Genomic DNA, 46,842 nt, shown 5'->3' with positions numbered 1-46,842 from the left:
GGTGTGTTGTCTGGTTGTTGCTGGGGGGGCGGCGGTGGTGGTCGGTTCCGTCTCGCGTTTTTGGGGGGGGCGGGCGGCGGCTGCCGACGGAACGTTCCGTCGGCAGCCGCCGATGCACGTAATCCAGCCGGTTCCGCGTGTACCGCGCACCGGTCGGGTGAGGGGGTCAGTGGATGATGCCCGTGCGCAGGGCCACGGCGACCATTCCGGCGCGGTCTCCGGTGCCGAGCTTGCGGGCGATGCGGGCGAGGTGGCTCTTGACGGTCAGGGCGGACAGGCCCATGGAGACGCCGATGGCCTTGTTGGACTGGCCCTCGGCGACGAGCCGCAGAACCTCCACCTCGCGGCCGGACAGTTCGCGGTAGCCGCCCGGGTGGCTCGGGGTGCCGGGGGGCCGGCGGTGCATACGGGCGGCGGTGGCGCCGATGGGGGCGACGCCGGGACGGGCCGGGTGGCCGATGTTGGTACGGGTGCCGGTGACGACGTAGCCCTTGACGCCGCCCGCGAGGGCGTTGCGCACGGCGCCGATGTCGTCGGCGGCGGACAGGGCGAGACCGTTGGGCCAGCCGGCGGCTCGGGTTTCGGACAGCAGGGTCAGCCCGGAACCGTCGGGCAGGTGGACGTCGGCTACGCAGATGTCGCGCGGGTTGCCGACGCGGGGACGGGCCTCCGCGATGGACGACGCCTCGATGACGTCACGTACTCCGAGGGCCCACAGATGGCGGGTGACGGTGGAACGGACGCGCGGGTCGGCCACGACGACCATGGCCGTCGGCTTGTTCGGGCGGTAGGCGACCAGGCTTGCGGGCTGCTCTAGGAGAACGGACACCAGGCCTCCTGGGGAGTGGCGGGACGGGCCGGCTCGGGGATGAAGCCGGGGCGAACCGTGCTTGAAGGGTCATTGACTCCTTCGGCAGCGGACCCCTGCTCCTTTAGGGGAAGATCGCGATTTGCTGAGTAACAATTCGGGCAAATAGGACGCGCGATCGATTGTACGAATACCTTCCGGTGGCTGGAAGTGGCCGTATGACGCGGGGTCACGGCGCCCGTGACGCGGCCCGGGACGAGGCCGGGGCGGCGCGCGCGCCGCGCGCACGCCCCGGCGTGCGGACCGGCCCACGACGCGGCGAGCCCCGCGCGGACCGGGCCGAGGACCCCTGCGAACCGGGTGGCTACGGCGTCTGCGGGCCCCGTCGCTGGGGCAGCGTCACCACCGTCGCGTCCAGGGGGCCCGAAGGCGGCAGGCCCGCGATCTGGCAGAGCAGGTCGCCCCATGCCGTCAGGTGCGCCGCCGCGTCGGGTGCGCCGCCGCGGCCCTCGCGGGGGGTCCAGGACGCCCGGATCTCGATCTGCGTCGCGGGGCGCCGTGTCTCCAGTGCGCCGAAGTAGTGCGAGCCCGCCATGGTGACCGTGCCGCCGGCCTCCCCGTAGAAGAGGCCGCGGGCCTCCAGCGCGCCGGTCAGCCAGGACCAGCACACCTCGGGCAGCAGCGGGTCGGCGGCCATCTCCGGCTCCAGGTCGGCGCGGACCAGCGTCACGAGCCGGAAGGCGCCCTGCCAGGCCTCGTGCCCGGCCGGGTCGTGGAGCAGCACGAGCCGGCCGTCGGCGAGATCCTCCTCGCCGTCGACGACCGCGGCCTCCAGCGCGTACGCGTGCGGCGCGAGCCGCTTCGGCGGCCGGGTCGGTTCCACCTCCAGCTCGGGACGCAGCCGCGCCGCGCGCAGCGCCTCCACAGCCGAACGGAACGCGGACGGTACGCCATCACCCTCCGCACCGTCCGTGCCGTCAGCGCCATCGGATTGACCGGAGATGTGTCCCTGAGCCGCAGCCATGCGGGGAAGAGTAGGCGGAACGGGAGCTTCGCGTGCGGAAGGACACCCGTGCGGGGCCGGGCTCGTTCCCCACGCGTGCGAAGATTCTGTGCGTGAGTGCCAACGACCGCCCCTCCGGGCAGCAGACGAAGACTTCCGCCACCTACGACTCGGCGTTCCTCAAGGCGTGCCGGCGCGAGCCGGTGCCGCACACGCCGGTCTGGTTCATGCGTCAGGCGGGGCGCTCGCTGCCCGAGTACCTGAAGGTGCGCGAAGGCATCCCGATGCTCGACTCCTGCACGATGCCGGAGCTCGTCGCCGAGATCACGATGCAGCCCGTCCGCCGCCACAAGGTCGACGCCGCCGTCTACTACAGCGACATCGTCGTCCCGCTCAAGGCCATCGGCATCGACCTCGACATCAAGCCCGGCGTCGGCCCGGTGATCGCCGAGCCGGTCCGCACCCGCGCCGACCTGGCCCGGCTGCGCGACCTCACGCCCGAGGACGTCCCCTACGTCACCGAGGCCGTCGGCCTGCTCACCGCCGAGCTGGGGGCCACCCCGCTGATCGGCTTCGCGGGTGCGCCGTTCACGCTCGCCAGCTACCTCGTGGAGGGCGGGCCGTCCCGCAACCACGAGCACACCAAGGCCATGATGTACGGCGACCCGGAGCTCTGGGCCGACCTGCTCGACCGGCTCGCCGAGATCACCGGCGCCTTCCTCAAGGTCCAGATCGAGGCCGGCGCCTCGGCGGTGCAGCTCTTCGACTCCTGGGTGGGCGCCCTCGCCCCCGCCGACTACCGGCGCTCCGTGCTGCCCGCCTCCGCGAAGGTCTTCGACGCCGTCGCCGCGTACGAGGTCCCCCGCATCCACTTCGGCGTCGGCACCGGCGAACTGCTCGGCCTCATGGGCGAGGCCGGTGCGGACGTCGTCGGTGTCGACTGGCGGGTCCCGCTCGACGAGGCCGCGCGCCGCGTCGGGCCCGGCAAGGCGCTCCAGGGCAACCTCGACCCGGCGGTGCTGTTCGCGCCGACCTCCGCGGTGGAGGCCAAGACCCGGGAGGTGCTGGACGCGGCCGCCGGCCTGGAGGGCCACATCTTCAACCTGGGCCACGGCGTGATGCCGAACATGGACCCGGACGCGCTGTCCCGGCTCGTCGAGCACGTCCACACCAGCACCGCCCGCTGACCGCGCCCGGACAGGCCCCGAGGCGGGCGCCGCTCAGGCGGTGCCCGCCTTCCGCAGCACCGACACGGCCTTGCGGGCCGCCACCAGGACCGGGTCCCAGACCGGCGAGAACGGCGGGGCGTAGCCCAGGTCCAGGGCGGTCATCTGCTCGACGGTCATCCGGGCGGTGAGCGCCACCGCCGCCACGTCGACCCGCTTGCCCGCCCCCTCGCGGCCGACGATCTGCACCCCCAGCAGCCGGCCCGTGCGGTACTCCGCGAGCATCTTCACCGTCATCGGCCGCGCGTCCGGGTAGTAGCCCGCCCGGCTCGTCGACTCGATCGTCGCCGTGACGTACCGCAGGCCCACCGCCCGGGCGTCCTTCTCGCGCAGCCCGGTCCGGGCGATCTCCAGGTCGCAGACCTTGCTCACCGCCGTACCCACCACACCGGGGAAGGTGCCGTAGCCGCCGCCAACGTTGGAACCGATGATCTGGCCGTGCTTGTTGGCGTGCGTGCCGAGCGCGATGTGCCGGGTGTGGCCCGCCACCAGGTCCAGCACCTCCACGCAGTCGCCGCCCGCCCAGATGTTCTCGTGGCCCGCCACGCGCATCGACAGGTCGGTGAGTAGCCCGCCGTGCGGCCCGAGCGGCAGCCCGGCCGCCCGGGCCAGGGCCGTCTCCGGCTCGACGCCGATGCCGAGCACCACCACGTCCGCCGGGTAGGACGCGCCGGCCGTGACGACCTCCGCGACCCGGCCGTCCGGCCCGGTCCCGATGCCGGTGACCTCCGCCCCGTTCACCGTGGTGATGCCGAGCCCGTCCATGGCGTCGTGGACGAGCCGCCCCATGTCCGGGTCGAGCGTCGCCATCGGCTGCTCGCCGCGGTTGAGGACGGTCACCTCGAAGCCGCGCTTCAGCATCGCCTCGGCCATCTCGACGCCGATGTACCCCGCCCCGACGACGACCGCGCGCCGGCCCTCCGTACGGTCCAGGGTGTCCAGCAGCGCCTGCCCGTCGTCCAGGGTCTGCACGCCGTGCACCCCCGCCGCGTCCATCCCGGGCAGCTCCGGGCGCACCGGGCGGGCCCCGGTGGCGATCACCAGCTTGTCGAACGCGCTCCAGTACGCCTCGCCCGAGTCCCGGTCCAGGGCGCGTACCCGCCGCCCCGCCACGTCGATCTCCGTGACCTCGGTGCGGGTGCGCAGATCGATGTCCCGGGCCCGGTGCTCCTCGGGCGTACGGGCGACGAGATCGTCCCGGTCCGTCACGTCGCCGCTGACCCAGTACGGGATGCCGCACGCCGAGTACGAGGTGAAGTGGCCCCGTTCGAAAGCGGTGATGCTCAGTTCGCCGGGGCCCTTGAGCCGCCGGGCCTGGGACGCGGCGGACATGCCCGCCGCGTCCCCGCCGATGATCACCAGTCGTTCCGCCGTCATGCCGGTCCCTCCGAAGCGCGTCGATAAGGGCCCACGCTACGGCGCGGCCCGGCCGTCGACGCGCTCAGGCGTCCCCGGCGGGCCCCCGCCTCCCCGCCCGGCGGCGCAGCAGCAGCCGCCACAGCACGGCCAGGACGGCCGCCACGGCGAGGAACGGTGCCGCCGCGCCGATCGCCAGCGCCAGCCACCGCAGCATCGTCACGAAGGCGTGCCAGCCCCCGGCGACGGCGTCCGGGAAGCCCGGGTCGTCGTCGGCCGCCGTCTCCGGTTCCACCAGATCGAGCGTGATGGTCGCCAGCGTCGTACGGTCCTTCAGTGACGCCTGCTGCGCGAGCAGCGACTCCAGCGCCGCCTGACGACTGCTCAGTTCGCCTTCCAGCGTGACCACATCGGCCAGCTTGCCGGCCCGCTCCATCAGCTCGCGCACCCGCGCCACGCTCGCCCGCTGGGTGGCGATCCGGCTGTCGATGTCGACGACCTGGTCGGTGACGTCCTTGGCCGCCGACGTACGGGAGAGCGGCTTCCCCGTCCCCGCCAGCTCCCGCAGCACCTCGTCGTACGCCTTCTGCGGCACGCGCAGCACGAGGTGTGAGGAGTCCCGGGTGCCGTCGATCCGTTCCGTGGTCTCCTTCTCGACCAGCCCGCCCGCGACCTGCGCCGCCGTGCGGGCGTTCCCGGCCGCCTTCGACACGTCCTCCACCTCCACGGAGAGCGAGGCGGTGCGGACGACGTGGGCCGCGGCGGGCTTCGGGGGCTCCTCGCGCCGCTCCGTCCGGCCCGAACCGACCGCGGGTGCTCCGGCCTCGGCGGCCGCGGAATCCGCCTGCTGCCGCTGGGGCCCGGCGACGCCCCGGTCGGCGCTCGTGCCCGAATCGTCGCCGGTCGCGCCGCAGCCGCTCAGCGCGAGCGCGGCGGCCAGCAGTACGGCCGCCGGCGCGGTGCGTGAACGGGCGGCCCGGCCGGACGTGCCTCCGCCGGTACGGATGAGAGATGCTCCTCGCACGACTGTCCCCCCAGGACGGGTGATGGATGACGGGGGTGGGACGTGCCCGGGGGCGCCTGCGGACCCGGGAAACCGGTTTCGAACCGGTCACGGTCAGGACTCGGAACCGGTTTGAGAGAGTGGAACCATGCAGCCATCCACACACCGCGCCGACCGGGCCCCCCGCCACGTCGTCGTCATCGGCGGCGGGATCGCCGGACTCGCGGCCGCCCACCGGCTCGTCGGTGCCGGGCTGAGGGTCACCGTCCTGGAGGCGACCGCCCGGCTCGGCGGCAAGCTCATGACCGGCGAGGTCGCGGGCGTCCGGGTCGACCTCGGCGCCGAGTCCATGCTCGCCCGCCGCCCGGAGGCCGTCGCCCTGGCACGCGCCGTGGGCCTCGGGGACCGTCTCCAGCCGCCCGCCACCGCCACCGCGGCCCTGTGGACGCGCGACGCGCTGCGCCCCATGCCCAAGGGCCATGTGATGGGCGTCCCGGGCGACCCGTCCGTCCTGGGCGAGGTGCTCTCGCCCGAGGGCCTGGCCCGTATCGCCCAGGACCGCGCACTGGCCCCGACGGCCGTCGGCGAGGACGTCGCCGTCGGCGCGTACGTCGCGGACCGGCTGGGCCGCGAGGTCGTCGACCGGCTGGTGGAGCCGCTGCTCGGCGGGGTGTACGCGGGCGACGCCTACCGGATCTCGATGCGCGCCGCCGTCCCGCAGCTCTTCGAGGCCGCCCGGCAGGGGGGCTCCCTGCTCGACGAGGTCACCCGCCTCCAGGAGCGGGCCGCCGCCCGGCAGCGGAGCGGCCCCGTCTTCCAGGGCATCGAGGGCGGCATCGGCACCCTGCCGGGCGCCGTCGCCGACGCCGTACGCGCCGGAGGCGGTGAGATCCTCACCGAGACCTCCGTGCTGGGCCTGGCCCGTACCGCCCGCGGCTGGGACGTCCGCACCGACACCCGGGCCGTCTCCGCCGACGGCATCGTCCTCGCCGTACCCGCCTGGTCCGCCGCCACCCTGCTCGCCGCCGAAGCGCCGGGCGCGTCGGCCGAGCTGGCGGGCGTCGAGTACGCGTCGATGGCCCTGGTCACCATGGCGTTCCGGCGCTCCGACGTGGCCGGTACGGCCTTCGAGGGGCGCTCCGGCTTCCTGGTGCCACCGGTCGACGGGCACACCATCAAGGCCGCCACCTTCTCCACCCACAAGTGGCAGTGGGTCGCGGACTCGGCGCCGGACCTGTTCGTGCTGCGGACCTCCGTGGGCCGGTACGGCGAGGAGGAGCACCTGCAGCGCGAGGACGGCGAGCTGGCCGGCCTGTCCCTGCGCGACCTGGCCGCCGCGACCGGGCTCACCGCCCGGCCCGTGGCGACCGAGGTCACCCGGTGGGTCGGCGGGCTGCCCCAGTACCCGGTGGGCCATCTCACCCGGGTCGCCCGCATCCGCGACGAGGTCGCGAAGCTGCCCGCGCTGCGGGTGTGCGGCGCGGTCTACGACGGGGTCGGCATCCCCGCCTGCGTGGCGAGCGCCCACCGCGCCGCGGACGAGATCGCCGGAGATCTCGCCGGGGAGATCATCGCCACGCCGACCCTGGTTCAGGGCACTCGGAGCGAGGCGGGACAATAGCCGTATGAGTGCACCCGAGACTGAGACGTCAAGCAAGGTTCCGAACGCCGGCAAGAAGGCCAAGGACCTCAACGAGGTCATCCGCTACACGCTGTGGTCCGTCTTCAAGCTGCGCGACGTCCTGCCCGCCGACACGGACCGCGCGGCCGTCGCCGGCGAGGTCCAGGAGCTGTTCGACCAGCTCGCGGCCAAGGACATCACCATCCGCGGCACGTACGACGTCTCGGGCCTGCGCGCCGACGCCGACCTCATGATCTGGTGGCACGCGGAGACCGCGGACGAGCTCCAGGGGGCGTACAACCTCTTCCGCCGCACGCGGCTCGGCAGGCACCTGGAGCCGGTCTGGTCGAACATGGCGCTGCACCGCCCCGCCGAGTTCAACAAGTCGCACATCCCGGCGTTCCTCGCCGACGAGACGCCCCGCGACTACGTCAGCGTGTACCCCTTCGTGCGCTCGTACGACTGGTACCTGCTGCCCGACGAGGACCGCCGCCGCATGCTCGCCGACCACGGCAAGATGGCCCGCGGCTACCCCGACGTGCGCGCCAACACCGTCGCCTCGTTCTCGCTCGGCGACTACGAGTGGATGCTGGCCTTCGAGGCCGACGAGCTGTACCGCATCGTCGACCTGATGCGTCACCTCAGGGCCTCCGAGGCGCGGATGCACGTCCGCGAGGAGGTCCCCTTCTTCACCGGCCGGCGCAAGTCGGTCGCGGACCTGGTGGCCGGGCTCGCGTAGCGAACGGGCTCCCGACCACCCCAACCCGGAAGATCAGACGGCGGGCAGACGGCACCTCGTGCCGCCCGCTGGTCCAGCGACACCGGGTTCGGCTCGACGGTGCGGCGCGCTTCCCGCGCGCCGCACCGTTCGTCATTCGCGGCCCGGGCGTCCCCGCCCGGCCGTCAGCGCCGCCCGCGGCGCGGGATCGTCCCCCGCGCCCGCCGGCAGCGCCGCCCGCACCGCGGAGGCGATGTCCGCCCCGCGCGGCATGGCGGGACCGGAGGCGACCGGCCGCACCCCCGAGGAGTCCGCGGCCGGTCCCCCTCACCGCCCCACCAGCGCGGAGCGGGCGGCCCGTACCAGCCGGGTGGCGCGCCCGGGCGGTCGCGGCGCGGCCCGGTCCCGCCACCAGTACGTCAGCCGGCGACGGGCGGCGTCGTCCTCGGGGCGGCCCGCGAGGAGCAGGTGCTCGGCGAAGTCCAGGGCGTCGCGCCGGTACCCCGCCGTCATGGGCCGCGCTCCGGCGTACGCGAGGAACGCCTCCCGGTAGCCGCTCCCCAGGATCTCCGGCAGCTCGGGCGCCACCTTGGCCACGACGTCGGCGCGCTTGGCGGCCAGGGCGCGGCTCTGCACCCCGAGCCGGCTCCGGTCGAACCCCTTCGGCACAGGGGTGCCGGCGACCAGCGCGGACAGCAGGGCGGTCTGCGCGACCGCGACGCCGTCCCGTACGGCCTCGGGGACGGGCGGGCCGGCCGTGGCTCCCGGTACGGCCCGCCCGCCCGCACCCGGGCCGGCGCCCCCGCCCGCCTCCAGCGTCCCCCGGATCGCCTCCAGCTCGCCCGCCAGCTCACCGGCCGGCGGGAACGCGTCGTCGCGCTCCAGCAGCACCCCCGGCGGGTCGATCCGGGAACACAGCTCCGCCAGCACGTCGAGCACCGGGGCGGTCACCGGGTGGGCGTGCGTGTCGTGCCACACGCCGTCCTTCTCGACCCCGCCCGCCACATGCACGTACGCGATGGCCTCCACCGGCAGCTCGTCCAGGGCGGTCACCGGGTCCTCGCCCCGGTTCACGTGGTTGGTGTGCAGATTGGCCACGTCGATCAGCAGCCGCACCCCGGTGCGCTCGACCAGCTCCGCCAGGAACCGCCCCTCGGTCAGCTCCTCGTCCGGCCAGGAGACCAGCGCCGCGATGTTCTCCAGGGCCAGCGGCACCGGCAGCGCGTCCTGCGCGATCCGCACGTTCTCGCACAGCACGTCCAGCGCCGCCCGGGTGCGCGGCACGGGCAGCAGGTGCCCCGCCTCCAGCGCCCGCGACCCGGTGCGCGCCCCGCCCGCCCGTACGAACGCGATGTGCTCGGTCACCAGCGGCGCGTCCAGCAGCGCGACCCGGGCGGCGAGGTCCGCGAGCCGGCCGGGGTCGGGGCGGTCGGCCCCGCCGAGACCCAGCGAGACCCCGTGCGGCACCACGGTGACCCCGCGCTCCCGCAGCCGTACCAGGGAGGCCGGCAGATGGCCGGCGCAGAGGTTCTCCGCGACCGCCTCCACCCAGTCGATCCCCGGCAGCGCCTCCACCTCGTCGGCGATCTCCGGCCGCCAGCCGATTCCGATGCCCAGCCTCATGCCGTCCCCCATGCCGTTCCCCCTCGGTTCGTGCAGGGGTGATGGCCCCGGCGCGCGGCGGTGAACCCGGGAGGGCCGACCTTCAGAGCTTCATTTGAGGTTGGGCGCGCCCCGGCGGGCGGCCCGTGCTTCTCAGTGACGCCGGCGCAGCGCCGGGTGGTCGGCGACCACCGTGCACGAGCCCGGTGCGATCTCGGTGAATCCCGCGTCCCGTACGACCGGCAGCCCGCTCGTCGTCAGCTCCCGCCAGTCGCCCGGCTCCGCCGTGGCGACCGAGAGCGGGAAGCCGGCCTCGCGCCACGCCTTGCGCTCGGTCTCCGACAGCTCCCACCAGGCGAGCTGCGCCCCGTGTCCGACCTGCGCCATCTCCTTGCCGGCCGACATGCCGAGGTCCGGGTTCAGCCACAGCACCGGGTGGCCGGGGCCGGGCGCGGCCGGCGGCTCCGGGTCGTCCAGGTCCGTCCCCGAGACCTGGAGCTTGGCCAGCTCCTTCGGCCACCCGTCCAGGGGGACCGGCGGGAAGACCCGCACCTCCGCCCCGTCGCCCGTCACCGTGATCCCGGGCAGCGCGGACGCCTTGCGCCACTCCGCGCCCCGGGCCCGCCGGACCACCTTGCGGATGCGGGCGTCCTGCCAGTCCCGCATCACCCGCGCCCACTCGCCCTCGCCCACCGACCGCTCGTCGGAGAGCATCACCAGGACCGCGCGGGCGGCCGTGCGCAGGGCGTCGGTGCGGGCCGGCGGCGCGGCCTTCTCGATGTGCACCACCAACGGCAGTACGTATTGCCGGGCTTCGTCCCGGTTCGTCCGCTCGGACCGGAAGGGGCTGTCCACGGGCAGGGCGGCCGGTTCGGCGGACGGGGGCGCGGAGATGTCGTTGCTGCTCACCCGACCAGTCTGCCAGCCGCCCCGGACACCGTTCCCGGCGGAACGGGCGGCACCGTCCACCTGCCGGTGCTCCCGCGGTTCGGGGCCGCCGCCGCGGCGGCGGCCGCGCTCGCCCGCCGGCTCACTTCGGTACGCGGCTGAGTAGGCTCGTACGTATGAACGAGGACAGGAACGAGCGGACGGAAGCGGAATCCGGGTCCTCCTGCGGGACGGCTCCGGCCGAGGCCCCGGAGCGGGCCGAGGGGCCGCCGTACGCGGAGTGCGTGCTGTGCCGGAAGCCGACCGAGTACGCCGAGTCGGTCAAGGGGATCACGCTGTGCCCGGTGTGCGAGTGGCAGGAGGCCCAGCGCACGGCGTGCTCGGGCTGAGGGCCGCCGTTGTCGCGTGCCTCTATCCGGCCATCAGCTCGGACACCTTGACGAAGCGGTAGCCGCGCTTGCGCAGCTCGGGCACGACCCGGCGGACCGCCTCGGCGGTCACCGGCGCCGCGCTGCGGGTGCAGTGCATGACGACCAGCGAACCGGACCGCACCCCGTCGAGCACCTGCTCGGCGACGGCGTCCGCGTCCGTCGCGAAGGCGTCCCCGCTGACGACGTCCCATTGGACGGCGGTCACCTTCTCCGGCCCGAGGGCGCGCAGCGTCTCGTCGTCGTAGCAGCCGCCGGGGAAGCGGAAGTACGGCACCACGTTGCGGGCACCGGTCCCGCGGATCGCCCCGAAGGCCCGCCGCACCTCCTCGCGCATCGCGTCCTTCGCCACGGTCGGAAGCCCGTAGCAGGGCGCCGTGAAGGCGTAGTGGCTGTAGGAGTGGTTGCCGATCTCGAAGAGGGGGTCGGTGCCGAGGGAGCGGGCCTGGTCCGGGTACTCCTCGGCCCAGCGCCCGGTCATGAAGATCGTCGCGGGCACCTTCAGCCGGCGCAGCAGGGCGATCAGTTCCGGGTTGTCGAAGCGCTCACCGGCCGCCGCGCGCGCTCCCTCGTCGGCCGTCATGTCGGCGTCGAAGCTGAGCGCGACGACCTTCGCGGCGTGCTGCGGCCCGCGCTCGAAGACAGGGGTCAGCCCGCCGGGTCCGGGGGCCATGACGGCGGGCTGCCTGGTGGCGTGGGCCGGCTCGGCGGGCGCCGAGGGGGAGGCGGGCGGCCGTTCGGCGGCTGCACGGGGCTCGGCCTGGCCGCAGCCGACGAGTACCGCCCCCAGCACACCCAAAGCAGCCATTCCGCGCCCAAATCTGATCACTTCCGGAAGCTAACCGATCGACCGGAGGGCGCACGGGGCTGGCGCGCCAGCCGGTCGGCGCCCCACGCGGATGGCGCATGAGCCGTTCCGGGGCAGCCCGGTTCTCGACGCTCCCGGCGTCCCCGACCGGGTGGTGGCCCGGCCGGCGGTGCCGCTCCCCGCCGCCCCGCCGAAGCGCACCCCGCCGTCCCGCACGGGGTCCCGCACGGGCGCACCCGGACGGATCACACCCCGATGTCGCCGTCCGCGAAGGGCCGGCGGGGCGCGCCCCGCCCCGGTCAGTCCGTCAGCGCCACGGACCCGTCACCGCGAAGGTGGTGCCCGGCGTGTAGACGTTCACGTACATCGTCCCGTAGTCCGGTGCGAACGTGACGCCCGCGAACTCGCCCCACTCGGGCTCCTCGGGCGTGCCGGTGTTCTGCCGGCCGCGCGCCAGCGCGTACACCTCGCCGCGCCGGGTCAGGCCGAACACGTGCTGGGCGCCGCCGCCGTCCTCACAGACCATCAGGCCGCCGTCGGGGGCCAGGGCGATGTTGTCGGGGGACTCGCCGGGCAGCTGGAGGTCGGCGTCCGGGCCGAAGACGATGACCAGGGTCAGCCGCCGCCGGGCCGGGTCGTAGCGCCAGACCTGCCCGTAGTGGTCCGCCGCCGAACCCTCCGCGCTGTGCGCGAAGCTGGAGACGAAGTAGACGCACGAGCCGCCCCAGTAGCAGCCCTCCAGCTTCTGGCCGTGGGTGATGCCCCTGCGGCCGAAGTCCTGGAAGCGGATGGGGGTTTCGGCGGCCTGCGGATCCGGTACGGGGACCCACTCGACACCCTCGAACACCGCCCCGGTCTCCTGGACGGCCGAGAGGTCGGGCACCCCCGGCACCCGCATGGCCTCCAGCCGTCCGCCCGCCCGCAGCGAACCCGTACCGCCCAGCGGCTTCTCGGGCAGGAAGCGGTAGAACAGGCCGAACGGCTTCTCGAACGCGTCCTCCGTCTCGTACACGGTCCCGTCGCGCGGGTCGATCGCGACGGCCTCGTGCTGGAAGCGGCCCATCGCGGTCAGCGGCACGGCGCCGGTGCGGCGCGGGTCGGCGCCGTCCACCTCGAAGATGTAGCCGTGGTCCTTGGTGTAGCCGTTGGTGCCGGCCCTGTCCTCGGTCTCCTCGCAGGTGAGCCAGGTGTTCCAGGGGGTGCGCCCGCCCGCGCAGTTCACCGCCGTACCGGCGATGGCGACGCGCTCGGACAGGACCCGGTTGTGGCCGTCGAGCTCCAGGGCCGTACAGCCGCCCTTGCCCATCGGGTCGTACGTGAGCCCCTCGACCGTCGGTACGGGGATCGCCGCGTCCACCCGGTTCTCGTGGTTGCGCACCAGCCGGACGTGTCCGCCCCGGCCCTTGAACGCGGCCATCCCGTCGCAGTGGCTGGGGACCCGGCCCTCGCCGGAGCGGAGCGGGTCGCCCTCCCGGGACAGCACGCGGTAGTGGAAGCCCTTCGGCAGGTCGAGCAGGCCGTCCGGGTCCGGGACCAGCGGGCCGTAACCGCTGTGACCGCGGGCGGCGGCGCTTCCCGCGAAGAGTTCGGTGAACGCCCCGGTGAAGGCGATGGAGACGGCGGCGGCGCCGCTCGCGGCCAGGACGTTCCGCCGGGTGGCGGTGGGGCGGGGTGCGACTGACATGGGCAACTCCCTGCTTGGGGACAGGTGACATGGCTTCGTCAAGAGCAGGCCTGCCCGTTCGAGGCCACCGGTGAACGTTGTCACGCCGGATATCGCGGACCGGGGCCGACGCTCCGGGGCAGCGGCAGACGGAAGGCGCAGCCGTAACCCGGCCGGGTGTCGTGTGGGCGGAAACAGCCGTGTCCCCGGACCGGCGCACGGGGCGCCGGCCCGGGGACACGGGAGGGAACGATCAGGCGAGCGACGCGCTCAGCGTGATCGTGGTGCCGGAAAGCGCCTGGCTGACCGGGCAGTTGGCCTTCGCGTCCTCGGCCGCCTTGACGAAGCCGGCCTCGTCGAGACCGGGCACCTCGCCCACGACGGTGAGGTGGATGCCGGTGATGCCGGTGCCGGGCTGGAAGGTGACATCGGCCTTGGTGTCCAGCCGGGCCGGCGGGGTGCCGGCGCCGCTGAGGCCGTGCGAGAGCGCCATCGAGAAGCAGCTGGAGTGGGCCGCGGCGATCAGCTCCTCCGGGCTGGTCTTCCCGTTCGCCTTCTCCGCGCGGGACGGCCAGGAGACCGGGTAGTCGCCGATCCCGGAGGAGTCGAACGTGACGACGCCCGTGCCCTCGGTCAGATTGCCTTCCCAGACCGTGTGCGCCTGACGCGTGGTAGCCATGCTGGTTCCCTTCGAACGGAATACGCGGTTGTACGAGGCGGCGGGGCACGGCGTCGTGCCCCGCCGGTGGTACGTCCTTACGCCCCAGAACCTACTGCGCCACCAGCCCCTTCGCGTCACGCGCCAGCGCCGTGAGCCGGGAGATCGCCCGGAAGTACTTCTTCCGGTACCCGCCGTTCAGCATCTCCTCACTGAACAGCCTGTCGAACGGCAGCCCGGACGCGAGGACCGGCACCTCCCGGTCGTACAGCCGGTCCGCGAGCACCACGAGCCGCAGCGCGGTCGACTGGTCGGGCACCGGCCGCACATCGGTCAGGCAGACCGCCCGCACCCCGTCCGTCAGCGCCCCGTACCGGCTGGGGTGGACGCGGGCCAAGTGGTCGAGGAGCGCGGGGAAGTCGTCCAGGGCGGCGCCCGGCGCGGCGTACGCGGCCCTGGTGACCTGCTCGTCCGTGAACGGCGGCGGGGCCTCGGGCAGGCCGCGGTGGCGGTAGTCCTCGCCGTCGATGCGCAGCGGGCGGAAGTGCGCCGAGAGCCCCTGGATCTCGCGCAGGAAGTCGGCGGCGGCGAACCGGCCCTCGCCGAGCTTGCCGGGCAGCGTGTTGGAGGTCGCGGCCAGCGCGACGCCCTCCTCGACGAGCCGGCTGAGCAGCGAGGACACCAGCACGGTGTCGCCCGGGTCGTCGAGTTCGAATTCGTCGATGCACAGCAGCCGGTGCCCGCTCAGGGTCCGCACGGTCTGCTGGAAGCCGAGCGCGCCCACCAGGTTCGTCAGCTCGACGAACGTGCCGAAAGCCTTCAGCGAGGGCGCGGCCGGGGTGGCGTGCCAGAGGGAGGCGAGCAGATGGGTCTTGCCCACCCCGTAGCCGCCGTCGAGGTAGACCCCGCGCGGGCCGGAGGGCCGCGCCGCCGCCTTGCGGCCGAACCGCCCGCCCGTCAGCCGCCGCCACCCCTCGAGGGAGGAGCTCCGCGATCTGCCGGCCCCCGAGGCGTGTGCTCCCCCGAGCCCGGCGGCGAAGTCGCTCAGCACCCGGACCGCCTCGGTCTGGCTCGGCTGGTTCGGGTCGGGGACGTACGTATCGAAACGCACCGAGTCGAAGCGCGGCGGCGGCACCATCTCGGCGACCAGGCGGTCGGCGGGGACGTGCGGCTCGCGGGCGCACAGGGACAGCGGGGCCGTTTCGGCTATGGGGCTGGACCCCGGCACGGCGTGGGAGGACGACACAACCGCCAAGCTTACGGCCTCACCCGCGATGGTCGGCGGGAGAAGGAGCGGCGCCAGGGGCCCTCGAATCCAAGGCGGAGGAGGGAGTGATGGCGGAGCCGTCCCGACCGACGACAACGCCTGAGGCGGAGGCCCCCGGGCGCCGCGACGCCGCTGACCATCGCGGGCGAGGCCGTGAGGACCCGTGCCAGACTGCCGGACATGCGACGCCTGTTCCCTGTGACCGACCTGACAGCGGCCCACGCGCCGGGCGACTGGAGCCCGGACGACCTCGCCGACGCCTACGCCTACCCCGAGACGGACGGCCCCTGGCTGCGCGCCAACATGGTGTCGACCCTCGACGGGGCCGCCCAGCACGACGGCCGCTCGCAGCCGATCTCCGGCGAGAGCGACATGCGGATCTTCGGCACCCTGCGCGGCCTGGCCGACGTGGTGATCGCGGGCGCCCAGACCGTACGTCAGGAGGGCTACCGGCCGGCCAGGGCCCGGGACGCGTTCGCGGCGCGGCGGGCGGCGGCCGGGCAGACCCCCGCGCCGGCCGTCGCCGTGGTCAGCGGCAGCCTGGACCTGGACTTCTCGCTTCCGCTCTTCGTCTCGCCGCTGGTCCCGACGCTCGTACTGACCGGGGCGGGCGCGCCCCCGGACCGGATCGCGACGGCCCGTGAGGCGGGTGCCGAGGTGGTGATCGCGGGGGAGGGCTCGCGGGTCGATCCCGCCCGCGCCGTGCGGGAGCTGGCCGACCGCGGGCTGCGGCGGATGCTGACGGAGGGCGGGCCCCGGCTGCTCGGCCAGTTCGTGGCCGAGGACGTGCTGGACGAGCTGTGCCTGACCGTCGCGCCCCTGCTCACGGCCGGGGACGCCCAGCGGATCGCGGGCGGCCCCGCGGTGGCAGTGCCGAAACGATTCGCCCTGGACTCGCTGCTGGAGGAGGACGGGTTCCTCTTCTCCCGGTACCGCCGGAGCTGACGCGCGGGCGGGGCGCCGGGCGGTGCCCCCGTGCCGCCGCCATGGGCGGCAATAAGCGGAATATTACGTTCCGGTTAGCGTTCCATGGGCAGAATGGATCTCGCAGACCCCGTGCGAGCGCGGGGAAGGATGGTTTCGGCAGCGACCGCGACGGCCGCTGAAGAGAAGGGCTCTGTGGTGTTCACCAGCGTTTTGATGATCGAGAAGGCCCTCACGTCCGGGGACATCGAGTTCGTCACCACCCTGCACGGGGAGGAGCGGACCTCCTTCGTCGTCCTCATGCAGCCGCGCGGCGACCAGGCGGACGTACTGCTGCGGGCCATCGACGACCTGGCGATGGGCGAACTGAAGGAAGCGGCCCGCGAGAGCGAGGTGCCCGAGGGCAAGGACGCCAGGAAGTCGGCCGAACTCGCCCTCCAGGTCTCCCTGGAGGCCCTGCACCAGGCGGGCTCCGAAGCCGTCGGACAGGTGATCGACAACCACCCCCTGGACAAGCTCACCTCGGTGGTCGAGGAGTCGGGGGCCGACGAGGTCATCGTGCTGACCGCGCCCCACTACGTCGAGGAGTTCTTCCACCGCGACTGGGCCTCCCGGGCCCGGCACAAGGTCGGCGTCCCGGTGCTCAAGCTCTTCGCGCACAGCGAATAGGCTGGGAGCCCCTTACCCGTACACACCCTGGGAGAGACACGTATGGCACCCGGTATTCCTGCCGCCATGGAACGGCCGCACTTCATCGGCATCGGCGGCGCCGGAATGTCGGGCATCGCCAAGATCCTCGCCCAGCGCGGCGCGAAGGTCGCGGGCAGCGACGCCAAGGAGTCCCCGACGGCCGACGCGCTGCGCGCGCTGGGGGCGACCGTCCACATCGGGCACGCCGCCGCGCACCTGGCCGACGACGCCACCTGCGTGGTCGTCTCCAGCGCCATCCGCGCCGACAACCCGGAGCTGGTGCGCGCCGGGGAGCTGTCGGTCCCCGTCGTGCACCGCTCCGACGCCCTGGCGTCCCTGATGGGCGGGCTGCGCTCCATCGCGGTGGCGGGCACCCACGGCAAGACCACCACCACCTCGATGCTGGCCGTCGCCCTGAGCGAGCTGGACCTCGACCCCTCGTACGCCATCGGCGGCGACCTGGCGGGCCCCGGCACCAACGCCACGCACGGCGAGGGCGACATCTTCGTCGCCGAGGCCGACGAAAGCGACCGCAGCTTCCAGAAGTACGACCCCGACGTGGCGATCGTCCTCAACGTCGAGCTGGACCACCACGCGAACTACGCCTCGATGGACGAGATCTACGAGTCCTTCGAGGCCTTCGCCGGCAAGATCGTCCCCGCCGGCACGCTCGTCGTCTCCGCCGACCAGTCCGGCGCCGTCGAGCTGACCCGCCGGGTCCGCGAGGCGCTGCCCGCGCTCACCGTCGTCACCTACGGCGAGGCCGCGACCGCCGACGTACGCGTCCACAAGATCACCCCGCGCGGTCTGACCAGCGAGGTCACGGTGATCCTGGGCGGGAAGTTCCTCACCTTCACCGTCTCCGTCCCCGGCCGCCACTACGCGCTCAACGCGGTGGCCGCCCTCGCCTCGGGCATCGCCCTCGGCATCCCCGCCCACAACCTCGCCTCCGCCCTCGGCAAGTACACCGGGGTCAAGCGCCGCCTCCAGCTCAAGGGCGAGGCGGCCGGCGTCCAGGTCATCGACAGCTACGCCCACCACCCCACCGAGATGACCGCCGACCTGGAGGCCATGCGCGGCGCCGCCTCCGACGCCCGCCTCCTCGTCGTCTTCCAGCCCCACCTGTTCTCCCGCACCCAGGAGCTCGGCACCGAGATGGGCCAGGCCCTCGCGCTCGCCGACGCCTCCGTGGTCCTGGACATCTACCCGGCCCGCGAGGACCCGGTCCCCGGCGTCACCAGCGCCCTGATCACCGACGCCGCGACGGCCGCCGGCGCGGACGTCACCGCCGTCCACGACAAGGCGCGGGTCCCCGAGGTCATCGCGGGAATGGCGAAGCCCGGCGACCTCGTTCTCACCATGGGAGCGGGCGATGTCACCGACCTCGGCCCGCGGATCCTGGACCACCTGTCGAGCTGAAGGAGCCACCGTGCCGTACGACGTCGAGAAACCGGACGAACAGTGGCGGGAGGAACTCACCCCCGCCGAGTACGCGGTGCTGCGCAAGGCCGGCACCGAGCCCGCGTTCGTCGGTGAGTACACGGACACCAGGACCGAGGGCGTCTACTCCTGCCGGGCCTGCGGCGCGGAGCTGTTCCGCTCCGACACCAAGTTCGAGTCGCACTGCGGCTGGCCGTCCTTCTACGACCCGAAGGACACCGACGCGGTCGAACTGATCCAGGACCGCAGCCACGGCATGGTCCGCACCGAGGTCCGCTGCGCCCGCTGCGGCTCCCACCTGGGCCATGTCTTCGAGGGCGAGGGCTACCCGACCCCCACGGACCAGCGGTACTGCATCAACTCGATCTCCCTGCGGCTGACCCCGGACGCCTGACCGTCCCCGTGCGGGGACCGGCGCACCGCGTCAGTCCTCGTACGGCTCCTCCTGCCGCAGCAGCGGGTGCGCGACGCCCGGGAACACCCGGGCGCGCACGACCGTCTCCGCCGCGCCGCCCCGGACCACCGTCTCCGCGACGCCCCAGGGGCGGCCCGGCAGGACGACGGTCAGGGTGTACGAGGCCGGGCAGCCCAGGCACTCGTAGCGGTCCACCCACGTCTCCACCTCGGTGGTGCTGCCCGGGTAGCGCGCCACGTGCCGGTGCAGCGCGTGGCAGCGCCCGCACCGCTCACCCGGCTCGCAGGTGCCGCCGCAGGGGCAGGGCACGTCCAGCGAACCGGCCGGCTGCCAGCGCTGGGTGAGCACCGCCTCGCGCGTGGCGCCCATGTCCTTCATCGCCTTGAGATTGCGGGCGGCCACGTTGTACGACTCGCCGGTTGCCGCCATCCGGTCGCGGATGACGTCCTTGCGGCCGCGGTTCGTCGTCATGTGCTGCTCCTCCTGGGGTTCACGCAGCCCGCCAGGAGGGCGCACGAGATCGGTGCCTTCAACGGTACCCGGCGGTGCGGGGGCCTCGTGACGCGCGGGCGCCGGCCGGGCCCGCTCAGCCCCGTCGTACCCGCCCCGCGAGGCGGCGGCCCAGGCGGCCCAGGGTGCGGCGCTCCCGGCGGTGCCAGTCGCGGAAGGCGTCCGCCCGGCCGCTGCTGCCCGAGCGGCCGACCGCCTCCTCGACCGCCGCGACCCGGTCGGCGGGAAGCCTCCGCACCACGGGGCGCAGCACCTCCTCAAGCAGCCCGGCAGCGGCCGCGCTCCAGGCGGGACCGGCGTGCGGATGGGCCGTCCAGACCGTGAAGCAGTCCGCGGCGTAGCCGGGATCGGCCGCCAGCCGGGCCCGGACGCCGTCACCGCGCGCCGCCCGCTCGTAGGCGGCGATCAGGTCCGCGTCACCGCTGTGCACGACGGCGTACAGCTCCGCGTCGGGCCGCTCCGGCGCCAGCAGCCGCCCGGCCACCGCGTCGCACGCCTGCCCGAGCACGCCCGGCTCCACGGGCTCGGCCTCCGCACGCAGCGCCCGCACCCGGTCGGCCCAGTCGGGCTCCGCCGCCCCCGAGCGCACCTCACGGGCGAACTCCAGGAGCAGGAGGGCGGCGCGCACCCGGCCCCCGGTCTCCCGCGGGAAGCCGCGCAGCAGGTCGTGGGCCAGCTCCGGGGCCTGTGCCTCGTCGGCGCCGGCGGCGAGCGCGGCGGCCACCAGGCGCGCCCAGGTGCCGGCCGCCCGGTGCGCGTCGGAGGTCGCCGCCTCCAGCAGCAGCCGCGCCTCGGCGGCCGTCGGGGCGTCCTCGCCCCACACGAGGCCCACGGCCGTCCGCAGCACCAGCGGCTCCGCGAACGGGGACACCCCGCCGGCCCGCAGAATCCGCTGCAACGCCGCCACCCGGTCGTCGCCGCAGCCGGACTTGGCCTCCGGCGCCCCGGCGCACATCCGCAGATGCGGCAGCGCCTGCGTACCGGTGAAGGGCAGCGGCACCCGGCTCAGCAGCCGTTCCACCCCGGCCGGGCCGTCCGGCGCGATCCGGTCGAGCGCGCCGAGCAGGGCGGTACGGACGTCGAACTGCTCGTCCATCAGCTCCAGCAGCGCCGGCGCCCAGTCCGGGGCGCCCTCCGCACCGCCCGTCAGCAGCGCGGGCGCCAACCGGTCCACGACCGACGGCAGCAGCTCCGCGCAGTCCACCCCGAGCAGCCGGGCCACCCGCAGGAGCTGCACCGTACGGGCCACGTCCAGGCCGACGCCCGCGCCGCCCAGCTCGGACCGGATCTCCGGCCCGAGGGCCTCGGCGACGGCCGCGCCCTCGGGCCCGCCGAAGGCGGTACGGCCCGGCAGCTCCAGGGAACCGTTGCCGCCGCGCACCGCCTCCGTCACGAGCATCGCGGCGAGCGGGGCGGTGGCGGTGGCGGGGGAGCGGCCGTCGAGCGCGGCGAACAACCGCCCGGCGGCGTCGAATTCGGCCCCGGAGCGGTCGTCGACCCCGGCCGCGGTCAGCGCCTCGACCAGCTGCCGGGTCCGCTTCCCGTCCAGCGCGTACGGCCGCTCGGCGGCCCAGTCGGCCGCCGCCGCACGCTCCTCGGTCCCGAGCGGTATGCCGGCGCACAGGGCCGTCACCGCCAGCGGCCCCGCCGCGAACGGCTCCCCGGGCAGCGCGGCCGCCTCCCGGAACAGCTCCGGCGCCCGGCCGCGCCAGATCCGGGCCGCCGTCTCGGCCCAGACGTCGCCCACCGGCCCCTCCGGGCGCGGACCGCCGCACACGTGCACGCACAGTCCGGAGTCCGCCAGATCCTCGGCGTCCTCGGGCAGGACGCCCACGACGCGCTGCGCCGCGTCGCGCGGGCGGCGGGTGTAGGTGGTGAAGGTCAGACGCTCGGCGAGCCCGTCCGGCAGGGCGAGCCCGGCCAGCGCGATCCACCGGGCGACATCCGCGCTCTGCCGCTCGACGAGTACGACCCGCTCCGGCGCCTTCGGGCCGTGGAGCCGGCGCAGATCGGAGAGCACCCCGGCGAGCCAGGGGCCGCGCGAGACGGCGAAGTCGTTGAGCGCCTCCCGCTCGCGGGCCTCGTGTCCGGTCGCGGCGGTCAGCGTGGTGACCGGGTCGGGCAGCGGCCGGTCCGGTGTGGCGGAGGCCCAGCGGGCGGACCGGCAGGCGGTGAGCGGCAGCGTCCCCTCCGGCAGTCGGGTGCCGGAGGGCAGATGGACCGCGTGCGCGTGGAAGCGTACGGCGGACGACCGGGCGGAGCGCACCGCGACGGTCCGGGCCAGCAGCCGGCTGCCGTCGGACAGCAGGCTGAAACTGAGCGCCTCGGGCAGGGCCCGCAGCGCGGTGTCCGGGAGCCGGTCCGGGGTGCCGTGCGGCGCCTCGTACGCCAGCAGCGGTCCCGCCTCGGTCAGCACGGACGCGGGTACCGAGGCGTCAACCGCCGTGAACCGGGCGGCTATCGGTCCGTCCTCGCCGGTTCCGTCCCCGTCCACCGCGGAGGTGTAGTGCAACTGCGCGAGGCTCATGCGTCGGCTCTCTTCGTCCCTGCCGTGAAGATCCCCTGCCACTCGCACCCGCTCACGCGGTGGCAGCGCCGTCCCGGCAGAGCGGCGACCCCGGCGGGGAGTGCTCCGCGGTCGCTGGGGCGACGCTATCAAGGACCGACCCTGGCGCGGGGCGGGCGGACGCACCGGGGCCCAGGGGCGGCCGAGTTCTCCGGGATCAACACCGTTCCCCCGATGGCCTCTTGACGTTCCATCAACTCGGAGCCTGCGGAACGGCGGATTTTCCCGGCCGAAGAGTGGTTGGCGGCGGTGTGGCCATTGCCTAGGGTCCCTTCTCGGCCGCCGTTTCCCGGCCGCGTCCGAAGGGATTCATGACCACCTCCTCGGCGCTGCCGAAGTCCGGACAGCAGTTGATCATTGCCGTCCGCATGGTGGGTTCCATTCTGATCCGGCTCGGAAATGCCGGGCTGAGCACTGCCCCGGAGACCTTCGCGGACCCGGTCCGCGGACTCGACGCCGGCCCGGGGCGCTCCGGCCACCGGCCCGGCCCGGAGGACGGGCCGGCCGGGCCGTGGACGTGTCGCCATCGGTTCCCCGACGACCCGGTGGGATGACGAATGTGCGTCATGTCGCAGTCTCGCCACGCCGGCCGCCGGGGGCCACTTTTCGCCAGTGGGGCCTGGCCGGGCACCGGCCTGTGAGCGCTCGCGACGGCGTCGCCTGCGCCACTCCGGCCTGCGCGCGGCCCACCCCGTGATTCGCCGGCGCACGTGGGCGAGGGGACGACGCGTGTCCGATACACCACGGAATTTCGTCAACTCCCCGCATGAATGGGCATGTTGACAGTGCATGAACAACTGCAGAGTGTGGGGCGCTCGTAGCTTGTCGGCAGTGAACCGTGGAGGCTCATGATGTCTGGCAGACACCCGGATACGACCAAGGCGACCGCGTTGCCGGTCCGCCCTGGAGCCCGAGGGTGAGGGCGCGGAGATGGAGACGGTCCGCCAGGGCCGCGGTGGTCGGGGCGGTGGCTGCGGCGGTGGTTGCCGCGCTCGGCGTGGCCGGGCCCGCAGCGCAAGCGTCCGAGCGGACGGTGCGGGCCTCGGCCTCCCCTGCGGACGGGCCGGCCGCCCCGGACACCTCGGTGGTGACCGGGAAGGTGAGCGACGGGTCCGGGCAGGGCTGGCCGCTGTACACGAAGATCACCGTGACCGGCGGGCCGGGCGGGGAGTTCTACACCGACCCGGTGACCGGGCGGTATGAGATCGCCCTGCCCCGGGGAGCTTCGTACGAGCTGAAGTACGAGCCGGCCTACCCCGGTTACGAGGCGGTCACCCGCGTCGTCGATCTGGGTGCCGGCGACGTCGCCCAGGACATCGGCGTCCCGGTCGACGCGAGTACCTGCACCGCGAACGGCTACCGCTACACGTACACCGCCTCCTTCGACGACGGGGTCCTGCCCGCGGGCTGGACGGTCACCGACCTGCACGGCGACGGCGGGGTGTGGCGGTTCGACGACTCCCTCAAACGCGGCAACCGCAGCGGCGGCGAAGGCAGGTTCGCGACCGCCGACAGCAACTTCTACGGGACGGGCAACCGGCAGGACACCGTCCTGACCACCGCCGTGACGGACATGGCCGCGTTCGAGAACCCGGTCATCGTGTTCAACCAGGACTTCTACTACCGCTCGGGCGAGATCGCCGACGTCGACCTCAGCCTCGACGCCGGTCGGACCTGGACGAACGTGCTGCGGCAGACCGGCAACGTACGCGGGCCGCGCTTCACCACGATCCCGATCCCCCAAGCGGTCGGCGCCTCGCAGGCCCAGGTGCGGTTCCACTACTACAACGCCAACTTCGACGGCTGGTGGCAGCTCGACAACGTCGCCATCGGCGGGCGCACCTGCGACCCGAAGCCGGGCGGTGCCTATCTGACCGGCAACGTCACCGACGCCAACACAGGCCTCGGCCTCGACAGAGCGCTGGTCGCGGCGGGCGAGGCGTCGGTGAAGACCGCGCCGACGCCCGACGACCCGGCCCTGGCCGACGGGTTCTACTGGATGTTCACCGAGAGGACCGGCACGCAGGACGTGACCGCGACGGCGGACGGCTACGTCCCGGCCACCCGGCAGACCGACGTCAGCGGCGTGACCCGGGCCGACTTCCGGGCGACAGCCGGCCGGCTGGACGTGACACCGTCCGAGGTCGCCGCGCAGACCGAGCTCGGGGAGCGGAGCGAGACCCGTCCGCTCACCGTCACCAACACCGGCACGGCGCCCGCCCAGGTGCGGCTCGGTGAGGGGCGCGACGGATTCGTGATGCGCCGGGCCGACGGGGAGACCCTGACCCGGCAGGGGATCGAGACCGCCGAGGGTGCGCCGCTCCAGCGGCTGGACGTGCCGGTGTCGCTGGCGGCCACCGGGAACGCCGACGGGGCCACGGTGACGGACGGGCCGAGCGCGGACCCGTGGACCGGCATCGCGAACTACCCGCAGAACATCATGGACAACCGGGTCGTGACGGTGGATGGGAAGATCTACTCCGTCGGCGGCAGCACCGGCAACGGCAGCAGAACCGCGAACATGTGGGCGTACGACCCGGCCACCCTGGCATGGACACGAGCGACGCCGCTGCCTGACACCCGCGCCGGGATGACCGTCGGCGTGGTGGACGGCCGGATCGTCGCCGCGTCCGGCTGGGGGGCGACCGGGCCGAGCGCCTCGACCTGGGTGTACGAACCGCTGGAGGACCGGTGGACCGCCGCCTCCGGGAATCCGGTGCCGCGCGCGGCGGCCGGTCAGGCGGTGCTCGACGGCAGGCTCTACGCGGTCGGCGGCTGCACGACCGCCGACTGCACACCCACGTCGGGCAGTGTCGTCGCCTACGACCTCGAGACGGACACCTGGGAGACCCTCGCCGACTACCCGCTGGCCGTGGCCTTCCCCTCCTGCGGGGCGCTGGACGGCCAGGTGGTGTGCACCGGCGGCAACGACGGCACGACCGCGACCAACCGGACGTACGCCTACGACCCGGACTCCGGTACGTGGAGCCGTGTCGCCGACGCCCCGACGTCCGTCTGGGGCGCGAGCCACGCGGTGGCGGGCGGCGAACTGGTCGTCGCGTCCGGCGTACAGGACGGCACCCTCTCCAACGCCACCCACGCCTACGACCCCGGCACCGGCACCTGGCACGCGCTGCCGAACGCCGGCGCCGCCCGCTACCGCGGCGGCGCCGCGTGCGGCTTCTACAAGATCGGCGGGTCGACGGGCGGGTTCAACGCCGGCCCGGTGAGCGAGACGCTCCCCGGCTTCGGCGACTGCGACACCGGCGAGCTGGACGCCGAGTGGATGTCGCTGGACAGCACCCGGGCCACCCTGGCCCCCGGCGAGTCGCTGATGGTGCTGGTGACCATGGACGCGCGTGTCGACCAGCCGGGCACGTACAGCGGCTCGGTGCGGATCCGCGAGAACACCCCCTATGCCGCGCCCCGGCCGGTGCCGGTGACGATGACCGTCACCCCGCCGAGGTCCTGGGGCAAGCTCGTCGGGAGGGTGAACGGCGTGGCCTGCGACGCGACCACGGCACCGCTTCCGGGGGCCATGGTCACGGTCCACTCGACCCGTACGACCTGGACGTTCACCACCGGAACCGACGGAACGTACGCCCGCTGGATCGACGGACGCGACAACCCCTTCGACGTCTACGCCTCGAAGGACGGCTACCGGCCCCAGGGGCGGGAGGCCCGGATCAAGGGCCGCTCGCTGACCACGGCCGACTTCGACCTGGCCAGGGTCGGATGCTGACCCCGCCGTTCCCCGCGCCGGCGGCGGACCTGCCCGGAACTCACGCGCTTCTCGTCCGTGGAGGACTCATGATGCCTGACAGACGGCCCGGTGCGGCCACGCCCCGGACGGCCCCGCGGCGGGACGGGGGCGTCCGATGCCCGTGACACCGAGGCGCGGGAGACGGGGGCGGGGACGTGCGGTCGTCGGCGTCCTCCTGGGGATGGTCGTCGCGGCGGCCGGCCTGGGCGCCGCACCCGCGGCGCAGGCCGTACCGGCCAAGGACAAGATCCGTCCCGGCCTGTCGGCCGAACTGGAGAAGGACGGCAAGGCGGACTTCTGGGTGCGCTTCGACGCCCGGGCCGATCTCTCGAAGGTGCGCGACGGCGACTGGGACCGGCGAGGCGCCGACGTCGTCAAGCGGCTCCGGGCGACGGCGGCCGGCTCGCAGGGCAAGGTGATCGCCGCACTGGAGAAGGCCGGCGTCGACTACCGGTCGTTCTGGGCGACGAACGCCGTGTACGTCGAGGACGGACCGCGGCAGTTGGCGGTCTCCCTCGCCGCCGAGGCCGGGGTGGACCAGCTGTGGCCGTCGCAGACGTACGGGAAGGCCGAGCCGGTGAAGGCGGCCGGCGACGCCACGCAGTCCGTCGAGTGGGGCCTGTCGAACATCGGCGCCGACAAGGTGTGGTCGGAACTCGGCGTGGACGGTGACGGGATCGTCATCGCGAGCATCGACTCGGGCGTGCAGTACGACCATCCGGCACTGGTCGGCCGGTACCGGGGGAACAACGGCGACGGCACGTTCTCCCACGACTACAACTGGTTCGACGCCTCGCGCCACTGCGCCGGCGGTGTGCCCTGCGACACCAACGGGCACGGCACGCACACCATGGGCACGATGGTCGGCTCGGACGGCGGGGAGAACCGGATCGGCGCGGCGCCCGGCGCCAAGTGGATCACCGCCAACGGCTGCGCCACCTGTACGGACGCGGAGCTGGTCGCCTCCGGGGAGTGGATGCTGGCGCCGACGCGGACGGACGGCTCGGACGCCGACCCGTCGAAGCGGCCGAACATCATCAACAACTCGTGGGGCAGCCAGGTCCCGTCGAGCGACCCGTTCATGGAGGACATCTCCGCGGCCTGGAGCGCGTCGGGCATCTTCGGAGTCTGGTCGAACGGCAACAGCGGCCCGAACTGCCGGTCCTCGGGGTCGCCGGGCAGCCGGACGGTCAACTACTCGGTCGGCGCCTACGACTCCACCGACACGATCGCGTCGTTCTCGTCCCGCGGCGGCGGGCAGGACGGCAAGGTGAAGCCGGACATATCGGCGCCCGGAGTGAACGTGCGCTCGTCGATTCCCGGCTCGGCCTACGGCACCGCCTCGGGAACCTCGATGGCGGCGCCCCACGTCGCCGGTGCGATCGCGCTGCTCTGGTCCGCCGAGCCGGCGCTCGTCGGTGACATCGAGAAGACCAGGGACCTGCTGGACGACACCGCCGTCGACACCGCGGACCCGCAGTGCGGCGGTACCGCCGACGACAACAACGTCTACGGCGAGGGCAGGCTGGACGCGCTGGCACTGGTGCGTGCGGGTGACCCCGGGCCGACGGGTGTGCTGTCCGGGGACATCACCGACGAGGCCACCGGCGACCCGGTGCGCGGCGCGACGGTACGCGTGGTCGGCACCTCCGTGGACCGGACGCTCGGCGTTGACGGCTCGGGCGACTACCGGATCGAAGTACCTGTCGGCACATACGAGTTGACCGCGTCGGCCTTCGGATACCGGACGCGGACCGCCACCGTCCAGGTCGATGAGGGGGCCACGCCGCGACAGCCGTTCGCGCTCACCGCGTACGACTCCTCCGTGGTCGGCGGACGGGTCACCGACGGCTCCGGGCAGGGCTGGCCGCTCTACACGAAGATCACCGTGGCCGGCGCGCCGGACGCGGTGTACTACACCGACCCCGTGACCGGGAAGTACGCGATCACCCTGCCGGAAGGGACCTCGTACGAGCTCACGTTCCAGCCGGTCTACCCGGGTTACGAGACCGCGACCGAGGTGGTCGCCCTGGGTGCCGACGACGTGACGCGCGACGTCGACGCCAGGATCGACGTGGGCCGGTGCTCCGTCGCCAACGGATACCGGTACGCGTACGAGGGAGTCCACGCGGACTTCAACGACGGGGCGCTGCCCGCGGGCTGGTCGATCGTCGACCACATCCACTCCGGCGGCGTGTGGACGTTCGAGGACCCGTTCAAGCGCGGCAACCACACCGGCGGCGACGGCAAGTTCGCCATGGTCGACAGCGACTACTACGACTACGAGGCCAAGCAGGACACCTCGCTGGTCATGCCGGTGATGGACCTGACCGGGATCCAGGAGCCCGTCATCGGGTTCAACCAGGACTACAACAACTACCAGTCCGAGCTCGCGGACGTGGACCTGAGCCTCGACGGCGGGACCACCTGGACCAATGTGCTGCGGCAGACCGCCGACGTACGCGGCCCCCGCTTCACCTCGATCCCCATCCCGCAGGCGGCGGGCCACAGCGACGTCCGCGTGCGCTTCCACTACTACAAGGCGAACTTCGACTGGTTCTGGCAGCTGGACAACGTGTTCGTGGGCAGTCGGAGCTGTGACCCCGTCGAAGGCGGCGGCTACCTCGTCGGCAACGTCGATGACGCCAACACCGGCGCCGGAGTCGTCGGCGCCGAGGTGACGGCGGCCGGGGCGACGGTGAAGACGGTGGCCACGCCCGACGACCCGCGGCTGGCCGACGGGTTCTACTGGATGTTCGACAAGACCTCCGGCGGGCAGGACGCGACCGCTTCGGCGGACAACTACTCCACGCTCACCAGGAAGGTCGATGTCGGCGGCGTGACGGAGACCGACTTCACCCTGAAGGCCGGCCGGCTGACGGTGGCACCGGGTGAGGTGGCGGCGACCCTGGAACTGGGGGACCGCACCGCCACCCGCACCATCGACGTCACCAACACCGGCACCGCGCCGGCCGAGGTGCGCTTCGGCGAGAGCGGCTCGGGGTTCGTGATGCAGAAGGCCGACGGGGGGACCCGGAGCCGGCAGCAGACCGAGACGGACACGGGCGCCCCGGAACAACGGCTGGACGTACCGGTGTCGCTGGCCGCGGCCCCGGAGAGCAAGAAGGTCGCCACGGCCGACGGACCGACCAGCGACCCGTGGACCACGGTCACGAACTATCCGCACACCATCATGGACAACCGGGTCGTGACGCTGGACGGGAAGATCTACTCGGTCGGCGGCAACACGGGCAGCGGCATGACGGCCGAAGTCTGGTCGTACGACCCGGCCACCCTGGCCTGGACCGAGGCGGCGCCGCTGCCCGCCGCGCGCTCCGCGATGACGGTCGGGGTCGTCAACGGCGAGATCGTGGCCGCGTCCGGCTGGGGCTCCAACGGCCCGCAGGCCAACACCTGGACCTACGATCCGGCCGCGGACAAGTGGTCCCCCGGCGCCGGCAATCCGCTGCCGCGGTCGGCGGCCGGCCAGGCGGTGCTCGACGGGAAGCTGTACGCGGTGGGCGGCTGCACCACCGGCTCGTGCACACCCACGTCGAACAGCGTGGTGTCCTACGATCCGGGCACCGACACCTGGCACAGACTGGCCGACTACCCGGTGTCGGTGGCGTTCGCCGCCTGCGGGGCCCTGGACGGCAAGGTCGTCTGCACCGGCGGCAACAGCGGCGAGGCCGCGACCGACCGGACGTACGCCTACGACCCGGCCTCCGACTCCTGGAGCCGGCTCGCCGACGCCCCGGCCCCGATCTGGGCGTCGAGCTACGCGGTGGCCGACGGCGAGCTGGTCGTGGCCGCCGGTGTGCACGCCGGAGCGGTGTCGAACGCCGGCTTCGCGTACGACAGGGCCACGGACACCTGGCGCCCGCTGCCCAACGCCAACACCGCCCGTTACCGGGGAGGCGCCGCGTGCGGCTTCTACAAGATCGGCGGCGCGACCGGCGGCAGCAACGCCCTCCCGGAGAGCGAGATGCTGCCCGGTTTCGGCGACTGCGCCTCCGGCGCGACGGACATCGACTGGATGTCGGTCGACCACGACCGCACCACCCTGGCACCGGGCGATTCGGTCACGGTCGAGGTGACCGTCGGTGCGCAGGTCGAGCAGCCGGGCGTGTACAGCAGCGCGGTGTCGATCCGGGAGGACACTCCGTACGCCCAGGCACCGGTAGGGGTGGTGATGACCGTCACGCCGCCGAAGTCCTGGGGCAAGCTGACCGGAGTCGTGCGCGGTGTCGCGTGCGACGCGTCCAGGGCCCCGCTGGGCGGGGCCACGGTCGCGGTCGACGCGTCGGACGCCGCCTGGACGTTCGTCACGAAGGCCGACGGGGCGTACGCCCAGTGGATCGACGGACGCAACAACCCGCTGACGGTGATCGCCGCCAAGGACGGCTACCAGACGCAGGGGAAGGAGGCGAGGGTGTCCGGGCGGCGGACGACCACGGTCGACCTGGACCTGGTGAGGGCCGACTGCTGACACCGCGTCGGTCCGTGACCCGGGCATGAGCGGAAAGGCACGCGTACCGGCTCCGGCTCAGGGGCGTCCCGCCGGTGAGTCCGGGGCCGGTACACGTCGTCACCACGCCCGCGGCACCACCACATCCCCCGTCCGGTCGACCGGAGCGTCGCGGGACCGCGGGCGGGGGAGCGTGGGCCGGGCGCTTCGGCCCGGTCCGTCCGCCCGGTTACTCGAACCGCGACGTGTCGCCGGCTCCCCGGCGTACGATCTCCAGCTCGCCGTTGGAGAAGTCGATGACGGTCGTGGGCTCCGTGCCGCAGTCGCCGGAGTCGATGACGATGTCCACCTCGTGGTCGAGGCGCTCCTTGATCTCCCAGCCCTGGGTCAGGGGTTCGGCCTCGTCGGGCAGGAGCAGGGTGCTGGAGAGCAGCGGTTCGCCCAGCTCGCCCAGGAGGGCCTGGACGACCGGGTGGTCCGGGATGCGGACGCCGACGGTCTTCTTCTTCGGGTGCAGCAGCTGGCGCGGCACCTCCTTGGTCGCCGGCAGGATGAACGTGTACTGACCGGGTGTCGCCGCCTTGACCGTGCGGAACACGTCGTTGTCGATGTGCACGAACTGCCCGAGCTGGGCGAAGTTCTGGCACATCAGCGTGAAGTGGTGGCGGTCGTCGAGGTTGCGGACCGCCCGGATGCGGGACAGGCCGTCCCGGCTGCCGAGCTGACACCCGAGTGCGTAGCAGGAGTCCGTCGGGTACGCGACGAGCGACCCGGAGCGGATGCTTTCTGCCACGTTGGTGATGGTGCGCTGCTGGGGGTTTTCGGGGTGTACGTCGAAATACTTCGCCATCCGGCGAGTCTACGGCCGGGGGCGCGGACGGTTCCCGGCAAAGCGGATTGTCCGGGCCCCGAAGAGGCAGGACAACCGGTTCGAGTGGTGGTCGCCGCTCAAACCTTTTCGGCCGGTCCTCATGGGGCCGCGATGCCGGTGACGCGTGGACCGACCGATTGTTATGCACTATACACATTGCGTGCATCGTGCACACATTCCGTGGTATATCTGTACAGAGAGGTCGCCGTCCCCGCGGGGGAGGCGCACCGCAGTCGTAAGGAGCCGCGTGTGGACATGCCTGTGGACCGGATCGAGTTCGAGACGATGCTGCTCGGCCGGCACATGAGTCTGCTCACCTCGCGGGGCGACGGGCGGCTCGACCGGAGCGCGTACATCCTCCTCAGCCGCATCCGGGCCCAGGGGCCGATGTCCATCGGCCAGCTGCGCGAGGCCTTCGGCCTGGACGCCTCCACGCTGAACCGGCAGACCGCCGCGATGCTCCGGGCCGGTGTCGTCGACCGCATCGCCGACCCGGACGGCGGGATCGCGCGGAAGTTCGTCATCACGGACGAGGGCGAGCGCCGGCTGGACAAGGACCGGACGGAGAACCGGGAGGGCCTCCGGCGGGTTCTGGCCGACTGGACCCCGGAGGAGGCGGCCCGCTTCGCGGACGACCTCGCCCGGCTCAACCGTGACATCGAGCGCCTCGACGGCCGGCCCTGGCCGCGCGACTGAGCGGGACACCCGCGAGGCGGCGAGCCGGCGCCGGCCGGCGGCACCAGGACCCGGCGGTCGTGGACGGCACCGGCCGAGCGCGGTCGCGCCCGCCCCGTCCCCACGAGGGGTGCCCCGCGTCCCCGGTCGCGTCCTCCGCCTCGGTCGCGCCCCCGGTCGCGTCCTCCGCCCGCCCACCGAACGGAGCAAGGGGCCCCGCCCCCCGTACGGCGCGGCGTGAAGCGGAGCTGCGGTCCCGCTTAAGAAAACCTCGATGGACCTGGGGCGCGGGGTGCGGCAGATTTCTCCGTGACGGCGGAGGATGGTGCGCGGCAGCCGGTGCGAGCGCGCTGTCATGCCGTCCCTCTCATTCTTCCCCGGGCCGCAGGCTTCCTCAGGCATGCCCCCCGCCCGGGGAGCTCGACAACGCACCAGGTACAGGGAGCCGCAGCCGTGAAGGCACTCGTGAAGCAGAAGGCCGAGCCGGGACTCTGGCTGATGGACGTCCCCGAGCCCGAGACCGGCCCGGGGGACGTACTGATCAAGGTCCTGCGCACCGGCATCTGCGGGACGGACCTGCACATCCGCAACTACGACGGCTGGGCGCAGCAGGCCATCAGCACCCCGCTCGTCCTCGGCCACGAGTTCGTCGGCGAGGTCGCCGCGATCGGCGCGGACGTCGTCGACATCGCCGTCGGCGACCTGGTCAGCGGTGAGGGCCACCTGGTGTGCGGCAAGTGCCGCAACTGCCTGGCCGGCCGCCGCCACCTCTGCCGCTCCACGCTGGGCCTCGGCGTCGGACGCGACGGCGCCTTCGCCGAGTACGTGGCGCTGCCCGCGTCCAACGTGTGGGTGCACCGGGTCCCCGTCGACCTCGACATCGCCGCGATCTTCGACCCGTTCGGCAACGCCGTGCACACCGCGCTGTCGTTCCCGCTGGTCGGCGAGGACGTCCTGATCACCGGCGCCGGCCCCATCGGCATCATGGCCGCCGCAGTCGCCAAGCACGCCGGCGCCCGCAACGTCGTGATCACCGACGTCAGCGAGGCCCGCCTGGCCCTGGCCCGCAAGGTCGGCGTCAGCCTGGCGCTCAACGTCGCCGAGCGGACCATCGCCGACGGTCAGCGGGAGCTGGGACTGCGCGAGGGCTTCGACATCGGCCTGGAGATGTCCGGCCGCCCCGAGGCGATGCGCGACATGATCGCGAACATGACGCACGGCGGCCGGATCGCCATGCTCGGACTGCCCTCCGAGGAGTTCGCCGTCGACTGGGCCCGGATCGTCACCTCCATGATCACGGTCAAGGGCATCTACGGCCGCGAGATGTACGAGACCTGGTACGCCATGTCCGTCCTGCTGGAGGGCGGCCTCGACCTCGCCCCCGTGATCACCGGCCGGTACGGCTACCGCGACTTCGAGGCGGCCTTCGACGACGCGGCGAGCGGACTCGGCGGCAAGGTCATCCTCGACTGGACCGCCTGAGCCCTGTCCGTACCAGTCCCCACCCCCTAAGGAATCCGGCATGTTCGACTCCGTACGCGACGGCCTGCGCACCACCCTCGAAGAGATCGAGGCCGCCGGCCTGCACAAGCCCGAACGCGTCATCGGCACCCCGCAGTCCGCGACCGTGGCCGTCACGGCCGGGGGCCGCCCCGGCGAGGTGCTCAACTTCTGCGCCAACAACTACCTGGGCCTCGCCGACCACCCCGACGTGATCGCCGCCGCGCACGAGGCGCTCGACCGCTGGGGCTACGGCATGGCCTCGGTCCGCTTCATCTGCGGCACCCAGGAGGTCCACAAGGAGCTGGAGCAGCGGCTCTCCTCCTTCCTGGGCCAGGAGGACACGATCCTCTACTCCTCCTGCTTCGACGCCAACGGCGGCGTGTTCGAGACGATCCTCGGCCCCGAGGACGCGGTCATCTCCGACGCCCTCAACCACGCCTCGATCATCGACGGCATCCGCCTGTCCAAGGCCAAGCGCTTCCGCTACGCCAACCGCGACATGGCCGACCTGGAGACGCAGCTCAAGGAGGCGTCCGGGGCCCGGCGCCGCCTGATCGTCACCGACGGCGTCTTCTCCATGGACGGGTACGTCGCCCCGCTGCGCGAGATCTGCGACCTCGCCGAGCGCTACGACGCCATGGTCATGGTCGACGACTCGCACGCCGTGGGCTTCGTCGGCGCCGGCGGCCGCGGTACGCCCGAGCTGCACGACGTGATGGACCGCGTCGACATCATCACCGGCACCCTCGGCAAGGCGCTCGGCGGCGCCTCCGGCGGTTACGTCGCGGCCCGCGCCGAGATCGTCGCCCTGCTGCGCCAGCGCTCGCGCCCGTACCTCTTCTCCAACTCGCTCGCCCCGGTCATCGCCGCCGCCTCCCTCAAGGTCATCGACCTGCTGGAGTCCGCCGGCGACCTGCGCGAGCGGCTCAACGCCAACACCGCGCTCTTCCGTACCCGGATGACCGAGGAGGGCTTCGACATCCTGCCCGGCGACCACGCCATCGCCCCCGTCATGATCGGGGACGCGGCGAAGGCAGGCCGGATGGCGGAGCTGCTCCTGGAGCGCGGTGTGTACGTGATCGGGTTCTCGTACCCGGTCGTCCCCCAGGGCGCGGCCCGCATCCGCGTCCAGCTCTCCGCGGCGCACTCCACGGACGACGTGAACCGCGCGGTTGACGCGTTCGTCGCCGCCCGCGCCGCGCTGGGGGAGTAGCGGCACCTGTCGCGGAGGACGTTCCGGACGTCCTCCGCGACCTGGGACAATAGGGCGCATGATCGATGCCCGGCGGCTGCGCATTCTGCGGGCCGTGGCGGACCACCGCACGGTGACCGCCGCGGCCGCCGCGCTGTACCTGACCCCCTCCGCCGTCTCCCAGCAGCTCGCCGCGCTGGAGCAGGAGACCGGCCACCGGCTCGTCGAACGCGGCTCGCGCGGCGCCCGGCTCACCCCGGCCGGCGACATCCTGCTCACCCACACCAACGCGGTGCTGGCCCAGCTGGAGCGGGCGGAGGCCGAGCTGGCCGCGTACGGCTCCGGCGAGGCCGGTACGGTCACCGTCGCCGCGTTCGCCACCGGCATCGGGCTCGTCCTCGCCCCCGCCATCGCCGCGCTGAGCCGGACCGCTCCCGGCATCAAGGTCCGCGTCCAGGACGCCGAGGGCGACGCCAGCGTCCCGATGGTCCTGGACCGCCAGGTCGATGTCGCCGTCGCCGTCGAGTACCGGGGCGCACCGGGCGAGGACGACCGCCGGCTCACCCGCGTACCCCTCTACTCGGAGCCGTTCGACGCGGTGCTCCCGGTCGGGCACCGGCTGGCCGGCCAGGAGCAGGTGGCCGTCGCCGAGCTGGCCAAGGACGCCTGGATCGGCCCGTACCCCGGCAACCCCTGCCACGACGTGGTCGTCCTGGCCTGCGAGTACGCCGGTTTCGCCCCGAACCTCGAACACTCCTCGGACGACTTCCACGCGGTGGTCGCCCTCGCCGGCGCGGACGCGGGGGTCGCCCTGGTGCCGCGCACCGCCCTGCGCGGCATGCCCCTGACCGGTGTGGTCGTCCGCCCGGTCCGCGGCACGGCCCCCACCCGCCGCGTCTTCGCCGCCGTACGCCGGGGCGCCGAGGCCCACCCGCTGATCGCCCCGGTCCTGGACGCGCTGGCGGGCGCGGCGGGCTGAGCCGGCCTGGTCGTCGAGCGGACCCATCTGTCCTCGTACCGTGGCGGGGTGTGCTTCGGCCCGGCCTGGGCCTCCACCCTGGACGAGTGCCTCCAGATCGACGGCGAGGGCGTGGTGTTCGCCGCCGCCGACGGGATGCGTCTGGTCTACCCGGTCCCGGAGCCGGGCGTGCCCGGGTCCCTCGCCTATGACGACGCGGCGCGCACCACCACGTACACGGACTCCCTCGGTCGACGCTCCACGCACCGGTACAACGCCGCGGGCATGGTCGTCGAGGAGACCGATCCGCTGGGCTGCACCACCCGCACCGAGTGGACGGACCGGGGCGACAAGCCGCTCTCCGTCACCGACTCGCTGGGCCGCACGACGAGGTACGCGTACGACGAGGCCGGTCGCCTCACGGAGGTGACCCTGCCGGACGGGTCCGGTGCCCGGGCCACGTACAACGCGCTCGGCCGGCCCACCGAGGTCGTCGAACCGGGCGGAGCGGTCTGGCGCCACACCTACGACGAGCGGGGCAACCTGCTCACCACGACCGACCCTCTCGGCGCCGAAACGCAACTCTCCTACGACGAGTCGGGCAAGCTGTCCGCGATCACCGACGCCCTGGGCCACACCCGCACGGTGACGTCCGACGCGGCCGGGCTGCCCGTCGCGGTCACCGACGAGCTCGGGCACACCACGACCGCGCGCCGCGACGCCTTCGGCCGTGTCGTCGAGGTCACCGACCCGCTCGGCGGGACGACCCGCACCGGCTGGACCACCGAGGGCAAGCCGTCGTGGCGCGAGTACGCGGACGGCACCCGTGAAGCCTGGAGCTGGGACGGAGAGGGCAACCTCCTCACCCACACCGACCGCGCGGGCGGCACCACCGAGCACACCAGCACCCACTTCGACGTCCCCGCCACCCGCACCGACCCGGACGGCACGACGTACGCCTTCGCCTACGACACCGAACTCCGGCTCACCACCGTCACCAACCCCCAGGGACTGACCTGGTCGTACGCGTACGACGAGGCGGGGCGGCTGGTCCGGGAGACCGACTTCAACGGCCGGGTCCTGACCTACGCGCACGACGCGTCCGGAGGCCTGACGTCCCGCACCAACGGCGCCGGCGAGACGCTCCGCTTCACCCGGGACACGCTCGGCCGGGTCGTGGAACAGGCCGCCGACGGGGGCGACACCACCACCTACGCGTACGGGGCCTCCGGCCACCTGGCCCACACGGTCAACGCGGACGCGGAGGTCACCGTCGAGCGGGACGCGCTGGGCCGCCCGCTCACCGAGACCGTCAACGGCCGTAGCACCACGTACGCGTACGACGCCCTCGGACGCGTCACCCGGCGGACCACCCCGTCCGGGCTGGTCTCGGACTGGACCTACGACCCGGCCGGCCGGCCCTCCCGGCTCGGCACCGACGCCGGTGCGCTGACCTTCGCCTACGACGCGGCGGGCCGCGAGACCGAGCGCCGCATCGGCGACACCGTCACCCTCACCCAGGACTGGGACGCCGCCCACCGGCTCACCGGGCAGCGGCTCTCGGCCCGGGTGAGCGGAGCCGACCGGCTGCTCCAGCACCGCACCTACGCCTACCGCGAGGACGGCTACCTCACCGAGATCCGCGAACTCAGCTCGGGCACCCGCCGGTTCGACCTCGACGCCACCGGCCGCGTGACCGGGGTCCGCGCCCACGGCTGGACCGAGACGTACGCCTACGACACGGCGGGCAACCTCACCCACGCCACGGCCCCCGCGCACGAGTCCGCCGGGGACCGCGAGTTCACCGGCACCCTCATCCGCAGCGCCGGTCGCACGACGTACGAGCACGACGCCCAGGGCCGCCTGATCCACAGGACCCGCAAGCTGCTCAACGGGCAACGGCTGAGCTGGACGTACGCCTGGAACGCGGAGGACCGCCTGACCGAGGCGGTGGCCCCCGGCGGCGACCGCTGGCGCTACGCCTACGACCCTCTGGGCCGCCGCGTATCCAAGCACCGGGTGGCCGAGGACGGCTCCGCCGCCGACCGCACGGAGTTCACCTGGGACGACCTGCGCCTGGCCGAGCGGACGAGGCCCGACGGCCGGGTGACCACCTGGGACTACGCCCCCGGCACCCACAGCGTCCTGACCCAGACCGACCACAAGCCGCTGCCCAGCGAAAAGGGCGCGTCCCTGCTGGCCCAACTGGCCCTGGACGCCTCCACCGACTTCAGCACCCGCTTCCACGCCGTCGTCACGGACACCCTCGGCACCCCGGCCGAACTGGTCACCCCCGACGGAGAACTCACCTGGCAGCGCCGCACCACCCTGTGGGGAACGGACTTCCCCGCCGCCACGGACACCACGTCCGTCGACTGCCCGATCCGCTTCCCCGGCCAGTACGCCGACCCCGAAACCGGCCTGAACTACAACCACTTCCGCTACTACGACCCCGAAACCGCCCGCTACATCAGCCCGGACCCGCTGGGCATCAGTCCATCACCCAACCCGGCCGCTTATATCCCCAACCCTCATGTCTGGGCTGATCCTCTGGGGCTTGCAGGCTGCACGAACCTCAAACCAGGAACAACTCTGGGGGAGGTTGAAAATGTTCAGGGATGGGTACCCAAGACTATTCCCAAAGAGGCCATGCAAGTTCTCCGTGACGTTGAGGAGTACAATCTTGGATGGGGTGGTGGCCCGGGGTTTCACGGCCCGAAGTGGTGGACTGAAACATTTGAGAACAGTGGAAAAAATGGCGGATACCAACTTCCGGTCCAAGAGCCATCGGGCAAGCCGATCACTTATCAGGAATACGGTACCTACCCGGCGTCGGACAACCCCAAGCCGGGTGGTGAGCGCTGGGTGTTCGGCAGTGATGGCTCTGCCTACTACACCCCGACTCACTATCAGACATATATTGTGGCCACGAGTCCGAGATGGGCGGAGTGATGGAAGAGGAAGCCGAGGCGATTCACGTTGCGCCATGGATGCACGTCATTGCGGAGGGCGGCGGGTTGAGCGTCGATGAACTCCTGCCCACTTCGGGTGAGGTTCGCGTGACACGTCTCAATGGCTGCGACTTGTCGGACGAGGCATCGGTATTCGAAAAATTCTGGGAAGCTTTTAAGTTCCCTGATTATTTTGGCTGGAACTGGTCCGCTTTCTATGATTGCCTCCGCGACTTGGAATGGCTTTCATCGGATTACCATATCCTGATCATTGAATCTGCCGAGAACGCCCTTTCGGGGGACGGTGTTGCGCGCGAGGAATTTTTCAAATCCTTGTGGCGTGCCGGTCGGCGGCGCTCCTACACCAAGCGGCCTGAGGGCGTGACGCTCAGTAAATTCTCAGTCGTTCTGTCATGTGGCAAGGAGTCTGCGCCCGGCCTTGCCCGTCGCCTGGAAAGACTGCACGATCAGTCACCCGTCTGAGGGGATGGAGAGAACCGCTGAAAGATCCGCAGATCAAGCAGTGGCCAGAAGCCTCAAGAGGCGAGGCCGATTACCTGGACTACCTCTCCGGTTCCGTGGGCCCGGCCGAGTGGATCGCCCGCGCCTGGCGCCTGTCCCTCGGGGACGCCTTTCCGTACCGGGCCTTCGACGTCCGGGCGACCGAAACGGTCGACGGCCCGGTGGTGGGCTTCACGAGCCTGCCCGGCACGGGCGGCTGACGGCCCGGGCCGCCCCGTCACGCCGGCTGGAGCAGGTCCCAGCGGTTGCCGTACAGGTCCTCGAAGACCGCGACCGAGCCGTAGACCTCGTGGCGCGGCTCCTCCAGGAACCGCACCCCGGCCGCCGTCATCCGGGCGTGGTCGGCCGCGAAGTCCTCGGTGTGCAGGAAGAAGCCGACCCGGCCACCGGTCTGCGCGCCGACGCTCGCCGCCTGGGCCCCGTCCTTGGCGCGGGCCAGCAGGAGCCCCGTGCCCTCGGTGCCCCGCGGCCGCACCACCACCCAGCGCGAGCCGTCGCCCCGGTCGGTGTCCTCCACCAGTTCGAAGCCGAGGGCGCCGGTGTAGAAGGAGAGGGCCTCGTCGTAGTCGCGGACGACCAGGGTGACCAGGGCGATGTGGGGCATGGGACTCCTCGCGGTGCGGCAGGGCGGCGGGGGCAGGGCCCCGGGACGGGACACTATCCGGCATGGACCTCAGCGATCTCACCGCCCGCGCGCGCCGCCTCGCGCGCCCCGGGCAGCGGCACGTCCTCGGCATCGCCGGGCCGCCCGGAGCCGGAAAGTCGACCCTGGCCGGCCGTATCACCGACGCTCTCGGACCGCTCGCCGTACTCGTGCCCATGGACGGCTTCCACCTCGCGCAGGCCGAACTCGAACGGCTCGGCCGGGCCGGGCGCAAGGGCGCGCCCGACACCTTCGACGCCGCCGGGTACGCCGCCCTGCTGCGGCGGCTGCGCGCCCCCGAGCCCGGCACCGTCGTGTACGCCCCCGCCTTCGACCGGGCCCTGGAGGAGCCGGTCGCCGGAGCGGTCCCCGTACCGCCGGAGGTCCTGCTCGTCGTCACCGAGGGGAACTACCTGCTGTACGGGGAAGGGGGCTGGGCGCCGGTGCGCGGGCTGCTCGACGAGGCGTGGTACCTGGATCCCGACGACGCCGTACGCGTCCCCAGGCTGGTCGAGCGGCATGTGCGGTACGGGAGGACCCGGGCCGACGCCGAGCGCTGGGTGGCGCGGTCCGACGAGGCCAACGCCCGGCTCGTCGCGACCGGACGCGACCGGGCCGACCTCGTCGTACGGGAGGGAGCGGGGCCACGCGCCTGACCACTCGCGCGCCCCTCCCCGGACGGGCAGGATGGGAGGGCCGTTCCGTGCCGTCAGGAGGACCCGCATGTCCAGTACCGACCAGCCCGTGCCGTTCACCGCCGACGACTACCGGGCCCGGATGGCACGCGCCGCCGAGAGCGCCGCCGCGGCCGGACTCGCCGGGGTACTGGTCGCGCCCGGGCCCGACATGGTGTACCTGACGGGCTACCAGCCGACCGCGGTCACCGAACGCCTCACCCTCCTCGTCCTCGCGGCGGACCGGGACCCCGTCCTGGTCGTGCCGACGCTGGAGGCCCCGGACGCGGCGAAGGCCGTCGGCGCCCCCGCGATGACCCTGCGCGACTGGACGGACGGCAAGGACCCGTACGACGTCACCGCCCCGCTGCTCGACGCGCGGGGCCGGTTCGGGATCAGCGACAACGCCTGGGCGATGCACCTGCTCGGCCTCCAGCAGCGGCTTCCCGACACCTCGTACGCCTCGCTCACCGAGGCACTGCCGATGCTGCGCGCCGTGAAGGACGCCCACGAGCTGGCACGGCTCGCCGCCGCCGGGGCCGCCGCCGACGCCACGTACGCGGAGATCCTCGAGGTCCGCTTCTCCGGCCGCAAGGAGACCGAGGTCGCCGCCGACCTGGCCCGGCTGCTCACCGAGCACGGGCACTCCCAGGTCGACTTCACTGTCGTCGGCTCCGGCCCCAACGGGGCCAACCCGCACCACGAGGCGGGGGAACGCACCATCGAGCACGGCGACATGGTCGTCCTCGACTTCGGCGGCCTCAAGCACGGCTACGGCTCCGACACCTCCCGTACCGTCCACGTCGGCGAGCCCACCGCCGAGGAGCGGCGGGTCCACGACATCGTGCGCGAGGCGCAGCGGGCGGGCTGCGAGGCGGTGCGCCCCGGCGTCGCCTGCCAGGAGATCGACCGGGCCGCCCGCGCCGTCATCACCGAGGCCGGCTACGGCGAACGCTTCATCCACCGCACCGGCCACGGCATCGGCGTCACCACCCACGAACCCCCGTACATGATCGAGGGCGAGGAGCAGCCGCTGGTGCCCGGCATGTGTTTCTCGGTGGAGCCCGGCATCTATCTGCCGGGCCGGTTCGGGGTCCGCATCGAGGACATCGTGACCGTCACCGAGGACGGCGGGCGCCGTCTCAACGCCACCGCCCGCGAACTCGCGATCGTGGAGTAGGGGCGGCGGACGTCAGTCGTCGGCCAGCAGCACGCAGGACTCCGGCGGCAGGTGCAGCAGCCCGTCCGGGTCCGGCGGGTCCACCGGAAGCCACGCGGCCAGCACCCGGCCCGGCCCGCCGCGGTGGCGCCCGTTGCCCAGCGGGATCGCGGCCGGCTTCCCGCCGAGGTTGACCGCGATCCGCAGATCGCCCCGGCGCACCGCCAGCCAGCGCGCCCCGTCGTCGTACGCGGCCTTCACGCTCGCCAGGTCCGGATCGCGCAGGTCCGGCAGGGTGCGGCGCAGGGCGATCAGCTCGCGGTACCAGGCGTGCAGCCGGGCGTGCGGCTCGCGGCGGGGCTCCTCCCAGTCCAGGCAGGAGCGGGCGCGGGTGGCCGGGTCCTGCGGGTCCGGGATGTCCTCCTCCGCCCAGCCGTGCGCCCCGAACTCCCGCCGCCTGCCCGACCGTACGGCCTCCGCCAGCTCCGGGTCCGTGTGGTCGGTGAAGAACTGCCATGGCGTGCGGGCGCCCCACTCCTCGCCCATGAACAGCATCGGGGTGAAGGGGCCGGTGAGCACGAGCGCCGCCGCGCAGGCCAGCAGCCCGGGGGAGAGGGAGGCGGCGAGCCGGTCGCCGAGGGCCCGGTTGCCGATCTGGTCGTGGGTCTGGGCGTAGCCGACGAAGCGGTGGGCGGCGCTGCGGCTGACGTCGACGGGGCGGCCGTGCGTACGGCCGCGGAAGCTGGAGTACGTGCCGTTGTGGAAGAAGGCGCTCGTCATCGTCTTGGCGAGCCCGGCCAGCGGGGCGGCCGCGAAGTCCGCGTAGTAGCCCTGGGACTCACCGGTGAGCGCGGTGTGCAGGCAGTGGTGGAAGTCGTCGTTCCACTGGGCGTGCAGCCCGAGCCCGCCCTCCTCGCGGGGCGTCGTGGTGCGCGGGTCGCACAGGTCGGACTCGGCGATCAGCGGCAGCGGGCGCCCCAGTTCCGCCGAGAGCGCGTCGGCCGCGGCGGACAGCTCCTCCAGGAACGTCAGCGCCCGGGTGTCGGCCAGGGCGTGCACCGCGTCGAGCCGCAGCCCGTCCAGCCGGTAGTCCCGCAGCCAGGCGAGCGCGCTGCCCAGCAGGAACGCCCGCACCTCGTCGGAGCCCGGCGCGTCCAGATTGACCGCCGAGCCCCACGGGGTGTGGTGCGTCTCGGTGAAGTACGGGCCGAACGCCGGGAGGTAGTTGCCGGACGGGCCCAGATGGTTGTGGACGACGTCCAGGACGACGGCGAGCCCGAGCCCGTGCGCCGTGTCGACAAAGCGCTTCAGCCCGTCGGGGCCGCCGTACGGCTCGTGCACGGCCCACAGCGAGACCCCCTCGTACCCCCAGCCGTGCACCCCGGGGAACGGGCAGACCGGCATCAGCGACACATGGGTGATGCCCAGCTCCGCCAGGTGCCCCAGCCGGGCCGCCGCCGCGTCGAACGTGCCCTCGGCGGTGAACGTGCCGATGTGCAGCTCGTACAGGACCGCGCCCGGCAGCTCCCGCCCCGCCCAGGCCGAGCGCCAGGTGTACGCGTCGTGGTCGACGACCGCCGACTCGCCGTCGGGACCGTCCGGCTGGCGGCGCGAGCGGGGGTCGGGACGTACCGGACCGCCGTCGAGGGCGAAGCCGTAGCGGTCGCCGTCCACGGCCTCCGCCTCGGCGGTCCACCAGCCCGGTCGGCGCGGATCGGCCGCCATCGGCCGCAGTACGCCCGACAGCCGCAGCGCGGCCGATTCCGCATCGGGTGCCCATACCTCGAACAACATGCAGCGCTCCCTCGCTTCCGGGGCCGTTCGCCCCGACCCCATGGTCGGCAGAAGGCGCGATCTTGGGCCTATGACACTCTGGGCCGAGTCCGACACGGGCGATTCAGGTCTGAGACTGATCACTGCCCGGTCGGGTCCGGTCCTACGCAACCGGCGCCGACGCGGCGACCGATGTGCTGTCAGTTCTTCACCCCCACCATGACGAAGGCGCGCTCGAAGCCGACGTGGCCGAGCCGTGCGAACGCCTTCGCCATCGGCGTGTTGCCGAGGTCCGTCGCCGCCCGGAGCCGCTCCACACCGTCCCGCTCCACCAGGCGATCCGCGCCACCACCCGGTCACCGCGCAGCGCCACCCGCATCCACTCCGGGCGGCGGCGGCCCGTGGCGAGGACGTAGGGCAGTTCGAGGAAGAGCCTCAGCTCGTCGGGACCGTTGAACGGACGGATGGTCAGATCGAGTGGTGCGTCGGGCACGAAACCCCCAGGGAGTACGGGCACATGCGGCGACCGCCGCACGGCCCAGCAACGTTCCGGACGTACCGCCCCCGGATATCCGGAACGGTCCCGCGCAGGTCAGGAGGGGGCGGAAAGCGGGGTTGTTCTGGACACCCCGGGGCGGACGGGCCGACAATCGACCCGTGACGTCCCCGTTCGAGTTCCACACGCCCACCGCGCGCCTGTCCGACGCGCAGCGCGACCGTGTTCTCGGTGTGCTCAGGGAAGGCGCGGCCCAGGGCAGGCTCTCCCAGGACACCTTCATGCGGCGCATGGAGGTGGCGCTGACGACCAGCCGCCCCGAGGAACTGGAAGCCCTCACCAGGGACCTGGAGCGCGAAGGCCGCTGGTCCCGGGGGCTGTTGCGCGTCGTGGGGGGCGTCTCCGGCTTCCCCGAGCGGGTCCGCAGGGCGTGGCGGGCGGAGCGGCTGCCCAAGCTGCTGCTGCCCGCCCCCAGTCCGCACCCCCTGCTCATCGGCCGCGATCCGGGCAACGGACTGCGCCTCACCCACGAGACCGTCTCCCGGACGCACGCAGAGCTGACCGCGCACGGCGACCGCTGGCTGCTGCGCGACCTCGGCTCCACCAACGGCACCTGCGTCAACGGGCAGCGCGTCACCGGCACGGTCCCGGTGCGCGAAGGGGACCAGGTGAGCTTCGGCCGCATGATGTTCCGGCTGTCCGCGCCCGCCCTCCGGCCGCCGGCGTAACGTCCGCGTTCACGCCTGCCCGCGCGGCCCCCGGCCCCCGGCCCGCCGGGGTGGGGAAGGGCCCGTCGGTCGCCCCGGAGAGCGTCGGGTGCGGGTGGAGACGCCGGGTGCGCACCCGGAAAGGGGGCACGATGATCCTGCGGCAGATGGAGTACCTCCTCACCGTGGCCGGGGAGTCCTCCTCCACCCGGGCCGCCGAACACCTCCACCTCACCCGGCCGGCGCTCTCCCCCCGGAGCAAGGCCCTGGAACGGGGCGGCGGCGGCCCCCTGCCCGACCCGCCTCGTCCGCGGTCCGGAGGACGGCGGCCGGGGCCGGCGCACCGCCGAGCCCGCCCGCGTGTCACCCGGACGGCCGCGCGCCGACTGCGACGGGCCCGTTCAGGTGATGCCCTGAGAGGGACCGCGCCGCGCACCGGCGCACCGACTCGCCCCGGGGGAACGCCATGCCGGCCGACGCACCCCGAGACATACCGGCCCCGACCACCTCGCCCGAACCCCGAGCCCGCACCACCCGGTCCGCGCGGCGCCGCTGGGCCGGCCGCCCCCGCACCGGCCCCAGCCTCCTGGCCCGGGGCGCGGCCCGGGACCCGTACCGCTTCTACCGGATGCTGCGCGAGCAGTACCCGCTCAGCTACGACGCGCCGCTCGGCGCCTGGCTGATCAGCCGGTACGACGACGTCACCGCCGCCCTCACCGACCCCCGGTTCGCCGGTTTCCCGCACGACGGGGCGCCCCGGGGCGGCCCCGCACCGCTCGGCCTGTGCCACGGCAGCCCGCGCTGCCTGCCCCCCGACCGGTACACCGTGGTGACCGGCACGGTCCCCGCCGGGCTCGCCGAGCGCATGGAACGCACCGCCTACGTGCTGGCCCGGCGCATCGCCCGCCGCCCCCGGGCGGACCTCGTCGAGGAGTTCTGCCGCTGGCTGCCCGCCGCGTCCTGCCCGGACACCGCACCGGCCACGGACGGCAGGGCGGGTGCGACGACCGCCGCTCCCGCCGCCGGGCCCTGTCTGCGGGACACCGCCCTGCGCCGCACCGCGCTCGCCTCCCTCCTCGCCAACCTGCTGGACGACCCCGACCTGCTGGCCGCCCTGCGCGTCGAACCCGCGCTCACCGGCCGGGCCTGGACGGAGTCGCTGCGCCGCGACCCGCCGGTCCAGGTCGTCCTGCGCCGCACGGTCGCCGAGGTCACCCTCAGCGGCGGCACCCTCCCCGCCCGGGCACCCGTCGCGATCCTCGTCGGGGCCGCCGCCCGGGATCCCGGGCGGTTCGCCGCCCCGGACGCGTTCGACCCGTTCCGCACCGACCAGGACCGCGCCCTGAGCGGGCCGCCGGGCTGCCCCGCCGTGGCGCTCAGCCGGCTGGAGGCCGAACAGGGGCTGCGCGCCCTGCTCGGCGCGATGCCCCGCCTCCGCTGGGCGGAGGGCTTCCGCCCGGCCGCCACGGGCCTGCTGACCCGGGGCCCGCGCTCCCTGCTCGTCCGGCCGGGGTGAGCCCGCCGAAGCGGCGCCTCAGCCCCGGACCAGCAACGCCACCGGCCGGTCCGCGAACAGTTCGGCCGCCTCGGCCGTGCCGCCCGTGAACTCCCGGCCGGGCGTGAGGAGGTCCCGCCACACCCCCTCGTCCGGCAGGGCCAGCCGCGTCCCGCGCCAGCCGCCCGACTCCGCGAGCCGCAGCGACAGCCGGGTCACCGCCGTGACCACCTCACCCGAACGGCAGAACGCCAGACAGTGCGCCGCCGCCGGACCCGACGCGCGCAGCGGGGCGTACGTGCCGGACTCGCCGAAGACCGCCGGCCGCTCCCGACGCAACCGCAGCGCCGCCGCCGTCAGCTCCGCCTTCTCGTCGGCGGGCGCGTCCGGCTCCGGCTCCCGGAACGGCCGTCGGTTGTCCGGATCGACCAGCGCCAGGTACGCGCGCTCGGTGCCCTGGTAGAGGTCCGGCACCCCGGGCATCGTCAGGTGCACCAGCGCCGCGCCCAGCGACTGCGCCCGCACATGGGTGGCGAGCGGGGCGGCGAACTCCTCGACGAGGGACCGCACCGGTCCGACGTCCGAGGCCGGCCCGGCGGCGACGAAGTCCGACGCCAACCGCTCGTACACCGGATCGGGCTCCGTCCAGCTCGTGAACAGGCCCGACTCGCGCACCGCCTTCAGCAGCGCCGGCTCCAGCCGCGCCGCTCGCTCGTCCGCCGGAACGCCCGCGCAGCCGACCGCCGTCTGCCACGCCTGCCAGGCCAGCTGCGGATCGGGCGCGGCCGGGGCGGACCGGGCCAGACCCGCCACCAGACCGGCCCATCGCCCGGGGCACTGCGAGAGCACCGCGATGCCCGCCCGCACATCGGCGCTGCGCTTGGTGTCGTGCGTGGTCAGCGCCGTCCCGGTGGTGGGCCAGTCACGGGCGAGCCGGGTGCAGAAGGCGTGGAAGTCCTCCGGCTCGACGGCCGGGTGCCCCGGATCGCCGCCCACCTCGTTCGCCGAGAGCAGCGGCACGTACCGGTAGTACGCCGTGTCCTCGACCGCCTTGGCCCGCAGCGCCGACGCCGTCTGGGCGAACCGGGCGCAGAACGCCGCCCTGTCCCCGCCGCCGCCGAGCCGCCCCAGCGCCAGGTCCCGCACCACGTCGACGGCCGAGGCCTCCTCCCGTACCGCGAACACCGCCTTGGCGTCACTCACCGTCGTCGCGTCGAGCGTCGCCTCGGCCGTATCGGAGCAGGGTCCGCCCGCCCTCACGTACGGGCGGTAGACCGGGACGCGGACCAGCAGCTCGCGCAGGGCGGTGCGCAGCGCCCAGGGGGCGTGGTCGCGCAGCGCGGGGTCCCCGGCGCAGATGCGGGAGGCCAGCCGGGTCAGCAGCTCGGTCTCCGCCGC

Annotated in this window: 38 protein-coding genes and 3 pseudogenes (1 of these 41 only partly in view); 23 read left to right on the top strand and 18 right to left on the bottom strand. The window is 73.5% G+C overall.

Going from position 1 to position 46,842, the window contains the following annotated elements:
• Nucleotides 1–166: 166 nt before the first annotated feature.
• Both ABZ564_RS10195 and ABZ564_RS10190 read right to left on the bottom strand, forming a co-directional pair.
• Entirely contained in the window at nt 167–829 is a 663-nt protein-coding gene (locus ABZ564_RS10195; RefSeq protein WP_018100712.1) for a response regulator transcription factor, read from the bottom strand.
• Nucleotides 830–1,172: 343 nt separating this feature from the next.
• A complete protein-coding gene (locus tag ABZ564_RS10190; RefSeq protein ID WP_360852574.1) occupies nt 1,173–1,832 on the bottom strand; it encodes a DUF3000 domain-containing protein in 660 nt (219 codons plus the stop codon).
• Between the two features lie 92 nt (nt 1,833–1,924).
• Here ABZ564_RS10190 and hemE point away from each other — a divergent pair, with 92 nt between their 5' ends.
• Nucleotides 1,925–2,998: a uroporphyrinogen decarboxylase gene (hemE, locus tag ABZ564_RS10185; RefSeq protein ID WP_360852571.1), complete on the top strand. Its 1,074-nt coding sequence runs from the start codon at nt 1,925–1,927 to the stop codon at nt 2,996–2,998.
• A 33-nt stretch (nt 2,999–3,031) separates the two neighbouring features.
• Here hemE and ABZ564_RS10180 read toward each other — a convergent pair whose 3' ends face one another.
• On the bottom strand, nt 3,032–4,414 hold the full coding sequence (locus ABZ564_RS10180) for an FAD-dependent oxidoreductase (protein ID WP_360852568.1): 1,383 nt from the start codon (nt 4,412–4,414) through the stop codon (nt 3,032–3,034).
• A 64-nt stretch (nt 4,415–4,478) separates the two neighbouring features.
• On the bottom strand, nt 4,479–5,417 hold the full coding sequence (locus ABZ564_RS10175) for a DUF4349 domain-containing protein (protein WP_360852565.1): 939 nt from the start codon (nt 5,415–5,417) through the stop codon (nt 4,479–4,481).
• Between the two features lie 127 nt (nt 5,418–5,544).
• Between ABZ564_RS10175 and hemG the strand changes: the two genes are divergently transcribed.
• Both hemG and hemQ read left to right on the top strand, forming a co-directional pair.
• Nucleotides 5,545–7,017 carry a protoporphyrinogen oxidase gene (hemG, locus tag ABZ564_RS10170; protein ID WP_360852562.1) on the top strand — a complete coding sequence of 491 codons (1,473 nt, stop codon included), beginning with the start codon at nt 5,545–5,547 and terminating at the stop codon, nt 7,015–7,017.
• Nucleotides 7,018–7,021: 4 nt separating this feature from the next.
• Nucleotides 7,022–7,756, top strand: coding sequence for a hydrogen peroxide-dependent heme synthase (gene hemQ / locus ABZ564_RS10165; RefSeq protein WP_360852558.1), 735 nt, complete (start codon nt 7,022–7,024; stop codon nt 7,754–7,756).
• 306 nt (nt 7,757–8,062) lie between these two features.
• On the opposite strand, the gene ABZ564_RS10160 is transcribed toward hemQ, so the two are convergent.
• A complete protein-coding gene (locus ABZ564_RS10160) occupies nt 8,063–9,358 on the bottom strand; it encodes a DUF692 domain-containing protein (protein WP_360852602.1) in 1,296 nt (431 codons plus the stop codon).
• A 132-nt stretch (nt 9,359–9,490) separates the two neighbouring features.
• The gene (locus tag ABZ564_RS10155; protein ID WP_360852555.1) at nt 9,491–10,246 is read right to left on the bottom strand and encodes a peptidyl-tRNA hydrolase; all 756 of its coding nucleotides are present in this window, start codon (nt 10,244–10,246) and stop codon (nt 9,491–9,493) included.
• A gap of 155 nt (nt 10,247–10,401) precedes the next feature.
• Between ABZ564_RS10155 and ABZ564_RS10150 the strand changes: the two genes are divergently transcribed.
• On the top strand, nt 10,402–10,614 hold the full coding sequence (locus ABZ564_RS10150) for a hypothetical protein (protein WP_360852552.1): 213 nt from the start codon (nt 10,402–10,404) through the stop codon (nt 10,612–10,614).
• A 22-nt stretch (nt 10,615–10,636) separates the two neighbouring features.
• Here ABZ564_RS10150 and ABZ564_RS10145 read toward each other — a convergent pair whose 3' ends face one another.
• The 4 genes from ABZ564_RS10145 to zapE all read right to left on the bottom strand — a co-directional run bounded on the left by ABZ564_RS10145 (nt 10,637) and on the right by zapE (nt 15,028).
• The gene (locus tag ABZ564_RS10145; RefSeq protein WP_360852549.1) at nt 10,637–11,461 is read right to left on the bottom strand and encodes a polysaccharide deacetylase family protein; all 825 of its coding nucleotides are present in this window, start codon (nt 11,459–11,461) and stop codon (nt 10,637–10,639) included.
• Nucleotides 11,462–11,768: 307 nt separating this feature from the next.
• Complete coding sequence (locus tag ABZ564_RS10140) at nt 11,769–13,145, bottom strand: alkaline phosphatase PhoX (protein WP_360852546.1); 1,377 nt, start codon at nt 13,143–13,145, stop codon at nt 11,769–11,771.
• 232 nt (nt 13,146–13,377) lie between these two features.
• Nucleotides 13,378–13,803 carry an OsmC family protein gene (locus ABZ564_RS10135; RefSeq protein ID WP_360852543.1) on the bottom strand — a complete coding sequence of 142 codons (426 nt, stop codon included), beginning with the start codon at nt 13,801–13,803 and terminating at the stop codon, nt 13,378–13,380.
• A gap of 91 nt (nt 13,804–13,894) precedes the next feature.
• Nucleotides 13,895–15,028, bottom strand: coding sequence for a cell division protein ZapE (gene zapE, locus ABZ564_RS10130; RefSeq protein WP_360852540.1), 1,134 nt, complete (start codon nt 15,026–15,028; stop codon nt 13,895–13,897).
• Nucleotides 15,029–15,229: 201 nt separating this feature from the next.
• On the opposite strand from zapE, the gene ABZ564_RS10125 reads away from it, so the two are divergent.
• The 4 genes from ABZ564_RS10125 to msrB all read left to right on the top strand — a co-directional run bounded on the left by ABZ564_RS10125 (nt 15,230) and on the right by msrB (nt 18,497).
• Complete coding sequence (locus ABZ564_RS10125; RefSeq protein ID WP_360852537.1) at nt 15,230–15,994, top strand: pyrimidine reductase family protein; 765 nt, start codon at nt 15,230–15,232, stop codon at nt 15,992–15,994.
• Between the two features lie 195 nt (nt 15,995–16,189).
• Complete coding sequence (locus ABZ564_RS10120; RefSeq protein WP_360852599.1) at nt 16,190–16,642, top strand: indole-3-glycerol phosphate synthase; 453 nt, start codon at nt 16,190–16,192, stop codon at nt 16,640–16,642.
• Nucleotides 16,643–16,684: 42 nt separating this feature from the next.
• Entirely contained in the window at nt 16,685–18,082 is a 1,398-nt protein-coding gene (gene murC / locus ABZ564_RS10115; RefSeq protein WP_360852534.1) for a UDP-N-acetylmuramate--L-alanine ligase, read from the top strand.
• Nucleotides 18,083–18,092: 10 nt separating this feature from the next.
• Nucleotides 18,093–18,497: a peptide-methionine (R)-S-oxide reductase MsrB gene (gene msrB / locus ABZ564_RS10110; RefSeq protein WP_360852530.1), complete on the top strand. Its 405-nt coding sequence runs from the start codon at nt 18,093–18,095 to the stop codon at nt 18,495–18,497.
• A 30-nt stretch (nt 18,498–18,527) separates the two neighbouring features.
• Here msrB and ABZ564_RS10105 read toward each other — a convergent pair whose 3' ends face one another.
• Both ABZ564_RS10105 and ABZ564_RS10100 read right to left on the bottom strand, forming a co-directional pair.
• Nucleotides 18,528–18,989: a hypothetical protein gene (locus tag ABZ564_RS10105; RefSeq protein WP_360852527.1), complete on the bottom strand. Its 462-nt coding sequence runs from the start codon at nt 18,987–18,989 to the stop codon at nt 18,528–18,530.
• A 115-nt stretch (nt 18,990–19,104) separates the two neighbouring features.
• Entirely contained in the window at nt 19,105–21,555 is a 2,451-nt protein-coding gene (locus ABZ564_RS10100) for a GTPase-associated protein 1-related protein (RefSeq protein ID WP_360852524.1), read from the bottom strand.
• Between the two features lie 350 nt (nt 21,556–21,905).
• Here ABZ564_RS10100 and ABZ564_RS10095 point away from each other — a divergent pair, with 350 nt between their 5' ends.
• From ABZ564_RS10095 to ABZ564_RS10085, 3 genes are all read left to right on the top strand, one after another.
• Nucleotides 21,906–22,148, top strand: a complete 243-nt coding sequence (locus ABZ564_RS10095; protein ID WP_360852521.1) for a hypothetical protein — start codon at nt 21,906–21,908, stop codon at nt 22,146–22,148.
• Nucleotides 22,149–22,693: 545 nt separating this feature from the next.
• A complete protein-coding gene (locus ABZ564_RS10090) occupies nt 22,694–25,336 on the top strand; it encodes a kelch repeat-containing protein (RefSeq protein ID WP_360852518.1) in 2,643 nt (880 codons plus the stop codon).
• A gap of 136 nt (nt 25,337–25,472) precedes the next feature.
• Nucleotides 25,473–29,846, top strand: coding sequence for a S8 family serine peptidase (locus tag ABZ564_RS10085; protein ID WP_360852514.1), 4,374 nt, complete (start codon nt 25,473–25,475; stop codon nt 29,844–29,846).
• Between the two features lie 208 nt (nt 29,847–30,054).
• Here ABZ564_RS10085 and ABZ564_RS10080 read toward each other — a convergent pair whose 3' ends face one another.
• Complete coding sequence (locus tag ABZ564_RS10080) at nt 30,055–30,675, bottom strand: L-threonylcarbamoyladenylate synthase (RefSeq protein ID WP_360852510.1); 621 nt, start codon at nt 30,673–30,675, stop codon at nt 30,055–30,057.
• 270 nt (nt 30,676–30,945) lie between these two features.
• Here ABZ564_RS10080 and ABZ564_RS10075 point away from each other — a divergent pair, with 270 nt between their 5' ends.
• The 7 genes and pseudogenes from ABZ564_RS10075 (at nt 30,946) to ABZ564_RS10045 (ending at nt 38,697) form a co-directional block, all read left to right on the top strand.
• The gene (locus tag ABZ564_RS10075) at nt 30,946–31,392 is read left to right on the top strand and encodes a MarR family transcriptional regulator (protein ID WP_360852507.1); all 447 of its coding nucleotides are present in this window, start codon (nt 30,946–30,948) and stop codon (nt 31,390–31,392) included.
• 432 nt (nt 31,393–31,824) lie between these two features.
• The gene (tdh, locus tag ABZ564_RS10070) at nt 31,825–32,853 is read left to right on the top strand and encodes an L-threonine 3-dehydrogenase (protein WP_360852504.1); all 1,029 of its coding nucleotides are present in this window, start codon (nt 31,825–31,827) and stop codon (nt 32,851–32,853) included.
• Nucleotides 32,854–32,893: 40 nt separating this feature from the next.
• Nucleotides 32,894–34,087: a glycine C-acetyltransferase gene (locus tag ABZ564_RS10065; RefSeq protein ID WP_360852501.1), complete on the top strand. Its 1,194-nt coding sequence runs from the start codon at nt 32,894–32,896 to the stop codon at nt 34,085–34,087.
• Nucleotides 34,088–34,145: 58 nt separating this feature from the next.
• The gene (locus ABZ564_RS10060) at nt 34,146–35,045 is read left to right on the top strand and encodes a LysR substrate-binding domain-containing protein (protein WP_360852498.1); all 900 of its coding nucleotides are present in this window, start codon (nt 34,146–34,148) and stop codon (nt 35,043–35,045) included.
• Between the two features lie 12 nt (nt 35,046–35,057).
• Nucleotides 35,058–37,976: pseudogene (locus tag ABZ564_RS10055) on the top strand (RHS repeat-associated core domain-containing protein); the annotation flags it as partial.
• Nucleotides 37,976–38,458 (top strand): barstar family protein, encoded by a 483-nt coding sequence (locus ABZ564_RS10050; RefSeq protein WP_360852495.1) that lies wholly within the window; start codon nt 37,976–37,978, stop codon nt 38,456–38,458. The pseudogene ABZ564_RS10055 and the gene ABZ564_RS10050, both read left to right, overlap by 1 nt.
• A gap of 95 nt (nt 38,459–38,553) precedes the next feature.
• Nucleotides 38,554–38,697 (top strand): hypothetical protein, encoded by a 144-nt coding sequence (locus ABZ564_RS10045; protein ID WP_360852492.1) that lies wholly within the window; start codon nt 38,554–38,556, stop codon nt 38,695–38,697.
• Nucleotides 38,698–38,714: 17 nt separating this feature from the next.
• On the opposite strand, the gene ABZ564_RS10040 is transcribed toward ABZ564_RS10045, so the two are convergent.
• Nucleotides 38,715–39,101, bottom strand: a complete 387-nt coding sequence (locus ABZ564_RS10040; protein WP_329029542.1) for a VOC family protein — start codon at nt 39,099–39,101, stop codon at nt 38,715–38,717.
• Between the two features lie 62 nt (nt 39,102–39,163).
• Here ABZ564_RS10040 and ABZ564_RS10035 point away from each other — a divergent pair, with 62 nt between their 5' ends.
• A complete protein-coding gene (locus tag ABZ564_RS10035; protein WP_360852489.1) occupies nt 39,164–39,796 on the top strand; it encodes a nucleoside/nucleotide kinase family protein in 633 nt (210 codons plus the stop codon).
• A gap of 67 nt (nt 39,797–39,863) precedes the next feature.
• Nucleotides 39,864–40,994 (top strand): aminopeptidase P family protein, encoded by a 1,131-nt coding sequence (locus ABZ564_RS10030; RefSeq protein ID WP_360852486.1) that lies wholly within the window; start codon nt 39,864–39,866, stop codon nt 40,992–40,994.
• Between the two features lie 12 nt (nt 40,995–41,006).
• On the opposite strand, the gene treZ is transcribed toward ABZ564_RS10030, so the two are convergent.
• From treZ to ABZ564_RS10015, 3 genes and pseudogenes are all read right to left on the bottom strand, one after another.
• The gene (treZ, locus tag ABZ564_RS10025; protein ID WP_360852483.1) at nt 41,007–42,767 is read right to left on the bottom strand and encodes a malto-oligosyltrehalose trehalohydrolase; all 1,761 of its coding nucleotides are present in this window, start codon (nt 42,765–42,767) and stop codon (nt 41,007–41,009) included.
• 179 nt (nt 42,768–42,946) lie between these two features.
• On the bottom strand, nt 42,947–43,078 hold the full coding sequence (locus tag ABZ564_RS10020; protein ID WP_360852480.1) for a hypothetical protein: 132 nt from the start codon (nt 43,076–43,078) through the stop codon (nt 42,947–42,949).
• A pseudogene (locus tag ABZ564_RS10015) lies at nt 43,072–43,239 on the bottom strand (GNAT family N-acetyltransferase); the annotation flags it as partial. The pseudogene ABZ564_RS10015 and the gene ABZ564_RS10020, both read right to left, overlap by 7 nt.
• A 164-nt stretch (nt 43,240–43,403) precedes the next feature.
• Between ABZ564_RS10015 and ABZ564_RS10010 the strand changes: the two are divergent.
• From ABZ564_RS10010 to ABZ564_RS10000, 3 genes and pseudogenes are all read left to right on the top strand, one after another.
• Nucleotides 43,404–43,970: a DUF1707 and FHA domain-containing protein gene (locus tag ABZ564_RS10010; RefSeq protein ID WP_360852477.1), complete on the top strand. Its 567-nt coding sequence runs from the start codon at nt 43,404–43,406 to the stop codon at nt 43,968–43,970.
• A 131-nt stretch (nt 43,971–44,101) separates the two neighbouring features.
• Nucleotides 44,102–44,230, top strand: a pseudogene (locus ABZ564_RS10005) (LysR family transcriptional regulator); the annotation flags it as partial.
• A gap of 185 nt (nt 44,231–44,415) precedes the next feature.
• A complete protein-coding gene (locus ABZ564_RS10000) occupies nt 44,416–45,465 on the top strand; it encodes a cytochrome P450 (protein ID WP_360852474.1) in 1,050 nt (349 codons plus the stop codon).
• A gap of 18 nt (nt 45,466–45,483) precedes the next feature.
• Here the strand turns inward: ABZ564_RS10000 and treY are convergent, their stop codons facing one another.
• On the bottom strand, nt 45,484–46,842 hold the 3' portion of the coding sequence (gene treY / locus ABZ564_RS09995) for a malto-oligosyltrehalose synthase (RefSeq protein WP_360852470.1). The gene runs 1,008 nt beyond the window's last position; only the last 1,359 of its 2,367 coding nucleotides appear in the window; its start codon lies beyond the right edge, outside the window; its stop codon occupies nt 45,484–45,486.

Origin of the sequence: Streptomyces sp. NPDC019224, from assembly GCF_040632605.1 — a bacterium.
In the GTDB taxonomy this organism is placed as follows: domain Bacteria; phylum Actinomycetota; class Actinomycetes; order Streptomycetales; family Streptomycetaceae; genus Streptomyces.
Note: the sequence above shows the minus strand (reverse complement) of the source record. Positions and strands in the feature narration are given on the sequence as shown.

Coding starts and splice junctions, on each gene's coding strand:
- ABZ564_RS10190 (WP_360852574.1), bottom strand. CDS start 1,832: ATGGCTGCGGCTCAGGGACACATCTCCGGTCAATCCGATGGCGCTGAC.
- ABZ564_RS10180 (WP_360852568.1), bottom strand. CDS start 4,414: ATGACGGCGGAACGACTGGTGATCATCGGCGGGGACGCGGCGGGCATG.
- hemG (WP_360852562.1), top strand. CDS start 5,545: ATGCAGCCATCCACACACCGCGCCGACCGGGCCCCCCGCCACGTCGTC.
- hemQ (WP_360852558.1), top strand. CDS start 7,022: ATGAGTGCACCCGAGACTGAGACGTCAAGCAAGGTTCCGAACGCCGGC.
- ABZ564_RS10160 (WP_360852602.1), bottom strand. CDS start 9,358: ATGAGGCTGGGCATCGGAATCGGCTGGCGGCCGGAGATCGCCGACGAG.
- ABZ564_RS10150 (WP_360852552.1), top strand. CDS start 10,402: ATGAACGAGGACAGGAACGAGCGGACGGAAGCGGAATCCGGGTCCTCC.
- ABZ564_RS10145 (WP_360852549.1), bottom strand. CDS start 11,461: ATGGCTGCTTTGGGTGTGCTGGGGGCGGTACTCGTCGGCTGCGGCCAG.
- ABZ564_RS10140 (WP_360852546.1), bottom strand. CDS start 13,145: ATGTCAGTCGCACCCCGCCCCACCGCCACCCGGCGGAACGTCCTGGCC.
- ABZ564_RS10135 (WP_360852543.1), bottom strand. CDS start 13,803: ATGGCTACCACGCGTCAGGCGCACACGGTCTGGGAAGGCAATCTGACC.
- ABZ564_RS10125 (WP_360852537.1), top strand. CDS start 15,230: ATGCGACGCCTGTTCCCTGTGACCGACCTGACAGCGGCCCACGCGCCG.
- ABZ564_RS10120 (WP_360852599.1), top strand. CDS start 16,190: ATGATCGAGAAGGCCCTCACGTCCGGGGACATCGAGTTCGTCACCACC.
- murC (WP_360852534.1), top strand. CDS start 16,685: ATGGCACCCGGTATTCCTGCCGCCATGGAACGGCCGCACTTCATCGGC.
- ABZ564_RS10105 (WP_360852527.1), bottom strand. CDS start 18,989: ATGACGACGAACCGCGGCCGCAAGGACGTCATCCGCGACCGGATGGCG.
- ABZ564_RS10100 (WP_360852524.1), bottom strand. CDS start 21,555: ATGAGCCTCGCGCAGTTGCACTACACCTCCGCGGTGGACGGGGACGGA.
- ABZ564_RS10095 (WP_360852521.1), top strand. CDS start 21,906: ATGACCACCTCCTCGGCGCTGCCGAAGTCCGGACAGCAGTTGATCATT.
- ABZ564_RS10085 (WP_360852514.1), top strand. CDS start 25,473: ATGCCCGTGACACCGAGGCGCGGGAGACGGGGGCGGGGACGTGCGGTC.
- ABZ564_RS10080 (WP_360852510.1), bottom strand. CDS start 30,675: ATGGCGAAGTATTTCGACGTACACCCCGAAAACCCCCAGCAGCGCACC.
- ABZ564_RS10065 (WP_360852501.1), top strand. CDS start 32,894: ATGTTCGACTCCGTACGCGACGGCCTGCGCACCACCCTCGAAGAGATC.
- ABZ564_RS10060 (WP_360852498.1), top strand. CDS start 34,146: ATGATCGATGCCCGGCGGCTGCGCATTCTGCGGGCCGTGGCGGACCAC.
- ABZ564_RS10050 (WP_360852495.1), top strand. CDS start 37,976: ATGGAAGAGGAAGCCGAGGCGATTCACGTTGCGCCATGGATGCACGTC.
- ABZ564_RS10040 (WP_329029542.1), bottom strand. CDS start 39,101: ATGCCCCACATCGCCCTGGTCACCCTGGTCGTCCGCGACTACGACGAG.
- ABZ564_RS10035 (WP_360852489.1), top strand. CDS start 39,164: ATGGACCTCAGCGATCTCACCGCCCGCGCGCGCCGCCTCGCGCGCCCC.
- ABZ564_RS10030 (WP_360852486.1), top strand. CDS start 39,864: ATGTCCAGTACCGACCAGCCCGTGCCGTTCACCGCCGACGACTACCGG.
- treZ (WP_360852483.1), bottom strand. CDS start 42,767: ATGTTGTTCGAGGTATGGGCACCCGATGCGGAATCGGCCGCGCTGCGG.
- ABZ564_RS10000 (WP_360852474.1), top strand. CDS start 44,416: ATGCCGGCCGACGCACCCCGAGACATACCGGCCCCGACCACCTCGCCC.